Origin of the sequence: Bradyrhizobium huanghuaihaiense (genome assembly GCF_025200885.1) — a bacterium.
In the GTDB taxonomy this organism is placed as follows: domain Bacteria; phylum Pseudomonadota; class Alphaproteobacteria; order Rhizobiales; family Xanthobacteraceae; genus Bradyrhizobium; species Bradyrhizobium huanghuaihaiense.
The window spans coordinates 846842-904512 of sequence record NZ_CP104172.1 but is presented as its reverse complement, the minus strand read 5'-3'; the positions used below and the strand labels follow the sequence as shown (position 1 = coordinate 904512).

The 57671-nt window shown below is 64.8% G+C and carries 44 protein-coding genes and 1 pseudogene (1 of these 45 cut by a window edge); 15 read left to right on the top strand and 30 right to left on the bottom strand.

Going from position 1 to position 57671, the window contains the following annotated elements:
• Both N2603_RS04195 and N2603_RS04190 read right to left on the bottom strand, forming a co-directional pair.
• Positions 1 to 289: the start of a GNAT family N-acetyltransferase gene (locus N2603_RS04195; protein ID WP_260387797.1), read on the bottom strand. 335 nt of this gene lie to the left of the window's left edge; the window shows 289 of its 624 coding nt (coding positions 1–289); it begins with the start codon at positions 287 to 289; its stop codon lies beyond the left edge, outside the window.
• 84 nt (positions 290 to 373) lie between these two features.
• Positions 374 to 577 carry a DUF1127 domain-containing protein gene (locus tag N2603_RS04190; protein ID WP_260387796.1) on the bottom strand — a complete coding sequence of 68 codons (204 nt, stop codon included), beginning with the start codon at positions 575 to 577 and terminating at the stop codon, positions 374 to 376.
• Positions 578 to 687: 110 nt separating this feature from the next.
• Here N2603_RS04190 and N2603_RS04185 point away from each other — a divergent pair, with 110 nt between their 5' ends.
• Together N2603_RS04185 and tcuC are read left to right on the top strand one after the other, a co-directional pair.
• Positions 688 to 1581, top strand: a complete 894-nt coding sequence (locus N2603_RS04185; protein WP_018643364.1) for a transcriptional regulator GcvA — start codon at positions 688 to 690, stop codon at positions 1579 to 1581.
• A gap of 144 nt (positions 1582 to 1725) precedes the next feature.
• Positions 1726 to 3057 carry an MFS transporter gene (tcuC, locus tag N2603_RS04180; RefSeq protein ID WP_260387795.1) on the top strand — a complete coding sequence of 444 codons (1332 nt, stop codon included), beginning with the start codon at positions 1726 to 1728 and terminating at the stop codon, positions 3055 to 3057.
• Between the two features lie 197 nt (positions 3058 to 3254).
• On the opposite strand, the gene N2603_RS04175 is transcribed toward tcuC, so the two are convergent.
• Genes N2603_RS04175 through N2603_RS04165 form a run of 3 tightly spaced genes read right to left on the bottom strand, consistent with a single transcriptional unit; the run spans position 3255 to position 5861 of the window.
• A complete protein-coding gene (locus N2603_RS04175) occupies positions 3255 to 3668 on the bottom strand; it encodes a Rieske (2Fe-2S) protein (protein ID WP_018643366.1) in 414 nt (137 codons plus the stop codon).
• Positions 3668 to 4777: an amidohydrolase family protein gene (locus tag N2603_RS04170; protein WP_260387794.1), complete on the bottom strand. Its 1110-nt coding sequence runs from the start codon at positions 4775 to 4777 to the stop codon at positions 3668 to 3670. Before N2603_RS04170 ends, N2603_RS04175 begins: the two co-directional genes overlap by 1 nt.
• A gap of 25 nt (positions 4778 to 4802) precedes the next feature.
• On the bottom strand, positions 4803 to 5861 hold the full coding sequence (locus tag N2603_RS04165) for an amidohydrolase family protein (RefSeq protein WP_260387793.1): 1059 nt from the start codon (positions 5859 to 5861) through the stop codon (positions 4803 to 4805).
• Between the two features lie 146 nt (positions 5862 to 6007).
• Here N2603_RS04165 and N2603_RS04160 point away from each other — a divergent pair, with 146 nt between their 5' ends.
• Positions 6008 to 6490 (top strand): CinA family protein, encoded by a 483-nt coding sequence (locus tag N2603_RS04160; protein WP_260387792.1) that lies wholly within the window; start codon positions 6008 to 6010, stop codon positions 6488 to 6490.
• A 198-nt stretch (positions 6491 to 6688) separates the two neighbouring features.
• On the opposite strand, the gene N2603_RS04155 is transcribed toward N2603_RS04160, so the two are convergent.
• The 13 genes from N2603_RS04155 to N2603_RS04095 form a co-directional block, all read right to left on the bottom strand.
• A complete protein-coding gene (locus N2603_RS04155) occupies positions 6689 to 6964 on the bottom strand; it encodes a DUF1488 domain-containing protein (protein ID WP_260424140.1) in 276 nt (91 codons plus the stop codon).
• Between the two features lie 235 nt (positions 6965 to 7199).
• Positions 7200 to 7814: a tetratricopeptide repeat protein gene (locus N2603_RS04150; RefSeq protein WP_260387791.1), complete on the bottom strand. Its 615-nt coding sequence runs from the start codon at positions 7812 to 7814 to the stop codon at positions 7200 to 7202.
• Between the two features lie 122 nt (positions 7815 to 7936).
• On the bottom strand, positions 7937 to 9406 hold the full coding sequence (locus N2603_RS04145; RefSeq protein WP_260387790.1) for an AMP nucleosidase: 1470 nt from the start codon (positions 9404 to 9406) through the stop codon (positions 7937 to 7939).
• A gap of 162 nt (positions 9407 to 9568) precedes the next feature.
• A complete protein-coding gene (locus N2603_RS04140; RefSeq protein ID WP_018643373.1) occupies positions 9569 to 10900 on the bottom strand; it encodes an HlyD family type I secretion periplasmic adaptor subunit in 1332 nt (443 codons plus the stop codon).
• Entirely contained in the window at positions 10897 to 12645 is a 1749-nt protein-coding gene (locus tag N2603_RS04135; protein ID WP_260387789.1) for a type I secretion system permease/ATPase, read from the bottom strand. The genes N2603_RS04140 and N2603_RS04135 overlap by 4 nt, the downstream gene beginning before the upstream one ends.
• Before the next feature lie 248 nt (positions 12646 to 12893).
• Positions 12894 to 13163 carry a GlsB/YeaQ/YmgE family stress response membrane protein gene (locus N2603_RS04130; RefSeq protein ID WP_018643375.1) on the bottom strand — a complete coding sequence of 90 codons (270 nt, stop codon included), beginning with the start codon at positions 13161 to 13163 and terminating at the stop codon, positions 12894 to 12896.
• A gap of 409 nt (positions 13164 to 13572) precedes the next feature.
• Positions 13573 to 14547, bottom strand: a complete 975-nt coding sequence (locus N2603_RS04125; protein ID WP_260387788.1) for an ABC transporter ATP-binding protein — start codon at positions 14545 to 14547, stop codon at positions 13573 to 13575.
• Positions 14544 to 15959 carry an amidase gene (locus N2603_RS04120; protein WP_260387787.1) on the bottom strand — a complete coding sequence of 472 codons (1416 nt, stop codon included), beginning with the start codon at positions 15957 to 15959 and terminating at the stop codon, positions 14544 to 14546. Before N2603_RS04120 ends, N2603_RS04125 begins: the two co-directional genes overlap by 4 nt.
• Positions 15956 to 16153, bottom strand: a complete 198-nt coding sequence (locus tag N2603_RS04115) for a hypothetical protein (protein WP_260387786.1) — start codon at positions 16151 to 16153, stop codon at positions 15956 to 15958. Before N2603_RS04115 ends, N2603_RS04120 begins: the two co-directional genes overlap by 4 nt.
• Positions 16150 to 17211 carry an ABC transporter ATP-binding protein gene (locus tag N2603_RS04110; RefSeq protein WP_260387785.1) on the bottom strand — a complete coding sequence of 354 codons (1062 nt, stop codon included), beginning with the start codon at positions 17209 to 17211 and terminating at the stop codon, positions 16150 to 16152. Before N2603_RS04110 ends, N2603_RS04115 begins: the two co-directional genes overlap by 4 nt.
• Positions 17212 to 17214: 3 nt before the next feature.
• The gene (locus N2603_RS04105; protein WP_260387784.1) at positions 17215 to 18123 is read right to left on the bottom strand and encodes an ABC transporter permease; all 909 of its coding nucleotides are present in this window, start codon (positions 18121 to 18123) and stop codon (positions 17215 to 17217) included.
• Positions 18124 to 18516: 393 nt separating this feature from the next.
• Positions 18517 to 19470 carry an ABC transporter permease gene (locus N2603_RS04100; protein ID WP_018643381.1) on the bottom strand — a complete coding sequence of 318 codons (954 nt, stop codon included), beginning with the start codon at positions 19468 to 19470 and terminating at the stop codon, positions 18517 to 18519.
• Positions 19471 to 19662: 192 nt separating this feature from the next.
• On the bottom strand, positions 19663 to 21321 hold the full coding sequence (locus tag N2603_RS04095) for an ABC transporter substrate-binding protein (protein ID WP_260387783.1): 1659 nt from the start codon (positions 21319 to 21321) through the stop codon (positions 19663 to 19665).
• 199 nt (positions 21322 to 21520) lie between these two features.
• Here N2603_RS04095 and N2603_RS04090 point away from each other — a divergent pair, with 199 nt between their 5' ends.
• Positions 21521 to 23116 (top strand): ABC transporter substrate-binding protein, encoded by a 1596-nt coding sequence (locus N2603_RS04090; RefSeq protein ID WP_260387782.1) that lies wholly within the window; start codon positions 21521 to 21523, stop codon positions 23114 to 23116.
• A gap of 321 nt (positions 23117 to 23437) precedes the next feature.
• Here N2603_RS04090 and N2603_RS04085 read toward each other — a convergent pair whose 3' ends face one another.
• Together N2603_RS04085 and N2603_RS04080 are read right to left on the bottom strand one after the other, a co-directional pair.
• Positions 23438 to 25669 carry a CHASE2 domain-containing protein gene (locus N2603_RS04085; RefSeq protein WP_260387781.1) on the bottom strand — a complete coding sequence of 744 codons (2232 nt, stop codon included), beginning with the start codon at positions 25667 to 25669 and terminating at the stop codon, positions 23438 to 23440.
• 121 nt (positions 25670 to 25790) lie between these two features.
• Positions 25791 to 33476 (bottom strand): FecR domain-containing protein, encoded by a 7686-nt coding sequence (locus tag N2603_RS04080; protein WP_425248974.1) that lies wholly within the window; start codon positions 33474 to 33476, stop codon positions 25791 to 25793.
• Between the two features lie 618 nt (positions 33477 to 34094).
• Between N2603_RS04080 and N2603_RS04075 the strand changes: the two genes are divergently transcribed.
• Together N2603_RS04075 and N2603_RS04070 are read left to right on the top strand one after the other, a co-directional pair.
• Positions 34095 to 34826, top strand: coding sequence for a transglutaminase-like cysteine peptidase (locus N2603_RS04075; protein ID WP_260387779.1), 732 nt, complete (start codon positions 34095 to 34097; stop codon positions 34824 to 34826).
• Positions 34827 to 35041: 215 nt separating this feature from the next.
• Positions 35042 to 36157 (top strand): lysozyme inhibitor LprI family protein, encoded by a 1116-nt coding sequence (locus tag N2603_RS04070; protein WP_311741548.1) that lies wholly within the window; start codon positions 35042 to 35044, stop codon positions 36155 to 36157.
• 182 nt (positions 36158 to 36339) lie between these two features.
• Here the strand turns inward: N2603_RS04070 and N2603_RS04065 are convergent, their stop codons facing one another.
• From N2603_RS04065 to N2603_RS04040, 6 genes are all read right to left on the bottom strand, one after another.
• Entirely contained in the window at positions 36340 to 37539 is a 1200-nt protein-coding gene (locus N2603_RS04065; RefSeq protein ID WP_260387777.1) for an ABC transporter substrate-binding protein, read from the bottom strand.
• Positions 37540 to 37620: 81 nt separating this feature from the next.
• On the bottom strand, positions 37621 to 39459 hold the full coding sequence (locus N2603_RS04060; protein ID WP_260387776.1) for an AMP-dependent synthetase/ligase: 1839 nt from the start codon (positions 39457 to 39459) through the stop codon (positions 37621 to 37623).
• A 79-nt stretch (positions 39460 to 39538) separates the two neighbouring features.
• Positions 39539 to 40327, bottom strand: coding sequence for an ABC transporter ATP-binding protein (locus N2603_RS04055; protein ID WP_260387775.1), 789 nt, complete (start codon positions 40325 to 40327; stop codon positions 39539 to 39541).
• 4 nt (positions 40328 to 40331) lie between these two features.
• Complete coding sequence (locus tag N2603_RS04050) at positions 40332 to 41090, bottom strand: ABC transporter ATP-binding protein (protein WP_018643391.1); 759 nt, start codon at positions 41088 to 41090, stop codon at positions 40332 to 40334.
• The gene (locus N2603_RS04045; protein ID WP_260387774.1) at positions 41087 to 42238 is read right to left on the bottom strand and encodes a branched-chain amino acid ABC transporter permease; all 1152 of its coding nucleotides are present in this window, start codon (positions 42236 to 42238) and stop codon (positions 41087 to 41089) included. The genes N2603_RS04050 and N2603_RS04045 overlap by 4 nt, the downstream gene beginning before the upstream one ends.
• A gap of 5 nt (positions 42239 to 42243) precedes the next feature.
• Entirely contained in the window at positions 42244 to 43119 is an 876-nt protein-coding gene (locus N2603_RS04040; protein ID WP_260387773.1) for a branched-chain amino acid ABC transporter permease, read from the bottom strand.
• Positions 43120 to 43381: 262 nt separating this feature from the next.
• Between N2603_RS04040 and N2603_RS04035 the strand changes: the two genes are divergently transcribed.
• Positions 43382 to 44131, top strand: a complete 750-nt coding sequence (locus N2603_RS04035) for an ABC transporter ATP-binding protein (RefSeq protein WP_260424139.1) — start codon at positions 43382 to 43384, stop codon at positions 44129 to 44131.
• Positions 44128 to 45654 carry a permease gene (locus N2603_RS04030; RefSeq protein ID WP_260387772.1) on the top strand — a complete coding sequence of 509 codons (1527 nt, stop codon included), beginning with the start codon at positions 44128 to 44130 and terminating at the stop codon, positions 45652 to 45654. Before N2603_RS04035 ends, N2603_RS04030 begins: the two co-directional genes overlap by 4 nt.
• A 31-nt stretch (positions 45655 to 45685) precedes the next feature.
• Here the strand turns inward: N2603_RS04030 and N2603_RS04025 are convergent, their stop codons facing one another.
• The gene (locus N2603_RS04025; protein ID WP_260387771.1) at positions 45686 to 46852 is read right to left on the bottom strand and encodes an acyltransferase family protein; all 1167 of its coding nucleotides are present in this window, start codon (positions 46850 to 46852) and stop codon (positions 45686 to 45688) included.
• Between the two features lie 145 nt (positions 46853 to 46997).
• Here N2603_RS04025 and N2603_RS04020 point away from each other — a divergent pair, with 145 nt between their 5' ends.
• From N2603_RS04020 to N2603_RS04005, 4 genes and pseudogenes are all read left to right on the top strand, one after another.
• Positions 46998 to 47810: an MBL fold metallo-hydrolase gene (locus N2603_RS04020; RefSeq protein ID WP_260424138.1), complete on the top strand. Its 813-nt coding sequence runs from the start codon at positions 46998 to 47000 to the stop codon at positions 47808 to 47810.
• 70 nt (positions 47811 to 47880) lie between these two features.
• Positions 47881 to 48624 (top strand): annotated as a pseudogene (locus tag N2603_RS04015) (EamA family transporter); the annotation flags it as partial.
• A gap of 273 nt (positions 48625 to 48897) precedes the next feature.
• Positions 48898 to 49419, top strand: a complete 522-nt coding sequence (locus tag N2603_RS04010) for a hypothetical protein (RefSeq protein ID WP_260424137.1) — start codon at positions 48898 to 48900, stop codon at positions 49417 to 49419.
• A 272-nt stretch (positions 49420 to 49691) separates the two neighbouring features.
• Positions 49692 to 50744, top strand: coding sequence for an amidohydrolase family protein (locus tag N2603_RS04005; RefSeq protein WP_260387770.1), 1053 nt, complete (start codon positions 49692 to 49694; stop codon positions 50742 to 50744).
• A gap of 82 nt (positions 50745 to 50826) precedes the next feature.
• Here the strand turns inward: N2603_RS04005 and N2603_RS04000 are convergent, their stop codons facing one another.
• Positions 50827 to 51282, bottom strand: coding sequence for a cupin domain-containing protein (locus N2603_RS04000; RefSeq protein ID WP_018643400.1), 456 nt, complete (start codon positions 51280 to 51282; stop codon positions 50827 to 50829).
• Positions 51283 to 51518: 236 nt separating this feature from the next.
• Between N2603_RS04000 and N2603_RS03995 the strand changes: the two genes are divergently transcribed.
• Complete coding sequence (locus tag N2603_RS03995) at positions 51519 to 52073, top strand: hypothetical protein (protein ID WP_260387769.1); 555 nt, start codon at positions 51519 to 51521, stop codon at positions 52071 to 52073.
• Between the two features lie 152 nt (positions 52074 to 52225).
• On the opposite strand, the gene N2603_RS03990 is transcribed toward N2603_RS03995, so the two are convergent.
• Both N2603_RS03990 and pcaB read right to left on the bottom strand, forming a co-directional pair.
• The gene (locus N2603_RS03990) at positions 52226 to 53482 is read right to left on the bottom strand and encodes an aminopeptidase (RefSeq protein ID WP_018643401.1); all 1257 of its coding nucleotides are present in this window, start codon (positions 53480 to 53482) and stop codon (positions 52226 to 52228) included.
• A gap of 113 nt (positions 53483 to 53595) precedes the next feature.
• The gene (pcaB, locus tag N2603_RS03985; protein WP_260387768.1) at positions 53596 to 54957 is read right to left on the bottom strand and encodes a 3-carboxy-cis,cis-muconate cycloisomerase; all 1362 of its coding nucleotides are present in this window, start codon (positions 54955 to 54957) and stop codon (positions 53596 to 53598) included.
• Between the two features lie 346 nt (positions 54958 to 55303).
• Here pcaB and N2603_RS03980 point away from each other — a divergent pair, with 346 nt between their 5' ends.
• Both N2603_RS03980 and N2603_RS03975 read left to right on the top strand, forming a co-directional pair.
• A complete protein-coding gene (locus N2603_RS03980; protein WP_260387767.1) occupies positions 55304 to 55711 on the top strand; it encodes a BA14K family protein in 408 nt (135 codons plus the stop codon).
• 292 nt (positions 55712 to 56003) lie between these two features.
• A complete protein-coding gene (locus N2603_RS03975; RefSeq protein WP_260387766.1) occupies positions 56004 to 57563 on the top strand; it encodes a winged helix-turn-helix domain-containing tetratricopeptide repeat protein in 1560 nt (519 codons plus the stop codon).
• Positions 57564 to 57671: the final 108 nt, after the last annotated feature.

The window sequence follows — 57671 nt, the reverse complement described above, 5'->3', positions numbered from 1 at the left end:
AGCGCGCCTCAGCGACGATGGTCTCGAAACCGTCGACCATCATGGTCGCGACAACAGTGAAACGTTCGCGCTCGCCGACCTCGAGGAAATCGTGCAGCAGGCCCTTCGGCAATTCGCTGATCGCACCGAAGAAGCGGTTGTAGCGGGAGCGGGTCGAGAGCGAGCGGAAATAGTGCTGCAGCTCCTCGGTGTCGCGCGGCTCGACGAAGCGAACGTTGAGCGTCTCGCCCTGCTGGGTGCGCAGCGTATCCGAATATTGCTTCAGGTCTTCGAGGCGGAGAGTGCTCATGACACGAGCCTTTAAGAAATTTGCCCTTCACAAAAAGGGACCGCCGGCGCCCCCACAGTCAGGCGGCGCCGGCCTGGCGGCCAATCAGGCCCGCCAGAAGGGTTTGTCGGCCTCATAGGCGATGTCGGACCAGGACAGCCCGACGTCGTGGAGATCGCGGGCGGTCCAGTGCGTCAGCTCGCGCCGGGTCCGATAGCGCTCGTGCCAGACGTGAAGGGTCTCGCCGATCTGGTGGAGCAGGCCGTGCGCATGATGATTTGTCATCGAATTGTCGGTCAAAGTAGACATTTTCAGCTCCTGGAGCTAAGTTGACCGCTAATATCTGCCTCTGAGTGCGCCGCGACAAACGACAATTTGTACCCTTTCGCATGAAATAACGTCATGCATCCTGCTGCCAGATGACTGCCAGATTGCCCTCCCTGAACGGATTGCGGGCGTTCGAGGCCGCCGCGCGCCATCTCAGCTTCACGCTGGCGGCCAGCGAGCTGAACGTGACCCAGACCGCGATCAGCCATCAGATCCGCAGGCTCGAGGAGGAGCTCGGCATCCGCCTGTTCATCCGGCAGAACCGCGCGCTGGCGCTGACGCCGGAGGCGCGCGATTATTTGCCGGGCGTGCGCGCCGCCTTCAACGACCTGCGCCTTGCCACCGATCGCCTGCTGCGCAAGGACGACGACAAGGTGCTGACGGTGTCGACGATCGCCTCGCTTGCCGCAAAGTGGCTGCTGCCGCGACTGACCGATTTCCAGGAGAGCCATCCCGGCATCGACGTCCGCATCACCACCTCGACCAGCCTGGTCGACTTCCAGCGCGACAATGTCGATGTCGCGATCCGCTACGGCCGCGGGCAATGGCCGGGCCTGCGCGCCGACTGGCTGATGGCGGACGAGCTGTTTCCAGTGTGCAGCCCCTCGCTGCTGCGCGGTGACAAGCCGCTGCGGCGTCCGGAGGATCTGAAGGACCACGTGCTGCTGCACACCAACGTCAGTGACGACTGGCGGCTGTGGCTGACCGCGGCGGGCCTTTCCGCCGGCATCTCCCGGCAGCCCGGCATCACCTTCGACATGACCTTGATGACGGTGCAGGCGGCGATCGACGGCATGGGCGTGGCGATGGGACGGACCTCCTACGTCCAGGACGACATCGCCAAGGGCCGGCTGGTGGTCCCCTTCAAGATCGCGCTGCCTGCGGATGCAGGGTTTTACCTGGTCTCTCCCGACGGCCGTCGAGAGGCACCGAAGCTTGCCGCGTTCCGCCAATGGATCCTCGCTGCAACGCAAAATAAAGCCTGAAAAATCATCAGCTTCCTCCGGAAAACCGGTTGACTCCCTCCGCCTCGCGCGGGAAGGGGATGACAGATTGTCGCAGCTTCAATCTGTCGCCTTGCCGTGAAATGAGTTCCGGTCCGGCCACGTCTTTCCAAGGGGAGCAACGTCATGGCTGGACCAGCCACCTCAACCAATCCGCCCGAGATCAAGTCGCGCATCGGCGCGATCCTGCGCGCCACTTCGGGCAATTTCCTCGAGCAGTTCGATTTCTTCCTGTTCGGCTTCTACGCCGCCGCGATCGGCAAGGCGTTCTTCCCTTCGAGCAACGAAACCGCCTCGCTGCTCAACACCTTCGGCGTGTTCTGGCTCGGCGCGTTGATGCGGCCTGTCGGTGCGATCGTGCTCGGCGCTTACATCGACCGCATCGGCCGCCGCCAGGGCCTGATCGTCACGCTCGGCATCATGGCGTTCGGCACGGTCGTGATCGCGTTCTGCCCGAGCTATGCGACCATCGGCATCGCGGCGCCCGTCATCGTGCTGATCGGCCGCCTGCTGCAGGGCTTCTCCGCCGGCGTCGAGCTCGGTGGTGTGTCGGTGTATCTCGCGGAGATCGCAACGCCCGGCAATCGCGGCTTCTACACCTCGTTCCAGTCGTCGAGCCAGCAGGTCGCGATCTTCGTGGCGTCGATCCTCGGCTTCATCCTCTCCGAGGTGATGCCGGCCGACACCGTCGCGTCCTGGGGCTGGCGCATTCCGTTCTTCGTCGGCTGCCTGATCATTCCCTTGATCTTTGTCCTGCGGCGCACGCTGGAGGAAACGCCGGCCTTCCTCGCCATGAAGAAACATCCGACGACCAGCGAGGTGTTCGCCTCCGCGCTCGCCAACTGGCGCATCGTGCTGCTCGGCATGATGATCGCGATCCTGACCACGACGACGTTCTACTTCGTCACCGTCTACACGCCGACCTTCGGCAAGACCGTGCTGAAGCTGTCGACGCAGGATGCGCTGCTCGTGACGCTGCTCGTCGCCGTCACCAATTTCATCTGGAATCCGGTCGGTGGCGCGCTGTCCGACCGCATCGGCCGCAAGCCGGTGCTGATCGGGATCGCCGGCCTCGCGCTGGTCACCGCCTATCCGGCGCTGTCCTGGCTGGTGGCTGCGCCGACCTTCGGCAAGCTGCTCGCCGTCGAGATGATGTTCTCGTTCTATTTCGGCATGTACAGCGGCACCATGCTCGGCGCCCTCGTCGAGATCGTGCCGGCGCATGTGCGCACCACCTGCTTCTCGCTCGCCTTCGCGCTCGCGGCCGCGCTGTTCGGCACCTTCACGCCGTTCGCCTCGACCTGGCTGATCGACTACACCGGCAACAAGGCCGCGCCCGGCGCCTGGCTGATGTTCGCGGCGCTCCTCGGCATCATCGCGGCCTCGATCGTCTACCGCGGCGGCGGCAAGGCAGTGCCGATCTATGATACGGCGGCGGAGCCGGTTGCGGGGCATTGACGGTCACGTCAATCACCGCCGCTCTTACCCTCCCCTGGAGGGGAGGGTCGGCTCACATTGAGCGCAGCGATAATGTGAGACGGGGTGGGGTGGAGGTCCCTCCGCATCGAACGCTGCCCGTGGGGAGAGATCACCCCACCCCGCTCGCGCTTCGCGCGATCGACCCTCCCCCTCCAGGGGAGGGTAAGAGCGGGGGCTTACAGCTCCACCACCACGTAATCGCTCTCGACCTTCACGGGAATCGTCTCGGCGACATACGGCCCCTTCACCACGCTTGCACCCGGCTCGACATGGGCCGGATAGGCCTTCACGCGGAAGCGGCGGGGATCGCAGTAGGACTGTCCGGTGCGGATATCGAATTCCCAACCGTGCCAGGGGCAGCGGATGATCTCACCTAACTTCGTGTATTCGATCTCGCCGGGATTGCTCGACTGCGCGAGCCCAATCAGCGGGCCCTCGCACAATGCCGCGCCCTGATGCGGGCAGCGGTTCATCAGGCCGAAATATTCGCCCTTGATGTTGAAGATCGCGATCGGCCGTCCGTCGATCTCCAGGAATTTTCGCGTACCCGGCGGAAGCTCGTCGACCGGCGCAATCACATGACGCGCCATCAATTTATTCCGTAGAGCTTCTTCGCATTGCCGAGATAGAACGCCTCGCGATTGGCTTCGCTGACGCCCGCCGGCAGCACGCGCGAGGGCTCGTCATAGTCCCAATGCGGATAGTCGGTCGCGAACAGCAGCCGGTCCCAGCCGATCCATTTGATGACGTCGAACAGGTCCTCGCGCCTTTCAGGATCTTCCATCGGCTGCGTCGTCCACCACACCTGCTCGCGGATATATTCTGACGGCGGCCGCTTCACATGCGGGACCTCGCTGCGCAGCCGCTGCCAGGCCTTGTCGAGCCGCCATGCCAGTGACGGCGCCCAGCCGAAGCCGGCCTCGATCATCACCATCTTCAGTTTCGGGAAGCGCTCGAACACGCCCTCCAGCACCAGGCTCGCCAGCGCCGATTGCTGGCACTGCGAGTGGCCGACCATCTCCTCGATGTAGTAACTCGGCCAGCCCGATGGCGTGATCGGGTTGCCGCCGAAGCCGAAAGCGTGCACGCCGACGGGAAGACCCGCCTCTTCCGCGGCCTGATAGATCGGCCAGTAACGGCGCTGGCCGAGCGGCTCGACGTTACGACTGAGTAAGAGCACCTGCACAAAGTTCTTGTCGCCGGCGCGCTCGCGGATCTCGGCGGCTGCCGACAGCCCGTCCTCATTGCCGACGACGATGGACGCCTTCAGCCGCTTGTCCTTGCTGGTCCACTTGTCGATCTGCCAGTCGTTGATCGCCGAGCACAGCGCAGCCGAGAGCTCGTGATTGCGGATGCCCTGCCCGGTGTTGAGCGGATTGAGCACGCCAAGCTGCACATTGTTGGGATCGAGCAATTGCTTCTGCATGAAGGCGAGCGAGGAGCCCTGCGGGCCGCCCTCCGGCGGATAAGCATCGCGGCGGGAGGCATTGGGCTGCGCCTTCGGATAGGGCGGGCCTTCCATCATGCCCTGGTAGGCATGGACGCCGTAGATCTCGAGATGATGCTGCCAACGCTTGGCGAGGTAGGGATAGAGCTCGGTGCGGGTGGCGCGTGCCGGGTGGATGTCGCAGTCCGCGATCGCGGTTTTGGCGGTCAGTGGGGAAGCGGCTTCTTGGTTCTCGCGGAACTGTATATTCATCGCCTTGCCTCCTTTGGCAGCGGGCTCACGTCAGGCGGGGATAGGTTGCATACGGATTGTCGATCATGATCTTGCGCACGAGATCGGGGGACAGACCTTCGGGCAGCGCGTCCTGGTCGTCGAACTGCCAGTGCGGATAGTCCGTGGAGAATAAGACCAATTCGTCCGACTGCATATGCTCAAACAGGCGAATTAATGTCTCGGGTTCCGGCGGCGCATCAAATGGCTGTAACGAGAAGCGGATGTTGCTGCGCACAAGTTCCAGCGGCGCGCGATCGACCCACGGCGTCTCCATCCGCACCCCGCGCCAGAACTTGTGCAGCCGCCAGAGATACGGCGCGATCCAAGAGACACCGGACTCCAGCATCACCATTTTCAGCCGCGGATATTTGGCGAACACGCCTTCGACGATCAGGCTGGTGAGCTGAGCCTGGAACGCCTGGGCCTGACCGACATAATCCTCGATGTGATAGGAGCCCCATCCCACCGCGGTCGGCGGATTGTGATAGGCGGAACCGGCGTGGATGCCGATCGGCAGGTCGAGCCGTTCCGCGGCTTCATAGATCGGCCACAGCGCACGCTTGCCGAGCGGCGTGTCGCCCATCACCAGCATCAAGACCTGCACGAAGCGACGATCTGGCGCACAGCGCTCGATCTCGGCGACGGCCTTCTCGACGCTCTGCGTGGGGATCACGATCGAGCCGCGCAGTCGTGAATCGCGGTCGAGCCATTCCTTCACAAGCCAGTCGTTCAGCGCGCGGCAGAAGGCGGCCTGCATGTCCTCGGAAAACACCATCTGCACGCCATAGAGCGGATTGCAGATCGCATGCTTGAGCTGGAAGGGATCGAGCACATGGCGCTGCATGGCCTCGAGGCTCTCGCCCGGCTTGCCGCTTTCGGGCCGCCAATCGGGACGCGCCGTGATCGGCGAACTCTTCGGATAGGATTGCGAGACGAGGTCGACCATGCCGCGCGTCGTCACCTGATCACGCCAATAGTCGTTCAGGTACGGCAGCAGGCTGGTCAGATGCGGCACGGCCGGATGCACGTCGCAATCGATGCCGCCGGCGATCAGGGACGCCATGACGTCTCCCTTCTCACGTTTCCTCGCATGTCTCTTCTTGTACCCGCCATTCAAGCAGGCCTGCCCCTCGCCCGCAACTCGGCCAAGCCTGCTGTCATATGCTAGGAAGGCTGAGCTCGGTTGCGAAGGAATAAGGGGTCTTGGGGATGAAAGAGCTCATCGGCATTGCGGAACAGGTCGCGGCAAAACTGATCGCGCGCAAACAGACCATTGCGGTCGCGGAATCATCAGCCGGCGGGCTGATCGCGGCCAGCCTGCTCGCGGTGCCCGGCGCGTCCGCCTACTTCCTCGGCGGCGCCGTGGTCTACACCCGCGATGCGAGGGGTGTGCTGATGGATATTTCGGATGAAGGAATGAAGGGCTTTCGCTCGTCCTCGGAGCCCTACGCGCAATTGCTGGCCGAGCGGATGCGCAGCCGCTTCAATTGCGATTGGGGCCTGTCCGAGACCGGCGCCGCCGGCCCCACCGGCAACCGCTACGGCGACGCCGCCGGCCACAGCTGCATGGCCGTCGCGGGGCCCGCGTCGGAGGTGATGACGCTTGAGACGGCGAGCGGCGACCGGTTCGCGAACATGCAGGTGTTTGCGGCGACGGCGTTGAGGTTGTTGCTGAGGAAGCTTGAGGGGTGAGTTGCTGTTAGCAGCGACCACCCTTTCTGTACCGTCATCCTGAGGCTCCCCTTGCATCGCAAGGGGAGCCTCGAAGGACGACGGCCCGGCTGCATCTCGGCCGTTCATCCTTCGAGGCTCTCCGCGCGGCGCGTTGCGCCACGTGTTTCGCACCTCAGGATGACGGAGAGGCGTTATTGCTCGCGGCAACGACCGACGTCACCTTCCCAGATGCCGCATGAAGATCCGCACCACGTAGCCCTGCACCCTCGGCGCCTCGTCGTAGAGTTCCGACGCGATGCGTTCGATGGTCTCGCGCAGGGACAGGAACTGCGCCTGCCGCGCGCTGCTTTCGGTGCCCTGCATGCCCGCGAGTTCGTCCATCGCCGCGTCGGAGATCTGGCACTGCACGACCTCGCCATCGTCCAGCATGGTGAAGCGAAAGGCCAGCCGTTCCAGATCATGGCCAATGATCTTGTCGCGCAAAAGTGGCATCAAGTCGTCCCGGTCGAGCCCCGCGCCGGACAATGCTGAAAATCTGACGCGTTGTCACCACCCGCACTAGAGCGCGATGAGATTTGGATGAATCGTCATCGCGCTTTAGGTTGTTGTTTACGCATGATCTTTCCGGAAAACCGCTTCGCACTTTTCCGGATCATGCTTTAGGGGACATGGCGGTCATACGACGTGCGCCAACAGCGCGCTCGCGTCAGCCCGCCACGTTCCGACCTCAATAGACGAGCGCTGTTCCGGCCGGCTTGTCCAGTGCCGCAGCCAGCGACCGGTATTCCTCGCAGTCGGTCCCGCAGATGGATGCGATCCGACCGAGGTGATAGAGCGCCTGCTCGCGGTTGCCTCGCTCGAGCTGCCACAGTCCATAATATTGCCACGTCAGCACGTGGTTCGGATCTGCCTGCAAGGCGCGCTCGTACCAGACCTGCGACTGCTCGTAGTCGCCGAGCTTGCGGTAGGCATAGCCGATGAGGTTGGCGACGTTCGGATGGTCGTCGTGGCCGAGCGACTTCAACTGCGCGATGGCGGCCGCATAGTCGTTGCGCTCGTAGATGGTATCATAGGCGACGCGGTAGCCTGCGGCGAAAGCGGGATCGCCGATACTGGACTGGTTGCCTTGCTTCTTGCCCTTCTGGGTTGCCTTGGCGCCCGGCCGCTTCGGATAGGTTGGCTGCGGCTTCTGATCCGAATAGGCGCCGGCATAGGGATCGGTCGAACTGATACTGCCACCGCCTCCTCCACCGCCGCCTCCGCCCGCGGCGAACGCCGGCGAAATCCACAGCGTTGCCGCAAATGTGCCGAGTGTGACGAGCCTGATCATCCCAGTGAACATCTTCGTCTCCTGTCCTGCTTCAAGCGGCCCCGGACGAATTGATAACACTGGCTCGGCAGCGATATTCCGGGACTCCGCGCTCACGGAGACGTCAACGTTCGTACGACAGTTCTGTTGTCCTTCTACTGGAATGCCACTTCGGCAAAGCTTCTCAGCTTTCGCGAATGCAGGCGTTCGGATTCCTGCTGCTTGAGCCGCTCCAGCGCCTTCAGGCCGATCTCGAGATGCTGGCCGACGCGGCGGCGGTAAAATTCGCTGGCCATGCCCGCGAGCTTGATCTCGCCATGCAGCGGCTTGTCGGAGACGCACAGCAGCGTGCCGTAGGGGACGCGGAAGCGGTAACCGTTGGCGGCGATCGCGGCTGATTCCATGTCGAGCGCCACCGCGCGCGACTGCGACATGCGGCGGATCACCTCCGGGCCGGAGATCTCCCAATTGCGATTGTCGACGCTCGCGACGGTCCCCGTGCGCATCAGGCGCTTGAGCTCGAAACCTTCGAGGCCGGTGACGTCCTCGACCGCCTCCTCGAGTGCGACCTGCATTTCCGCCAGTGCCGGAATCGGAACCCAGAGCGGCAACTCGCGGTCAAGCACGTGGTCCTCGCGCACATAGCCGTGGGCGAGCACGTAGTCGCCGAGCCGCTGCGTGTTGCGCAGGCCCGCGCAATGGCCGAGCATCAGCCAGGCGTGCGGGCGCAGCACCGCAACGTGGTCGGTGACGTTGCGCGCATTCGACGGGCCGGTGCCGATATTGATCAGCGTGATGCCACGATAGCCCGGCGTAACGAGATGAAAGGCCGGCATCTGCGGTGTGCGCAACGGCGCATCCCCGCTGGTGGCACCGCCACTGCGCGTGATGACATTGCCGGGCGCGACGAAGGCTTCGAGACCCGCCTCGCCGGATTGAAGTCGCTGCTGACAGAGCTGCGCGAAGGCATCGACATAGAACTGGTAGTTGGTGAAGATCACGAAGTTCTGGAAATGTTCGGGGTCGGTTCCGGTGTAGTGATAGAGTCGGCGCAGCGAGTAGTCGACGCGGGCGGCCCGGAACAGGGACAGCGGCTCGGGCGCGCCCGCCTGCAGCACGAAAGTGCCGTCTGCGATGGCATCGTCCATGGTGGCGAGGTCAGGCACGTCGAACGCATCGCGCAGCGAGCGCGTGACGGGCGAGTTCTCGCTGGTGGTGATGGCGGCTTCGATGTTGATGTCGCGGCGATAGGCGAAGTGGATCGGGATCGGCTCGGCCGACTCGCCGATCTCCACGGGCACGCCATGGTTCTGGATCAACAGACCGATCTGCTCGGTCAGATAGGCGCGGAACAGATCCGGCCGCGTGACGCTGGTCTCGTGCACACCGGGGCCGGCAACGAAGCCGTAGGACAACCGGGAATCGAGCCGCGCATGTGTTGCGGTGGTGAGGCGGACGAAGGGATAGTAGGCCCGCACCCGCGTGGTGACGGCTTCGCCGCCAACGTAGGCCTCGAACCGGTCGCGCAGGAATTTTGTATTGCGCTCGTAGATCTCTTCGAGCCGGGCGACGGCAAGAGACGCGTCGGAGAAGGATTTGGTGGCGATGGAGGGTGGGGATTGCATTATTCGACCGCCGGGTTGCTGTTTGCGATCGCAGTATAGCAAACTGACAGCCAAGTCGTCATTGCGAGCGAAGCGAAGCAATCCAGAAATCTGTCCGCGGAGACAGTCTGGATTGCTTCGCTACGCTCGCAATGACGAGGAAAGATGACGCGCTTTCGCGCGTCACTTCTCGCGGAACGCCCGCATCAGCTGGTCGTGCAGCGGCTTCATCAGGTAGGACAGCATGGTGCGGTCGCCGGTCTGGACGAAGGCTTCCACGGGCATGCCGGGAATGATCTTGACGTCGCCGAGGCGGGCGATCTCTTCCGGCGGCATCGAGACGCGGATGGTGTAGTAGCTCTGGCCGGTGCGCTGCTCGGTCGTGACGTCGGGCGAGACGCGGCTGACGACGCCGTTGAGCTCGGGCGTGGTGCGCTGGTTGAAGGCGGACAGGCGCAGCAGCGTCTTCTGGCCGATCTGGAGCTTGTCGATATCGACCGGATTGACCTTGGCCTCGACCTGGAGGTCGTCGGCCTGCGGCACGATCAGCATCAGGGTGTCGCCGGCGGTGACGACGCCGCCGACGGTGTGCACCGTCGATTGCAGCACCATGCCGTCCTGCGGCGCGCGGATGTCGACGCGGCGAAGCTGGTCCTCGGCGGCGACCTTGCGCTCGATCAGCTCGCCGATCTTGTCGTTGGTCTCGCGCAGATCCTTGGAGACCTCGCTGACCATGTCCTTGTCGACCTGGATGATCTGGAGCTCGGTCTCGGTGATCTTGCCCTTGGCCTGCGCGCGCGAGGCGATGTATTGCGCGCGCTCGCCGTTGAGGCGGGCACTGTCGCGCTCGAGCTGGGTCAGACGCGAGATCTGCACCAGACGCTTGTCGTAGAGATCGCGGACGCCGGTGAGCTCGTTCTGGACCAGCGCGATCTCCTTGTCCTTGGCCGTCTCCTGCGCGGACAGGCCCTCGATTTCCTCGTTGAGCTGCAGGACGCGCTCGCGGAGCTGCGCCTTCTGGCCGGCGCGGCCGTTGACGCGGACCTCGAACAGCTTGGTCTCGGCGGAGATCAGTGCCTTGACGTCGGGGTCGTTGCCGCGATCGAGCAGGGATTGCGGAAACTCGATCTTGTCCAGACCGCGCTGCTCGGCCTGGAGCCGGGCGGTGCGCGCCTGCGCGGCGTCGAGATTCTTGGTGACGATGGAGAGGTTCGCCCTGGTCACGGTGTCGTCGAGCCGCACCACGATGTCGCCGGCCTTGACCACGTCGCCGTCGCGGGCGCGCAGCTCGCCGACCACGCCGCCGGTCGGGTGCTGCACCTTCTTGACGTTGGATTCGACCACGATCTGGCCCGGCGCGATCAGCGCGCCCGAGATCAGCACCGTCGATGCCCAGCCGCCGAGGCCGACGACGAGGACCAGTACGATGCCAAGGCCGAGCATCAGGTGAAACGTGATGGAATCACGCACGGTCTTCTTGGCGGGCTTCGCACCGCCGATCGCCACCGTGCTCATGATTTGGCCACTCCGCCTTCACTGACGACCTTGATCGGTGCCGGCGGCGTCACCCGCGGCTGGAGCACCTGGGCGAGCACCTGCTCCTTCGGGCCGAAGGCCTGCATGCGGCCATCGCGCAGCACCAGGATCTGGTCGACCGCCTCGACGCCGATGGGGCGATGCGCCACCACGATGACGATGGCGCCGCGCTCGCGCGCCGAGCGGATGGCGCGGGTCAGCGCCTCGTCGCCTTCGGTATCGAGGTTGGAATTGGGCTCGTCGAGCACGATCAGGAACGGGCTGCCGTAGAGCGCGCGCGCCAGCGCCACGCGCTGCGCCTGGCCTGCGGAGAGCGCTGTGCCCTGCTCGCCGACCTGGGTGTTGTAGCCCTCGCGCATCTTGATGATCATCTCGTGCACGCCGGCCTCCTTCGCCGCGGCGATGATACCGTCGGAGGTGGCCTCGGGATCGAACCGGCTGATGTTCTGTGCGATGGTGCCGCCGAACAGTTCGACGTCCTGCGGCAGATAGCCGATGTGGCGGCCGAGCACGTCGCTTGACCATTGGTCGAGCGCCGCGCCGTCGAGCCGCACCTTGCCGCGCACCGGCTGCCAGACGCCGACGAGCGCGCGGATCAGCGAGGATTTGCCGGAGCCGCTCGGCCCGATCACGCCGAGACCGTTGCCGGCGGCGAGCGCGAAACTGACGTCCTGCACGATGAGGCGCTGGTCGCCCGGCGGCACCATGGCGACGCCCTCGACGGAGAGGCGGCTGGTCGGCGCCTGCAACTGGGTCGGCATCGTCTGCGCCGGCATCTGCTCCAGGAGGCGCGTGAGGCGCTGCCAGCTCTGACGGGCCGCGACAAAGGACTTCCAGTGCGCGATGGCGAGATCGACCGGCGCCAGCGCGCGGGCGGAGAGGATCGAGCCGGCGATGATGATGCCCGCGGTCGCCTCCTGGTGGATGACGAGATAGGCGCCGACGGCGAGCACCGCCGATTGCAGCATCATGCGCAGCACTTTCGCGACCGCCCCTAAGCCGCCGGCGACGTCGCTCGCACGCTGATTGCCGGCGAGATATTTTTCGTTGGCCTCGCTCCAGCGCTGGTTCATCCGGCCGGTCATGCCCATCGCCACCATCACCTCGGCGTTGCGGCGGCTGGACTGGGCGAGATCGTTACGCTGCGCGGCAAGGCCCATCGCCTCTTTCGCCGGCTGGCGGGACATGAATTCGGTGACCAGCGTCAGGCCCACCAGGATGATGGCGCCGACCAGAGCGGTCACCCCGATCAGGACGTGGAAGGCGAAGCAGATGGCGAGGTAGAGCGGCAGCCAGGGCAGGTCGAAGAACGCGCTCGGGCCCATGCCGCCGAGGAAGGAGCGGACATTGTCGAGGTCGCGCAGCGGCTGCAGGCCCTCATTGCGGCTCCCGACCAGCAGCGGCAGGCGCACGATGGTGTCGAACACGCGCTTGTTGAGGGCATCGTCGAGCGAGGTTCCGATCCGCCCCAGGATCCGGTTGCGGATCATGTCGAGCACGCCCTGCGCCATGTAGAGGAAGCTGGCGAGGATGATGAGGCCGACCAGCGTTGGAACGCTGCGGCTCGGCAGCACCCGGTCGTAGACCTCCAGCATGAAGATCGAGCCCGTCAAATAGAGCAGGTTGATCACGCAGCTCATCAGGCCGACGCCGACGAACGCCGTGCGACAGGCGCGCAGCGCGTCAGCAAGCTCTGAACGGCGAACGCCGGGTACGGCTGCCATCAGTCTGATCTCTTTCGGGTATGGGGCAAGGCCCCTGATTTCAAAGGCAATTTCAGGAGTAATTGACCCGGATTAACATCGCGTTCTCGCCCCTTCGTCAACGCGGTTGATCAATCCAACCCCTGGTGGCCACATCTACTACCCCTGATGGCCCCGCGCGCAAGCCCGGATTCTCACAGGCTTGCGGCTTTTTCTTGCGGACCTGACGCCTTTCCCAAGACGGGGAGGCGCCAGGTTGACTTGCGGCGCTAGAGCCGCCCGCCGCCGCGCACCAGGCGGACAACCAGCAGCAGGATGATGGCGCCGATCGCGGAATAGATGATCTCCGAGACCAGCCCGACGCCAAGATGGATGCCGAGCTTCGGGAACAGGAAGCTGGCGACGAAGGCGCCGGCGATGCCGATCACGATGTCGCCGATGATGCCGAACCCGGCTCCCCGGACCACCTTGCCCGCGAGCCAGCCGGCGACCAGGCCGACGAACAGGATGACGATGAGGCTTTGGCCAGAAATGTACATAAGTTGAAGTCCCTCTCCGTGAACGGGCGCATGGAACCGGAACCGGGATGAATGGGGTCTGAATGGGTTCCGCGGACGGCGCGGCAACAAAAAATGTCGAAAACAACCCCATGCACAGTAGAGACACGCCTTGCCATCGGCGCGCGGCGAACTGTGACAAGTCGATGTTGTCGTAGAGGAATTTTGATGAAGCGCGCGAACTGCTCTTAACCTCTACCCGCCTGCGGGGAGAGGTCGGATTGCATCGAAGATGCAATCCGGGTGAGGGGGTACAGGTCCCTCGACATGGTCTTGCGCGGAGAGAGGCCCCTCACCCCAACCCTCTCAGCGCGAGCGAAGCTCGTCGCGCCCCGTAAGAACGGGGCGAGGGAGCGCAGCGGCGCACGCGGCCAAACTCCGGCCTAAAGCGCTAGGTCGCCACCACCGGCTCCGCCAGCACGCACCGCGCCGCGCGGCCCGGTCCGACCTCGACATTCGCCGGCAATTGCTCGAGGCAACGCGGCTGCGCCACGGCGCAGCGGGGGGCGAAGGAGCAATTGTGGGGCTTCTCGGCCAGCGATGGCGGCGTGCCGGGGATGGTCTCGAGCCGCTGCCCCCGCCTCGCGCCATGAATGGTCGAGGCAAGCAGGCCCTTGGCGTAGGGATGCACGGGGGTGCGGACGATGTCACGCAAGGCCCCCTGCTCCACGATCTGGCCGGCATACATCACCGCGACGCGGTCGCAGATCTCGATCGCAACACCGATATCGTGGGTGACGAAGATGACGGACATGCCGAACTCGCGCTGCAGCTCGCGCAGCAGCAGCAGGATCTGGATCTGCACGGTGGCATCGAGCGCCGTGGTCGGCTCGTCCGCGAGCAGGATCTTGGGACGGCACGCGAGCGCGAGTGCGATCATCGCACGCTGGCGCATGCCGCCGGACATCTCGTGCGGATAGGCATCGAGCCGGCGTTTTGCCGAGGGAATGCGCACGACCTCTAACATCTCCAGCGCTCTCGCGCGTGCCTCCGCGTAAGACTTGCCTTCGTGGCGCACGACGCTTTCGGCGATCTGCGCGCCGATGGTGTAGACCGGATCGAGCGCGAGGGCAGGCTCCTGGAAGATCATGGAGACGGTCTGGCCGCGGAACGACGACAGCTGCTCGTCGTTCATGGCGAGCACGTCGCGTCCCATGACGTTGACGGTGCCCGAAATCTGCGTGCGCTTCCTCGGCAACAGCCGCATCAGCGCACGCAGGGTCACGCTCTTGCCCGAACCGGACTCGCCGAGCAGGCCCAGCACCTCGCCGTCGCCGAGCGACAGGCTGAGATCATTCACGGCATAGACCGTGCGCTCGCCGGTGAAGCGGATGTTGAGGCCTGAGATCTCGACGAGCTTGGTCATGACGGCAGTTTCGGCATCCGGTCGTGATAGTCGGTGACGCGCTGGAAGGCGGCGCCGATGGTGAGCAGGGTCGCTTCATCGAAGGAGCGGCCGATCAGCTGCATGCCGACCGGCAGGCCGCTCTTTGTGAAGCCCGAGGGCACGGTCAGCGACGGCAGGCCCAAAAAGTTCACCGGGCGGGTGAACAGCGTCAGCCGCTGCACCATGGCCGGCGCGTTCGGTCCGCCACCGACGTCGCTCTCCTCGATCGTCGGCGCCGGCACTGGCGAGGCCGGTGCGATCACCGCGTCGACGCCCGCGGTCGCCGCATTGTGCGCGGCGAGCGCCGGGCCACGCCAGCGCATCGCCTCGAGGTAAGTGATGGCGGGAACGGTGAGCCCGTTCTGGAGCCGCATCAGGACCTGCGCGCCGTAATCCTGCGGACGCTCGATCATCCAGCGCTTGTGGAAGGCGGCAGCTTCGGCGGCGAGCACGAGCTGGCTGGCCGAGGACAATTGCCGCTGGTCCGGCAGCTCGACCTTGACGATGTCGGCACCTTCGCGCTTGAGCACTGCGATGGTCTCGTCCAGCACGCGCGCGACCTCGCTGTCGAGATCGTCGACGTAGAACGACGCGGGGACTCCGATCTTGAGTCCCTTCAGCGAGCCCTTGGTTGCGGCGACATAGTCCGACACTGGCTCGTGGCTGCAGGTTGGATCCTCGGTATCGGGACCGACCATCAGCGCCAGCAGCAGCGCGCAATCCTCGGCGGTGCGGGCGAGCGGGCCGACGGTGTCGAGCGATTGCGACAGCGGCATTGCACCGGCGCGGCTGACGCGGCTCCAGGTGGTCTTGAGCCCGGTGACGCCGCAGAAATGCGCGGGCATGCGGATCGAGCCGCCGGTGTCGGAGCCGAGTGCCGCATAGGTCAGGCGCGCGGCGACCGCCGAGCCCGAGCCCGACGACGAGCCGCCGGTGATATGCGCGACGTTCCAGGGATTGCGCACCGGTCCGTAATGGGCGTTGTGCCCGGTCGGACCATAGGCGAATTCGGCCAGATGCAACGTCCCGAGGCGGACCTGGCCGGCGTCCTTCAGCCGCTGCAGGGCCGTGGACGTCGTGGTCGCGACGAAGTCGCGGCGGATCAGCGAGCCGCAGGTCGCGACGTGGCCGGCGTCGTAATACATGTCCTTGTGCGCGAGCGGCACGCCGTGCAGCGGTCCGCGGCCATTGCCCTTGGCGAGCGCAGCGTCGGCGGCCTCGGCCGCCTTCAGCGCGGCTTCCGCTTCGATCGACATGAAGGCGTTGAGATGCGGCTGCCACTGCGCGATGCGGTGCAGCAGCGCACGCGTCACCTCATGCGAGGACAGCTGCTTCATCGCGATCGCATGTGCGACCTCGGTGAGCGTCATCAAGGCAGGTTCAAGGCTCATTTCGACACCTTCTGCGTCTGCGCCACCACGTAGGACGCGGGCTCGAGGTCGAAAGGCAGCGTGCCGGCGATCGCGGCAAAGCCCTCGAAGGCCGGCCCGATGGCGCCCGAGATGCGCGTTGCGATCTCATCGTCCACGGGAATGCCCGAGACTTGCGCGATCGGCTTGATCTCTTTTGGTGTCGGTCTTGTCATGCTGTTTCCCCTGCGGGCGCGCGGCTATGGCCTGAACCCGGGATCGCCATGTAGCACGCGGCCTCGTGGCCCATTGTATCGACGGCCGTGAGCTTTGGTGCAGCATTTGCGCAGAGCGGCTCCGCAAACGCGCAGCGGGTGTGGAAGCGGCAGCCCGGGGGCGGGTCGATCGGATTGGGCGGATCGCCCGTGATCGGCGGCTTCTCGGTGCGGTTATCAGGATCGGACGATGGCATCGCCGCGAGCAGCGCGCGCGTGTAGGGATGCGCCGGGCTGTCCCAGACCTGGTCGACCGGGCCGAGCTCGACGACCTCGCCGAGATACATCACCAGCACGCGGTCGGAGATGTAGCGCACGACGTTGAGGTCGTGGCTGATGAACAGATAGGTCAGGCCGAACTCGCGCTTGAGATCGGCAAGCAGATTGAGCACCTGCGCCTCGACGGACTTGTCGAGCGCGGAGACGGCCTCATCCAGGATCACCAGCCGCGGCGACAGCGCCAGTGCGCGGGCGATGTTGACGCGCTGGCGCTGGCCGCCGGAGATCTCGTGCGGATAGCGGTTGGCGAAGTTTTCGGGGCGCAGGCCGACCTTGCCGAGCAGCTCGCGCGCGAGCGCGCGGGCAGTGCCATCGGCCATGCCGTGAACCTTGGGGCCGAAGGCGATGGATTCTTCGATGGTCAGGCGCGGATTGAGCGAGGCATAGGAGTCCTGGAACACCATCTGCATGCCGCGGCGCAGCTCGCGCAGCGACAAGGATCGGCCGACGGTCATGCCGTCATAGATGATGTCGCCTTCATCGCGCGGCATCAGATGCATCAGGAGCCGTGCGGTGGTGGACTTGCCGCAGCCGGACTCGCCGACGATGCCGACCGTCTCGCCCTTGGCGACGGAGAAGGAAACATTGTCGACGGCACGCACGGTGCGCTTGGCGGCGAACAGCCCGCCGCGCACCGGAAAGTGCTTGGTCAGGCCGTTGACCTGGAGCAGCGGCTGCGCGACGCCGCCGCGATCCTCCACCTGCTCCAGCATAGCGACGGAAGAGTTGGTTTCGCTCATGGCCTAGTTCCTGATGTCCATGGCGCTGCGCAGGCCGTCCGAGAGGAGATTGAAGCAGATCGAGACCGCGAAGATCATCGCACCCGGCAAGGCTGCGACCCAGGGGTTGACGTAGATCGCAGTGCGCAAGGTGTTCAGCATCAGGCCCCATTCCGGCTCCGGCGGCTTTGTGCCGAGGCCGAGGAAGGACAGACCGGCCGCCAAAATCATCGAGACCGAGATCAGGCTGGTGGCATAGACGAAGATCGCGCCCAGCACGTTGCCGAGGATGTGCACGCGCATGATGGTGAAGGCGCCGGCGCCGGAGGCGCGCGCGGCCTCGACGAAGTCCATGTTGCGCACGCCTGTGGTGACGCTCTCGGCGACGCGGGTGATCTGCGGCACGAACACGATGGTGAGCGCCACGATGGAGTTGAGGATGCCGGCACCCAGCGCGCCGGAGATCGCGATCGCCAGCAGCACCGAGGGGAAGGCGTAGAACACGTCGACCGTGCGCATGATCGCGGTGTTGAGCTTGCCGCCGACATAGCCGGCAATGATGCCGAGTGAGGTGCCGATGCAGAAGGCCAGGATCACGGGCAGGATGCCGATGACCAGCGACAGCCGCCCGCCATAGATCAGCCGCGCCAGCATGTCGCGGCCGAGTTCGTCGGTGCCGAGCGGATAGCCGACCGTTCCGATATGGCGGAGGCGGCGGATCATCGAGCCCCTATAGGGATCCTCAAGGCCGAGCCACGGCGCGAGGATCGCGGAGAGGAAGATCAGCAGCAGCACCAGCGCGCAGGCCATGCTGACCTTGTCCCGCATGATGCGGCGGCCGACGGTCGCCCAATAGCCGCGCGCCTTGGTCGCGGGCGCGGCCTGCAACGCGGCATCGGCGGTGGTGGTGGCGGACAACGGAAGCTCGCTCATTGGCTGGCTCCCGGAAGTTGGTACGATCGATGCGAGCCAAGGAAGCGGTGCACCTCTCCCGCTTGCGGGAGAGGTCGCGCCGAAGGCGCGGGTGAGGGCTTTCTCCTCTGGGGGGTTCTCGCTTGTGGAGAGACCCCCACCCCAACCCTCCCCCGCAAGCGGGAGAGGGAGCGGACCGCCTTCGCGGCTGCAGCTGGGCTCGTCTGGCGCGCACGATGCAAGCCGAGAAGGCAGTGCACCTCTCCCGCTTGCGGGAGAGGTCGGCGCAACGCGCCGGGTGAGGGTTTTCTCCTCTTGGGGGTTCTCGATTGCGGAGACACCCTCTCCCCGACCCTCCCCCGCAGGCGGGGGAGGGAGCGCACCGTTTGCGTGGCGATTGCTGGGCTCATCCCGTCAGCCCCGCTTGATGCGCGGGTCGATCGCGGCCTGCGCGATGTCGACCAGGAGATTGAGGAAGACGAAGAACAGCGCCAGGATCAGGATCGTGCCCTGCAACAGCGGCAGGTCGCGCTGGAAGATCGCGGAATTGAGCAGGAAGCCCGAGCCCGGCCAGGAGAACACGGTCTCGATCAGGATTGAGCCGCCGAGCATATAACCCAGCTGGAGGCCCATCACCGCGAGCGCGGTGGGCGCGGCGTTCTTGATGACGTGGCGGAACACGCCGGTTTCGCGCAGGCCTTTTGCGCGCAAGGCTTCGACGAAATCCTGGCTGAGGATATCGCCGGTGAGCGCGCGCACCGTGCGGGTGACGATGCCCATGGGAATCACCGAGGTCGTAATCGCCGGCAGCACGAGATATTTCAGGTGCGCCCAGTCCCAGGCCCAGGAGTTGGAACCGCTGGGGCCGGCGCCGACCGCGGGCAGCCAGTTCAGCTGGACCGAGAAGATGATGACGAGCAGCATGCCGAGCCAGTAGTGCGGCACCGAGACGCCGGCGATGGCAAAGGAGGTCGCGACCTTGTCGATCCAGGTCTCGCGGAAATAGCCGGCGATCAGGCCGAGCAGGATGCCCATGGTGAAGCCGATGATGGCGGCCGCGATCGCCAGCGTGACGGTGTTGCCGACCGCGCGCATGACTTCGGCGAGCACCGGGCGCCCCGTCGCGATGGAATTGCCCAGATCGCCATGCAGGGCACGCAGCAGCCAAAGCCCGAACTGCACCGGCAGCGGCCGGTCGAAGCCATAGGCGGCGCGCAGCTGCGCCGCGAGCTCCTGCGACGCATCGGCCGGCAGCACGGCGACCAGCGGATCGCCCGGCGTGATGTGCACGAGCAGGAAGCACACCAGCGCCACGCTGATGACGATCGGGACGACATAGACAATGCGTCTGGCGGTATAGGCGAGCACGTTTGGTTACTCAGTTGAGTGCATAGACATCACGGGTCTTCTTGATCCGTCATTCCGGGGCACCCGAAGGGTGAACCCGGAATCTCGAGATTCCGGGTTCGATGCTACGCATCGCCCCGGAATGACGGAAGGAAGACGTGGATGCCCGGGTCAAGCCCGGGCATGACGCATTGATAGAGCGTCCTCACCTCACTAATTCACCGACACCAGCGAGAAGTCGATGAACCAGCTCTTCGGTTGCACGACGCCTGTGACCTTCGGGCTCATGGCGCGGGGGCCGACGTCGTGGGCGACATAGAGGAAGGCGGCGTCATCGACGGAGGCCGCGTGCAACTCGGCGAGCGCGGCGTCGCGTGCGGCCGGGTCAAACGTCTGGCGCGCCTTCTTCACCAGCTCGTCGAACTTGGGATCGTTGATGAAGCCCCAATTGTTCGAGACCGGCGGCGCCATGCTCGATTGCAGGAAGCGCACCAGCGCGAAGAACGGGTCCATCGCCGCATAGGTGACGTTGGTCGCGTTCGAGCCGTTGGCCGAGGGGTCCTTGGCGCCGCGGCGCCAGTTGGTGAACAGCGTGTTCCACTCGATGACGTCGAGCTTCACCTCGAAATAGCATTCGGCGAGCGCCTGCTGGAGATATTCGTTCATCGGCAGCGGCTGCATCTGCCCGGAGCCGGAGGCCGAGGTCTGGATCTTGACCGCCAGCTTCTTGTTCGGACCGAAGCCCGCTTCCTGCATCAGCTTCTGCGCAGCCGCCTTGTCGTACTTGATCTCGAAGCTCGGCTTGCCGCGCCAGGGATGGCCGGGCTCGAAAGTGCCTGACGCCGGCACCATCAGGCCGGCAAGCAGGCCGTCCTTGAGGCCTTCGCGATCGACGCAGAGGTTCGCCGCCTTGCGCACGCGGATGTCGTTCCAGGGCGAGCCCTCGACGCGCGAGAACTGCCACGGCCAGACATGCGGCTGCTCGTTGGCGTAGAGCTTGAAGCCACGCTGCTTGAGCTCGGGCAGCGCATCCGGGGCCGGCGCCTCGACCCAATCGACCTGCCCGGACAGCAGCGCCGCGGTGCGCGCATTTGCTTCCGGCATCGGCAGGAGCACCATCTTGTCGACCTTGGGTACGCGATCCTTGTTCCAGTAGCTCGCGTTCTTGACCAGCTCGAGCCGTTCGCGCGGGGTGAAGCTCGCCATCTTCCAGGGGCCGGTGCCCGCGGCGTCCTTGGCGAAGGCGGTCCAGGCGGCCTGCGACTTTGCCTTGGCGTCGGCGCCTTCGGCCTTGTCGTAGAAATGCTGCCACTTCGCCGGGCTCGCCATGAACAGATTGGTGAGGTTGATCGGCAGGAAGCTGTCGGGCTCCTTGGTGGTGAGCTCGACCGTCATGTCGTCGATCTTCTTCGCGGAGGCCAGCGTCGGCATGCGCGAGGCCGTGACGCCGACCTGGCTGGCGTCGAATTGCGGCGCGTCCTGCTTCAGCACCTTCTCGACGTTCCACACCACGGCGTCGGCATTGAACGGCGAGCCGTCATGAAAGGTGACGCCGGAACGCAGCTTGAAGGTCCATTTGGTCTTGTCGGCATCGTCGACCTTCCACTCGGTGGCAAGGCCCGGGATCACCACGCTCGGCTTGTCGGCAGAGGACAGATCCCAGCCGGTCAGCGCGTCATACATGGTGAGGCCGGTGAAGCGATTGCCTTCAAAACCCTGATCGGGCTGGCCAAGGGTGCGCGGAATATCGGCAGCAGTCATGCCGATGCGCAGCACCGTTTCCGCAGCGACCACGCGCGGCCATGCGGCCGCGCTGCCGAGCGCCAAGAGCGCGATCAGCGCCGCCCGTGTCTTCTTGTTCTTGATAAGCATCGCCTCGATCCTTCTTCGGCTTTCGATGATTAATTTTGATGCAATCGTATGCAATGGCTATGCCAAGGAGAAACTTTTTCTGCAAATTGCCCCTGCGACGACAAGTCCTTGTGATGACGCACGGGCGAAACAGGTGCGCTGCCTATTCTGGCATCAAGATTGCAAGTTTGGCCCCAGATCCTCCCTGGAGCTTTGGGCCATGCGTATTCGTCTGTCGACCTGTCTCGCCGTGCTTGCGCTGGCAGTTTCTGCGATCTCGGCGCACGCCGAAACGGTGGTGCGCTACGGCATCTCGATGGCGGACATTCCGCTGACGACGGGCCAACCCGATCGCGGTGCCGGCGCCTATCAGTTCACGGCCTACACGATCTACGATCCGCTGGTCGCCTGGGAGATGGACGTCGCCGACCGCCCCGGCAAGCTGGTGCCGGGCCTCGCCACCGAATGGAAAGTGGACGATGCCGACAAGACCAAATGGCGCTTCACCCTTCGCAAGGGCGTGAAGTTTCACGACGGCAGCGAGTTCAACGCCGACGCAGTGATCTGGAATCTGGACAAGGTGCTCAACGACAAGGCGCCGCAATTCGACAAGCGGCAGAGCGCGCAGGTGAAGACCCGCCTGCCCTCCGTCGCCAGCTACGCCAGGATCGACGACTTCACGGTGGAGATCACCACCAAGACGGTGGATTCCTTCTTCCCCTATCAGATGCTCTGGTTCCTGGTGTCGAGCCCGGCGCAGTATGAAAAGCTCGGCAAGGACTGGGACAAGTTCGCCAGCCAGCCCTCCGGCACCGGCCCGTTCAAGCTGACGAAACTGGTGCCGCGCGAGCTCGCGGAGCTCAGCAAGAATCCGGACTACTGGAACACGAAGCGCATTCCCAAGGTCGACAAGATCGTGCTGGTGCCGATGCCGGAAGCGCTGACGCGCACCAACGCGCTGCTCGCCGGACAAGTGGATCTGATCGAGACGCCGGCGCCGGACGCCGTGCCGCAGCTCAAGGCGGCCGGCATGAAGCTGGTCGACAACGTCACCCCGCATGTCTGGAACTATCACCTCAGCGTGCTGCCGGGCTCGCCCTGGACCGACATTCGCCTGCGCAAGGCGCTGAACCTCGCGATCAACCGTGACGAGGTCGTCGGACTGATGAACGGCCTCGCCAAGCCCGCCAAGGGCCAGGTCGACCCGTCGAGCCCGTGGTTCGGCAAGCCGACCTTCGAGCTGAAATATGATCTCGCCGCCGCCAAGAAGCTGGTGGAGGAAGCGGGCTATTCCAAAGCAAAACCGCTGAAGACCACCTTCATCATCGCGCAAGGCGGCACCGGCCAGATGCTGTCGCTGCCGATGAACGAGTTCCTGCAGCAGAGTTTTAAAGAGATCGGCATCGACATCGACTTCAAGGTGGTCGAGCTCGAGACGCTCTACACGCATTGGCGCAAGGGCGCGGCGGACGAGATGAACGCCGGCATCACCGCCAACAACATCGCCTATGTCACCTCGGACCCGCTCTACGCCATCGTCCGCTTCTTCCACTCCGGCCAGATCGCGCCGGTCGGCGTCAACTGGGGCGGCTACAAGAACCCGAAGGTGGACGCACTGATCGACGAGGCCAAGCAGACCTTCGACAGCGCCAAGCAGGATGAGCTGCTCGCCCAGGCGCATGCGCTGATCGTGGATGATGCCGTGCTGGTCTGGGTCGTCCACGACACCAACCCGCATGCGCTGTCGCCGAAGATCAAGCAGTTCGTGCAGGCCCAGCACTGGTTCCAGGACCTGACGACGATCGGGGTGGAGTGAGGGGGGCGCAAAACACCGCTGCCGTAGGGTGGGCAAAGCGCAAGCGTGCCCACCAGGGAGAAGACGTGGGCACGGCGCTACGCGCCTTTGCCCACGGGAGTTGTGACGGCGTCGTAGATGAGACTCACACTGGCGCATCAAACTCAACCGTCGTCCCGGGCAAGCGCAGCGCAGACCCGGGCCCCATAACCACAGGGAGTGGTTTGGCGAAGGCTCGGAGTTACCAGCCCACCCCATAACCGCTCCCTGTGGTTATGGGTCCCCGCGTTCGCGGGGACGACAGCTGTGGTGTGGCCGCCTTCAAACCACACCCGCCGCCCCCTACTTCGTCAGCAGCGCGTACGCCCCGGTCCAGTCCTCCGGCGGTGGATTGAGCTGGAAATCCTTGATCCTCGCCTCGTAGAGCTTGAACAGCTTTTCCAGCGTGTCGGCATCTTCGCTGCGGCGGCCACGCTCGATCGCGTTCATCGCGCCCTGCCAGTCGCGGTTGCGGTAGCAGCCGAGCATCTCGATGGTGATGTTGCGCAGGCGCTGGAAGGCGGCCGAATGCATCACGTCCTCGCGGCCGGCGATGGCGTAGATCACCTCCGGCTCGGTCTTGCCCTTGACCATGATGAAGTCGAGCTCGAGGATCGCGAACTTGTCCTTGGCGGCGAGCGCCGTCCTGGAGCCGACGATGATCGGGAAGCCGTATTCCTTGGTCTGACCTTCGAGGCGCGAGGCGAGGTTCACGCTGTCGCCGAGCACCGAATAGTTCTTCTTGAGGTCGGAGCCCATGTTGCCGACCACGCCGATGCCGGTGTTGAGGCCGATGCCGACGTTGAGCGGGATGTAGACATGGCCGCCGTCGGCGGCTTCCTGCTCGCGCTCCTTGTTGACCGCATCGATCTGCTCGAGCATCTGGATCGCGGCTTCGCAGGCGTTGACCTGGTGCTCGGCATCGTCGAGCGGCGCATTCCAGAACGCCATGATGGCGTCGCCCATGTATTTGTCGATGTAGCCCTTCCGCTCGATGATGACGTCGGTCAGCGGCGTCAGGAAGCGGTTCATCAGCGCGATCAGCCCCTGCGGATCGTGCTTGTAGCTTTCCGAGATCGTGGTGAAGCCGCGCACGTCGGAGAACATGATCGTCATCTCGCGCTCCTCGCCGCCGAGCACCAGCTTTTCCGGCGACTGCGCCAGCTGCTCGACCAGCACCGGCGACATGTATTGCGCGAACATGCCGCGGATCTGCACGCGCTGGCGCTGCTCGCGCACGAAGCTGCCGAAGATCAGGGTCAGGTAGATCGCGGTGGTCGAGAGCAGCGGATAGGTGAAGTCGATGAGCTGGCGGTTCTGCGCGTAGAAGAACCAGGACGTGCCGACCAGGATCGCGGCGAACATCGCACCGGCAAGCACCAAGCGGACGGGGCCGAGATTCGGCGTGAAGATGATGACGAGCAGGCCGATGAACAGCGCAGCGATCAGCTCGATACCGAGCGCATAGTTCGGCTGCGAGATCATCGCGCCGGTGAGCACGCTTTCCAGCACCTGGGCGTGGATCTCGACACCCGGCATGGCCCGGGATACCGGCGTGGTCTTGATGTCGTTCAGGCCGACCGCGGAGGTGCCGATCAGCACGAGCTTGCCGGCGATCTTGCTCGGCGACACCGTGTTGTCGAGCACGTCGGCGGCCGAGACGTAGATCGAGGGATCATAGCGGGCGTAGTGCACCCAGAGCTGGCCGTTCCTGTCGGTCGGGATCTCGACGCCCTTGAGGCGGATGGCCCGCACGCCGGACTTGTCGGTCCGAACCAGCAGCGTCGGCGTGCTGGTGATGACGCGCAGGATCTCCAGGCTGAGCGAGGGCATGATGTTGCCCTGGGCGCGCATCACCATCGGCACGCGACGGATCAGGCCGTCGCGCTCGGTCCTGATGGTGAACAGGCCGCGACCGGCGGCGACCTTCTCGATCACGGGCACGTTGCGCAACAGGCCGGGGAACTCGAACAGAAACTTCTCGGCATTCTCCTCGCCGACCGTCGCCACCCCCGTGAAGGGAAGCGTCTTGTCGATCTCCGACGTGATCACCGACTGTCCGGTCTCGCCCAGCACCACGCGCGAGCGCTTGATCGCTTCCGAGAGGATCTGGTCGTTGCTCGGCAGCTCGCTCAGCCTGGTGCGGGTGGCGTCGTCCAGATAGCGCATCTGGCCGGCGACCAGATCCGGATTGAGCCGGTCGGGCTCCGAAAACACCACGTCGAAGCCGATCGCGACCGCGCCGTTATTGGTGAGGTTGATGATCATGTCCGCGATCCGCGTCCGTGACCACGGCCATTGGCCAAACTTGGCGAGGCTCTTGTCGTCGATGTCGACGATGGTGACCGGCCGTATCGTCTTGTGGCGCGGATCGATCAGCTGGAACATGTCGAAGGTGCGCAGCCGCAATTCCTGGATCGGCGGCGGGTCCCAGAGGCGGGCGCCGGCGAACGCGACCAGCAGCGCAAGGCACATCAGCCGCGCAAAGCCGAGCTTTTGCGCAAACCACCGCCGCAGGATCTTGAGACGTCTCATGCTGGTCGAGTTTCCCGCAGCCCGCCTTCGGCCGTAACCGGGCCAAGAATACGCAATCGGCTATGCCTTTGATACTGGAATCCGCCGCGGACGAGGTGCCGCCGAACCGGGCGAATGCCCGTCAGGCGTGGTTCGCAACGATGAAATCGCTGGCGTGCAGGCTGCTCGCGACGAGATTCTTCAGCAGGATCGACTGGTGATCGTCGAGCGTGACCAGCGCGCCACCCGCCTGCTGCGTGATGACGATGTCGCTGAACGACTTGATGCCGGCGAACTCGCGCAGGTCGATCTTGTCCTGGCCCAGCTCGAAATCGACGATCGTACTCTGGACCTGAAGCGTCGAATTCGTGAAGGCGAACTGGTCCTGTCCACTGGTCCCGACGAGGGTCGGTCCCGTGGGCGGATCGACGACCAGCGTGCCGCCGTTGCCGTCGCTGACGAAATGGAAGCTGTCGATGCTGTAGCTGCCGGCGAACTTGATGTTCGCGGTGCCGGTGCCGTCGCTCAGCGTCAGCACGCCGCCGAGATGGTCGGCGTTTTCGGTGTAGTTCACCCCGGTCAGGTGCGCGAAGTCGATGTCCTTGAGGTCGAGCAGATCCGAATTGGCGACGGTGCCGTCGCCGGCAAAGCCGCTGATGGTGCCGGTGAAATCGGCGGCGTGCTCGAGCGCGAGCGTGCCTGTGGTTCCGCTGTCGTTGGCAAAGGTCACGTCCTGCGACGAAGCCTCGCTGAGGTTCAGCACGGTGCCGCTCTCGATCGTCATGGGCGCGTCGGCGAGCGGATCATAGACGGTGGTGCCGCCTTGGCCGTCGCTCTGAAGGTGCCAGTTCACGTCCCTGCCGAGGAACGACAGGGTGACGGTGGTCGTGCCGTTGTAGAAGTCGACCGTGGTGATGTTCGAATCCGAATTGTAGTCGGCCTGCGCCGACATGGTCGACGTCCAGGCGAGGTCCTTCAGGTCGATCAGATTGTTGGACGAGAGCGGGGCTCCGGCCGGGGACCCCGAGATCAGCCCGTGGAAATCCTTGGAATCGTCCAGGATCAGGGTGCCGAGCCCGTTGTCGTAATAGACGGTGATGCCCGAGAACTCTCCGTTGACCAGCGTGCCCGAAACCGAGCCCTCGATCTCCACGACGGCCTTGTTGGAGATCTCGATCGCTCCGGTGCCGGTGACGTTGCCCTTGATGTCGATCGTCGACACGTCGTTGCCGGAGAACGGGCCGGCCTCGATCAGGCCGTCGAGAACGACGTCGCCGTTCACGGTGAACACGGTGCCGGGCTCGGTCAGCAGCGTCACGCCGGAAGCGACGGTGAGGTCGTGGATCGTGACGTTGGTCGCACTGTCGACGGTGATAGGTTCGCCCCCGGCGAGCAGCTTCACGTCGTAGCTGGCCGCTGGCACGCCCAGGCTCCAGTTCGACGCCGTGTTCCAGTCGCCGCCGGCAGGATTGGTCCATTCATCGACCGGAGCGATCTCGACGATGGTGCCCCCGGCGCCGTCGCTGCTGGTGATGAAATGCGTGTCGCTGTAGTTGCCGATCAGCTTGAGCGAGATGCTGTGGCCGTGCGTGTCGCTCACGACGAGATTGCCGGTCAGGGAGTCGTAGACGGCCGTGGTCCCGCTGTCCCAGGTGATGGTCGACAGGTCGATTTTCTCGTTGACGGCGAAGCCGGCGATCGAACCGCCGAAGGTTGTCGTGTCGATCTCGAGCTCGGCACCGGCGCCGGAGAAGGTGATGGTCTGCGCCACCGCGTTCTTGATCTCGAGCGTCGCGCCGGCGTCGATCGTGACCGAGCCGGAGCCGGACAGCGAGCCGAACAGCGTCAGCGTGCCGGTATGGACCTCGATGGAGTGGTTGTTGGTGATGGTGCCCGTGATCGACGCCGTGCCCCAGCTCTCGATCTCGTTCGAATTGGTGATGCCCGGCCCGGCCACGGAAATCCAGGCGCCGTTGAGCAGATCGATTTCGCCGGCGTTGACGATCGAGGAGACGTTGCCGAAGACGCTCGTTCCGGACACCGTCCAGATGCCAGTCGCCAGGTTGTTGAAGGTCGCGCTGTCGACAGAGATGTTGCCGTTGATGTGGCCGGTGTTGTTGATGGTGGTGATGGCACCGCCGGTCTCGACGATCGCATAGGTCGCAGAGCTCACGCTCGCGGCGGCGGCCGGCCCGATCGTGCCGGAATTGTCGATCGTCGCAGAACCGGTGGCGTTTTCCTGGATGAAGATCGCGGCATGGCCGGCCGCACCCACGACCGAGCCGCTGTTGGTGATATGCGTCGAGCCGGTCGCGACCGGATCGCCCGCCGCATCCGCATCGTTCTGCGTGACCCTGATGCCGACAGAACTCGTGCCGGTGATGCTGCCGTGATTGACGATGGTGACATCGCCCGCGCCCGCCGCCAAAGCCGACAGGCCGACGGCGCCGCTGGCGGAGCCATTGTTGGTGACGGTCACGTCGCCGCCGCCATGATCGAAGGCGGCGATCGCGGTACCTGCGGCGGTGATCTGCGAGGTCGCGCCGGTCGTGACGGTGACGTCGCCGACGCCCCAGGTGAACGCCTCGATGCCGTAGCCGGCATCCGCGGTGATCGTCGCATCACTGGTGACGATGACGTCGCCATTGACCGCGCCCGAGAAGGTCCCGTTGCCGCCGGGCTTGTAACCGGCGATGATCGCGCCCGGCGTGGTCAGGTCGTTGTTCAGCGCGGAGCCGGAATGGATCGTGCCGTGCGCCTCGACGGAGATCGTGCTGCCGACATCGTCGTCGATCGCGACGGCGTAGTTGACTGCCACGACGCCGGAGCTGCCCGAGGTGACGTGATCGCCCGCCGCCAGGGCAACGCTGATGTCGCCCTGGTCGACGCTGTAGGCGAGAATGCCGTAGCTGGTCGTGCCGGTCACCGAGGCGTTGGCGCCGAGCGTGACGGCGATGTTGCCGGTTCCGCCGCTGAGCGTCTGGGCGAGGATACCAATCTCGGCACCGATGACGGTGGTGTCGGCCGCGTCGTTCACCGTGACGTCGCCGTTCCCGTAATTATAGGCGTGGATGCCGTAGCCCGCGGCGGCGGTGATGTTGGCATGGTTGTTGACGACAACCGAACCGTTGACGGCGGTGGTGGCGCTGGCGCCGTTGGTGGCGCCGGTGTAGCCGGTCTGGATGCCGGCCGGGGCATTGCCGCTCAGGTTCGGGCTGCTGCCGGAATTGATCGTGCCGTAGGCGTTGACCGTGATGGTGCTGCCGGCCGCTGCATCGATCGAGGTCGCACGGTTGACCGCGACGATGCCGGAGCTGCCCGAGGTGAGCACGCTCCCGGCCTCGGTCGTGACGGTCTGGTTGCCGGTGCCATAGCTGCGCGACCGGATGCCGTAGGTCGAGCTGCCGGTGATGGTCCCGCCGGCGTCGATGGTGATGTCGCCACTGCCCTGGGTGAGGGCATCGATGCCGTAGGCACCGCCGACGGCGCCGCCGAGCTGGGTGATCGAGATGTCGCCGGCATTGCCGGCATTCGAATTCTCCACGAGGACGCCGGCCGAATCGGCCCCGGTGCCGGTCGCCTTGCCGGTGACATCGTTGACCGTGATGTTGCCGGCGCCGGTCGACCCGTCGCTCAGCCAGATGCCGTGGCCGGCGGAGCCGGTGATGTCGCCGGTGGCGGTCAACGAGACGTCGCCGGCGCCGTTCTGGGTGACGTCGATGCCGTTGCTCGCGCCCGTGAGCTTGCCGCTCAGTGCGAGCGCGACGCCGGCATGCGTCCCCTTCGACACGGAGAAGTCGAGCGCGTCGCCGGCCGACGTCGCGATGTCGGCATCGCCGGTGACGGTGAATGTGCCGTCGGCCGTCGCCGCGCCCGCGATGGTCCCGGTGAAATGCTGGCCGGCGATCTTGTCGAGTTGCAGCGTGCCGGTGCCGCCGGCGAATGTGACAGTCTGCGCATCGGCGCCGCCGAGCTCGAGCGTCGCGCCGTCGTCGATGATCAGCGTGCCGGCGCCGGTGATGCCGCCGGCGAGGTTGAGCGTGCCGGCCTGAACTTCGATGGTGCCGCCGATGCTGGTGACGCCAGCCGCGACCGTGTTGGAGCCCGAGACGCTGTAGAGATTGCCGGCATTGCTCAGACTGCCGCCGTTGATCGACACGTGGGTCAGATAGAGCTTCGATGAGCCGTCAACCGAGATCGTCCCGCCGCCATTGGTGATGGTGGCCGCCGTCAGCTTCAGCGTGCCGCCGGTCACCGCCTCGATCAGGCCGTGATTGGTGACGGCGTGGATCGTGGCCGGATCGATCGTCAGCGTGCCGCCGGTGACGGTGATCGTACCGGTGCCGGCAATGGTGATGCCGGCATTGTCGATGGCGCTCGTGCCGGTCGATTCCAGCGTGCCGGAGACGGTGAGCGTACCGCCGGTCAGGCTCGCACCGTTCAACGTCAGCTTCCTGCTTGCATCGACATTGACGGTGCCTTGATTGGCGATCTCGGTGCCCGCAACGGTCGCGTTGCCGAACGTCAGCGTGACGTCGCTCTCGACCGTGACGGTGCTGATGCTGACCGTCGCCCCGCCGTCGATGCGGCTGGCGCCGGTGACGTCGATCGTGCCCGCACCCTTGATCGCGCCGCCGCTGATCGTGGCGTCGTCCAGCGTCAGCGCGGCATTGCCGTCGATGACGACGTTGCCGCTCGAATTGTCGACCGTCGAGCCCAGATCGATCGCCAGCGCGCCGCCGGCGAGCACTTCGATGATGCCGGCATTGGTGACGGTCTCGCCGCTCAGCGCATTGCCGGTACCGCTGACTTTGAAGAGGGCATTGTTGTTCAGGATGCCGCCGCTCAGGACGGCGTCGCCGGTGAGATCGATCTCACCATCGCTGGTGATCGTGCCAGCCCCGCTGAGACCGGTGTTGAAGATGGGACCGCCGTCACCCTCGCCGTTGCCGTTGCCGATAACAACGCCGGGTCCACCGATCGTCGCGTTGTTGACGACCAGCCTGCCGGAAGCGTCGATGGTGATCTGGCCGGCGTTGGTGACGCTGGTGCCCTGATGGATCGTCAGCCAGCCGTTTGCCAGCACCTCGATCACACCGCTCGACGCGTTATCCACGGTCTCGCCTGAGAACTCGGCGGTGCCCTTGACGTTGATCGTGCCGGAATTGCTCAGCGTGCCGTTCTCGATCAGGCTGACGCCGTCGAGCTCCAGCGTGCCGAGAATGGTGACGGTGCCGCCGTCGACCGTCGTGCCATCGACGATCAGCGTCGCGCCGGCATCGGTCTTCAGCGTGCCGCCGGCGTTGTGGATCTCGGCGCGCGTCTTCAGCGTGCCGCCGAACAGTTCGAGCGTGCCGGAATTGGTGATCGTGGTACCGACGGCGAAATCGCCGCCGGCCTTGAGCGTCAGGTGCCCGGCATTGGTCAATACGCTGGTGTCCAGGATCTCGGCCAGGCCGCCGACCGACGCCGTGCCGGTCGCGGCGTTGGTGAAGATCGAGTCCGCGCGCATGTCGAGCGAGCCAGCGATGGTCAGCGAGCTCTTGTTGATCAGCTGCGGCGGCGGACCGCCGAAATCGTTCATCGTGACCGACTTGGCATAGGCCGGCGCGTCGATCGTGGCCGGGAAAGACGGCGTCAGGCCATGCAATTGATCGGTGATGACGATGACGTCATCGTCGATGGTCGGAACGGTGCCGGTCGCCCAGTTCGCGGCGTCTTTCCAGAAGCCGCCCGAGGGTGCGCCGGGCTTCTCGGTCGCGATCCACACCACGGCGGGCGCATCGGTCCCGGTGATCGTGACGGTGATGGTCTGTTGCGCGGTCCCGCCATGCGTGTCCTTGACCGTCACGGTGTAGACCAGCGTCAGCACCTCGCCCTTCGGAATGAAGTCGGCGAGGTAGACCGGAAGGTCGGCCAGCGACCAGTTGATGGTGCCGGTGCCATCGCCGGTGCTGTCGGCCCCCGCCGCGATCGCAACCGACATCGCGCTCTGGAACGCCGCGAGCGGGCCCGGCGGAACGGTGCTGCCGTCGGGCAGCGTCGCACTGGTCAGCGCCACCGACACGGTATGGGTGTCGGTCAGATCGACGTCGGCGAAGTTCAGCGTGCCCGAGGTCGCCTCGTCGCTGACGAGCGGGCCGCCCGGCACGCTGGTACCGCCTTCGAAGGTGATGGTCGGAACGCTGCTGGTGATCACCGGCTTGTCGTTGGTGCCCGTGATCGTGATGGTGATCGGGATGAACTTGGATTCTGGGGCGACCTGGAAATTGGTGTCGACGCGGACCATGTAGGTCAGCGTCAGCGTTTCGCCGGCCGCGAGGAAATCGAACACGTTATCGGGGATCGTATAGGTCCAGACCGCCGAGCCGTTGTTGTTGTTGCCGCCGTCGGGGGCCACGCTGATCTGGATCAGCGTCGCCGCGATGTCCTGCTTCTGAAGAGCGCTGAGCGAGCCGGTGACGTCCTGCTGGCCGGCGTTCTTGTAGACGTAGTTCGGCGCCTCGGCGAGGCTTATGCTCACCGTCGGCCGGTCGCCGAGATTCTGATCGACGAAGGTGATCCGGCCGGAGATCGTATCGGAATGCGTGGTGTCGCCGGTGGTGTCCGCGCGCTCGCTCAGCGAGAACGCCGTCTTCACATTGCCGCCGAGATCGAGGCTCTGCACCAGCGGCTGGCCGGGCATACGCGTGGCGCTCGACGTGGAATTGCCGGGCCCTTCCGATTCTCCCCGATTGAGGTTCGTGAAGGTCGCGATCACGACGGCACCCGACGCCGACTTGAGCACCAGATCCTGGGTGGTCGGCGTGATCGTGTCGGTGAAGTTCGTGGTCAGCTTGGTGTTGCTGTTGTTGTCGGTGAACTTCAGCGTGAACACGTCGGTGATCAGCTTCTGCACGTCCGGCGACATCAGCGCGTTGCTGATCGAGACGTTGCCGCCGCTGATCTGGATCATCTGGCCGGCCTGGTTGACCGTCGCGATCGGCAGCAGCGTGATCTTGTCGAACAGGATGTAGGAGCCCGTGGTGCCGTTCGGCTCGACCAGCACCTGGAAGCTCGCCTGCGGCTGCGGGTCGCCGCCGCCGGCAGGAATGACGAAGTTGATCTGGGTCAGTACCGCGGTGCCGCGGATGCCCATGGTGGCGACCGGCGTGTCGACCTTCATGTCGCCGTGCTTGGCGGTTTCACCGGCGACAAAGGTGATGGTGCCTGCGACCAGGCTCAGCAGCGAGGAGTTGTTCGACCCGTTGGGGTCGTAGACCATCTCGTTCAGCACCATCCGCGCATTGGAGGACAGGCCGAACACGGTGCCGTCGATGAAGGTGATGCCGAGCGTCGAATCCGCGCCGGTCGACACCACGTCGCCCTTCTCGACATTGTCGCCGTTGTTGAGGATGACCGAAACGCCGTTGCGGATCGCGGTCGCGCTGCCGGAGAGCTTGGTGACGTGGCCGATGACCTGGGCCGCGGCAATGCCCGGCGCGGCCTGGGCAACCTGAATGTGGCCCGTCAGCGCGTTGACGACGTCGCCGGTGAGGTGGGCGCCATCGGACGAGGCGAGTGCGGCACGCTTCTCGCCCCTAAAATAATCGTGAACGACGAAGTCGCGCCCCTCATGGGACAGCACGAGGTCGAGACCCGCGCGCTTGAACTCGCCGTTGAAGATCAGATTCGGGTCGGGAACAACGACAGCCCCATCCGGCACGTGACCGTGCGCCGTTGCAGTAAAGGACTTGGCGGTAAAGGAATCGACATGAACATAGGCGGGCGAGTGGGAACCTTCGCCGTTCAAGGGAATCGCGGCGTCAAATTTGCCAGCGTAATTCAACGGGGCACCGTAAAAGGGTTAATAATTATGAAAGTATCGACCGCCTAAGCTTGCTTAGCATTACCAAGTCCTTAGCGAAACCATCTATTGCTTGTGTGATTTCGCATCACTTGGCCTTGCGGACGCCGGGAAAACCGCGCTCCTGGGAAGGAACCGCAGTAATACTTACAGTATTCTGAAGTCAAATTCGGCTTTTTTGCGGACATTTCCAAGCATCCAAAGTAACCTGCTGTATAGATCGGACAGCAGATACTGATGTCATCTTTTCCCGAGGGTTCCCCGCGGCATCCTGCGGCAAATACGGAGCTAAATCTGTGACCTAACTAACAGACCCCGTGAAATCGCGGGCTTGTTAGCCATAGGACGCAGAATCGGCGCTTCTACAACCTATACTTGCAATCGAATCATTTTCGCCGCCGCCGGTCACCTCCTAGCCGGCGATTCGTAAAATTTTACGCAATTTGGGCGGGCTTGTTTCAGCCTGTCCCACGGTTTTGGGACCCCAGACGGGCGCGTTAAGCAGAACAAAACGGCCCGCCTCGCACTATCTCCGCGAAAGCAACAAAGCCCGGCACGTCGCGGTCGAGAGACCTGAGCGAAGCCGGAAGGGGATGTCAGATGGAGACCGCTGCTCGCTCGCGCGCCTGGCGCGCAATCCTTGTCGTCTGCGGACTGGTCCTGTTCGGATCGGCCGCCGAGCTTCGCGCCGGCACGCTGCTGTCGCCGGGCGCCGGCGCGCTCGTGCGCAAGTCCGCCGAGCCGTTCGGCGTGTTCGCCTTCGCGATCTCGTCCGGCGGCCTCCAGCAGAAATGGTCCGCGCTGAAATCCAGGCTCGACGACGACATGGTGCAGCTCGCGCTATGCGACGGCGACCGCGACAATTGCGCCTCGCCCGCAGCCCTCAAGCTGCTGGCCATCGTCGACCAGGCCCGTGCCCGCGACGGCCGCGCCCGGCTGGGCGAGACCAACCGCGCGATCAATCTCGCCATCCATTCCGCCAATGACGGCAACGACGACGTCTGGAGCTCGCCGCTTGCGACCTTCGCGCGCGGCGCCGGCGATTGCGAGGACTACGCCATCGCCAAGCTGGCCGCGCTGCGGCTTGCGGGCGTCGCCACCGAGGACCTCCGCCTCGTCGTGGTGCGTGACGTCAGGGCCGGCGAAGAGCATGCGGTTGTGGCCGCAAAGCTGGACGGCCACTGGCTGATGCTCGACAACCGCCGCATGGCGATGGTCGAGGACGAGGCTGCGCGCAGCTACCAGCCGCTGTTCGTGCTCTACCAGTCGGCCGTGATGAAATATGTCGACGAGCCGATGCGGCTGTCGATGGCGCCCGCCGAGACGCATTGACTTTCTTGTAGCCCGGATGGAGCCAACGGGTCGGCGCGAAGCGCCGCCCGATGACAGGCTCCGCGAAATCCGGGGCCGCTGCCGCCTGTTGCACGAATCCCGGATTGCGCTTCGCTCCATCCGGGCTACGGATCTCACATAGGCTTCCCAAAAACCCATTCCACCGCACGATCCGGAACGCTAGCATGGCCACGGGCTTTGCGGGGGCGACTGGAATGCGGTTCATCGTGCTGTCTGTGCTTGCGCTGCTGGCGTTTGCGGCGGCGCCCGCCTCCGCGCAATCCGACCGCGCCATCGCCGACAGGCTGCCGCTGTTCGCGAAGAACAACTGCCAGCAGATTCGCGATCCCGGCAATCAATTGTTCTGCGGAGACACCGAGCTTGCCGCCGCCGCCGCGAAGCTGAGCGCGGCAATCGAAGCGCGGCTCGCCCGCCTGCCCGATCGCCTGCCCGCGATCGAGGAGAATGCGATCTGGAGCCGTCAGCGCAATCTCGGTTGCGGCATCGTCGGCCAGACCGCGATCCGCGCCGACGAGTTCGATCGGGTGAAGGCGTGCCTGCTCAAGGTGACCGAGGAGCGCGCCGCGATCCTGCGCGATCCCGATTTCGACTGTCTCGCCGCCAACACGGCGGCGGGCGCGCTGATCTGCGCAGACCCGTCGCTGGCGCTCGCCGAGACGGAGCTCAATGGCCAGGTGCTCGGCCTGATCGGCAAGCTGGACCCGACCGCGGCGCGCTTTGCCTTCGCCGAATACGGAAGGTGGACGCGAGAGCGCGATCGCAAGTGCAATCTCGTCGGCAAGGAGAACGTGCCGCTGCAGGAGCTCGAGCCTGCGGAGGATTGTCTCGCCGACTACCTCACGCGCAAGGCCGACGAGATCCGCGCCGCCAAGGGCGATCCGAAAAAGGTGTTCGGCCGTCAGGTCGCGGCTCACTCGCCCGACACCGACGCCGTCGATTTCTGCGCCGCGCGGATCCACGCGGCCAATTCCTGCGGCAATTTCCTGCGCATCAACCGCGTCTACGCGGTCGACAGCCAGGTGACCGACCAGGAAGCGCAGGTCACGGGCGAGATCGAGATGGTGGTGCTGGCGCCCTTCACCACCTGCAGCAAGGTCGCCTCCGGCTGCACCGGCACCTGCTGGGACCCCCGGACGGGTCTTCCGCAGCCGGGCGCCGGCACGAGGGAGCGCTCCGGCGAGGCCTTCAACGTCACGCGCCGGCTGAGGATCCAGCGAACCTTCGCCTTCGTCAAAGCCGCCGACGGCTGGCGCTGCCGCGAAGACGAGCTGGCGCCGGTGAATTCGGGGACGGCGGGCGGGGGATCGTAGGGCTCTTACTTACCCTCCCCTGGAGGGGGAGGGTCGCTACGCATGTAGCGAAGCGGAATGCGTAGCGGGGTGGGGTGACAGTCTCTCCGCATCGAGCAGTGCCCGTGTTGAGAGATCACCCCACCCCGCTCGCGCTGGGCGCGATCGACCCTCCCCCTCCAGGGGAGGGTGGACGCCCTCAATCAAAACATCAGATTGTCCTTCACCAGCACCCAGCGGCCGTTCTTGACCTGCTGGACCTGTGTGATGGTGGTGGCAAGATGGTTGGTCTTCGAGAACACCGTCGGCGGCGAATTGAAGATGTCCTGGAACTTGTCGCCGGACTCCAGCGCGTCGAGCATCTTCTGGCCCGTGAGATCCTTGCCAGCCTTGTTGGCATAATGCGCGAACGTCATCACCGCATTGTAGCCAATGATCGCCTGGGTGTTGGCGTCGGCGTTGAACATCTTCTTGTAATTGACGAGCCAGTCCTTCACCTTTCCTTTCGCGGTGTCTTCATAGGGAATTTCGAAGTTCGAAGCGGCATACAAGCCTTCCACCGCTTCCTTGCCGAGCGCCGGCACTTCGAGCACGTTAACGGGCGTGGCGCCGAGGAAGGTGACGTCCCATCCGAGCTTCTTGGCCTCGGTCATCGTGCCGATCGGCTCACGGAGGACCGCGCCGAGCACGACGAGGTCGCAGCCGTCGGACTTCATCTTGGCGACCTGCGCCGAGAAGTCGGAGGCGCCGCGCTTGTAGCTCGTGATCGAGGCCGGCTGCACCTTCATGGCGGCGAGCTGCTGGTTAAATCCATCGAGCACGTTTTTGCCGTACTCGTCGTCCTGATGCATGATGCACGGCTTCTTGAAATTCTTTGCCTCAATCATGTATTTGAGCGCTGCGCGCGTGCTCTCGACATAGGGCAGGAGGTTGTTGAACTTCAGCCGCTCCTGCGGCTTGGCCGGATCGAACTTGAAGGTGAACTCGGCCGCCGTCAGCGGGAACAGCTGCAGCACGCCGGCGTCGAGCAGGATATCCTGCGCGGCGAGCACGGTCGGCGACCCCATGGGTCCTACCATCGCAAAAATCTTGTCGCGCTCGATCAGCTTCTGCGACGCCAGCACGGCCTTCTTCGGATCGTAGCCGCTGTCCTCGACGACCAGCTTGATCTTGCGGCCCTGCACACCGCCCGCCGCGTTGATCTCGTCCACCGCCATCTTCATGCCGTTGGAGACCGGGACGCCCCAGCCCTTGATCGGACCCGACAGGTCCTGATGGGTGCCGAGGACGATCTCGGTTGCCGAGATGCCTTCATTGGTGACCTTGGTCTGCGCTGCGGCCGGCAGACAACTGAGCGCGATAGCGCCCATAGCAAGGCCGAACGCGTTGAACGACTTCGACATTGACGTCTCCTCTCCTTTGGGCCCGTATTGTGCGAAGGGCGGGGGCCGCCGCTCCTTCGCTTTCTCAAATCGGCATGCGCGTCACGCCACCGCGCGCTCGCGATACATCGCGTCGATCTCGGCGGCGTAGCGCTTGTTCACGAAGCTGCGCTTCAGCTTCATGGTCGGCGTCAGCTCCTCGTCCTCAGGCGTGAGCTGACGCTCGATCAGATAGAACCGCTTGATGGTCTCGACGCGGGCGAAATTGGCGTTGACGCCCTCGATCTCGCGCCAGATCAGGTCCTGGATCTCCGTCGCCCGGCACAGGCTGGCATAATTGGTGAAGGGGATGTCGTGATCCTGCGCGAACTTCTCGACATTCTCCTGGTCGATCATCACGAGGCAAGTGAGATACGGCCGCTTGTCGCCGATCACGACGGCATCGGAGATGTAGGGCGAGAATTTGAGCTGGTTCTCGATCTCGGACGGGGTGATGTTCTTGCCGCCGGAGGTGATGATGATGTCCTTCATCCGGTCGGTGATGCGGACGAACCCCTCATTGTCGATGGTGCCGACGTCGCCGGTGTGCAGCCAGCCGCGCTGATCAATCGTCTCCGCGGTCTTCTCCGGCTGGTTGAGGTAACCCATGAACAGGAAGTCGCCCTTGATCAGGATCTCGCCGTCGGGCGACAGCGTGACCTCGCCCCAGGGCACGGCGGTGCCGACCGAGCCGAGCTTGATCCGGTCCGCCGGCATCATGGTGGCAACGCCGCAATTCTCGGTCTGGCCGTAGAGCTCGTGCATGTCGATGCCGAGCGCGAGATACCAGCGGATCAATTCCGGCGCGATGGGCGCTGCGCCCGTGAAGGCGATGCGGCAGCGGTCGAGCCCGATCATGCGGCGGATGTTGCGGAAGGCGAACTGGTAGGCAAACCGGTTGGCGATGCGCAGCGACAGCGGCGGCGCCCTGCCCTCGATGCGGCAGTCGACCATGCGATAGCCGATGTCGATGGCGCGACGGTAGACCCATTGCTGCAGCGGCGTCGCATCCTTCAGCGCGATGGTGATGGCGGAATAGAATTTCTCCCAGATCCTGGGCACCGCGAGGAAGACGGTCGGCTGCACCTCGCGCAGATTGTCCGGCACGGTCTCCGGGCTTTCGGCGAAATTCATCACCGAGCCGAGCGCGACCGAGATGTAATAGCCGCCGATGCGCTCGGCGACATGGCAGAGCGGCAGGAAGATCAGCCGGTCCTCATCCTCGCGCGCCGGGATGAAGTCGTTGGCGTGCCGCATCTGGTGCGTGACGCTGCGGTTGGCGTGCATCGCGCCCTTGGGCGGGCCGGTCGTGCCGGAGGTGTAGACCAGCACCGCGAGATCGCCCGCATTGCGGCTGTCGATCATCTCCTGCCACAGCGCCTCGCGGCCGACCATGTGGTTGCGCCCGAGCGCGCGGAACTCGTCGAACGACATCACCATGTCGTCGGAGAAGCCGCCGAGGCCCTCCATGTCGCACACGATGACCTTCTGCAGGGACGGGCATCGCGCGCGGCAGGTGAGGATCTTGTCGAGCTGCTCCTCGTCCTCCGCGAAGATCACCCGGGTCGCGGAATCGTTGACGAGATACTCGACCTGGGATGAGGAATCGGTCGGATAGATCCCGGAGGAGACGCCGCCGGCGCACAGGATGCCCATGTCGGCGTAGACCCATTCGGGCACGGCATTGGCGATGATGGAGGCGACGTCGCCGGGCATGAAGCCGATGGCGCGAAGCGCGTAGGCGATCTCCTTCGAGATCGCGAGCCACTCCCGCCAGCTGGTCGGCTGCCATATGCCGAACTTCTTCTCGCGGATTGCCGGCCGGTCGCCCCGCGTCTCCGCGGCAAGCAAAAAGCTCCTTGCGATCGTATCAGCGACCGTCAGCACCGCCGGTCGGGCCATGCGCGTCTCCTCCTTGTCGCCTTCGCCCTCCGCTGCCTGCCTTGCCGGCGGTCTTTGTCTTGCGGATGGGCTCGTCCATCTAACGCCAAGTTTTCTTCTTCTTCCAGCGCCGTTCGCCTCGCGCGCCGGCTTCCTTGGCGCCAAGGTAAAACTCCTGGATGTCCTGGGAATGCATCAAGCGGTCGCAGCTGTCGTTCATGACGATGCGGCCGATCTCGAGCACGTAGCCGTAATGCGCGGTCTCCAGCGCCACCTTGGCGTTCTGCTCGACCAGCAGGATCGACATGCCCTGCTCCTCGTTGACCCGGCGGATGATCGTAAAAATCTCCTTCACCAGCAGCGGCGACAGGCCGAGCGAGGGCTCGTCGAGCAGCAGCAGCGTCGGACGGTTCATCAGCGCGCGCCCGATCGCGAGCATCTGCTGCTCGCCGCCGGAGAGCTGGCCGGCCGGCTGGTTGATGCGCTCCTTCAGCCGCGGGAAATAGCCGTAGACACGTTCCATGTCCTCCGCGACGCCCTCGCGGTCCTTGCGCGGATAGGCACCCATCATCAGGTTCTCCCGCACCGAGAGGAACGGGAACACCTCGCGTCCCTCCGGCACGTGGCTGAGACCCAGCCGGACGATCCGGTCGGCCTCCATGCGCTGGATCGACTTGCCCAAGAACTCGATCGCGCCCTTCTGCGGATCGAGGATGCCGGAGATCGTTTTCAGCACCGTGGTCTTGCCGGCGCCGTTGGCCCCGAGCAGCGTGACGATGCGGCCGCGCGGCACCTCCAGCGAGATGCCGCGGATCGCCATGATCGGCCCGTAATAGCTCTCGACGTTGGAGAGTTTCAGGATGATATCCGGGGTCACCGCGGCGTCCATGGCGTCAGGCTCCCAGATACGCGGCGACGACGTCGGGATGCTGCTGCACCTCGGCGGGCGAGCCCATCGCGAGCACCCTTCCATAGTTCAGCGCGATGACGCGATCGGAGACGCGGTTGACCAGCGACATGTCGTGCTCGACCATCAGCACGGTAACGCCGAGCTCGCTCTTCATGTCGCGGATCCAGAACGACATGTCGTCGGTCTCTTCGACGTTGAGGCCGGAGGACGGCTCGTCGAGCAGGATCAGCTTCGGCTCCGAGCACAGCGCGCGCGCCAGCTCGATCACCTTGCGCACGCCGTAGGGAAGTCCCGAGATCAGCTTGTCGCGATAGGGTTCGAGGTCGAGGAGCTCGATGACCTGCTCGACCCGGCGGCGGTGCACCTTCTCGCTGGCCCGCACGCTCGGCAGGAACAGCAGCTCCTGCCAGAGCTGCGTGGTGGAATGGCGGTGGCGGCCGACCAGCAGGTTCGACAGCACGGTCGCATTCTCGAACAGCTCGATGTTCTGGAAGGTGCGGGCAATGCCGAGCTTTGCGATGTCGTAGGGCGGCTGCTCGGTGATGTCCTGGTCCTCGAAGAAGATGCGGCCCGAGGTCGGCCGGTAGATGCGCGAGATCAGGTTGAAGATCGAGCTCTTGCCGGCGCCGTTCGGCCCGATGATCGAGAGGATCTCGCCCTTCTCGACCGCAAAGGACACCGCATCGACCGCCTTGAGCCCTCCGAAATGCAGCGACAGGTTCTCGGCGCGGAAATAGCTCATCGGTTGCGCTCCGACTTCACGTAGATCTTCTGCCGCTTGAAGGTGGCGCGCTTGTAGAGCGGGAACAGCTGGAAGAAGAGCTTGATCTTCAGCCAGCGGCCGTAGAGCCCGAGCGGCTCGAACAGCACGAACAGCACGATGATGATGCCGTAGATCGCGCCCTTCAGGCCGTTGAGCGAGGCGAAGGCCGCGACCTTGGACTGGATATTGCCCGCAGTCGCCGTGCCGGCACCGAACGTCGCGGCAATGCCGGCGATGATGCCGGGCATGTCGTCCTTCAGGTACGTCAGGAACGGATCGATCATCACGATGAAGATCGCGCCCAGCACCGCGCCGTGCAGGCTGAAGGTGCCGCCGATCAGGATCACGATGATGAACTCGATCGAAAGCTGCAGCGTGAACATCTCCGGCGAGATGAAGGAGAGCTTGTGCGCGAACAGCACGCCGGCAAAGCCGGTGATCGCCGCCGAGATCGCAAAGGACTTCACCTTGTAGAGCGCGACATTGACGCCCATGCTGCGCGCCGCGGTCTCGCTGTCGCGGATCGCGACGAAGGCGCGCCCGGTCGGCGAGCGCAGCAGGTTGAGCGTGCCGACGATGGTCAGCACCAGCACGGCAAGGCAGAGGTAATAGAAGGTCGGACTGTCGCGCGGCACGGTGACGCCGAGCAGCGACAGCGTCTTGACCCGCATGCCCTCATTGCCGTTGGTGACGCTCTCCCACCGCGCCAGGATCTCCTCGACGATCAGGGCAAAGGAGATGGTGGCGATGACGAGGTAGATGCCGGTGAGGCGCAGCGCGGGAAATCCGACCATCGCGCCGATGAGGCCGGTCAGGGCGCCGGCGGCGAGGAAGTAGACCGGAAACGGCACGTTGTATTTCTGCAGGTACGCCGCAGTGTAAGCGCCGATCGCGAGGAACGCGGCATGACCGAGCGAGGCCTGGCCGGTGAAGCCGGTCAGGATCAGCAGCGCCACGCCGACGGTTGCATAGATGCAGACGAAGACGAGCTGGCTCATCAGGTAGCTGGAGAGCAAATAGGGCGCGATCAGCAGCAGCGCGAGCAGGACGCCATAGGTGACGACGTAGCCCGAATGCGGAAACAGCTTGATGTCGTCCTCGTAGTCGGTCTTGAACAGGAAGCGCATGGCGTTCAGACCTTCTTGCGGACGTGAAGGCCGAACAGGCCTTCGGGCTTCAAGAGCAGCACGGTGAGCAGCACGATGTAGGGCGCGACGTCCTTCCAGCCCTCGGCCAGGTAGAAGCCGGCCATGCTCTCGATCACGCCGATCAGGACGCCGCCGACCACGGCGCCCGGGATCGAGCCGAAGCCGCCGAGCACGGCCGCCGGAAAGGCCTTGAGACCGAGCACGAGACCGACATTGGAATGGATGAAGGTGATCGGCGCCAGCAGCACGCCGGCGCAGGTCGCGACCGCCGCACTGATCGCCCAGACGATCGACACCACGCGCTTGACCGGAATGCCCATGTAATAGGCCGCCAGCATGTTCTCGGAGCTGGCGCGCATCGCAGTGCCGAGCGTGGTCTTGTTGAAGAACAGATAGAGCAGCGTGCACAGGATCATCGTCGCCGCGATCACCGACAGCTTGTCGTAGGCGAGCACCAGCGAGCCGATCCGCAGCACGCCCTGGCTGAACGGCGTCTCGATCTTCAGATCGTCGGTGCCCCAGATCATGCCGGCGATCGAGCGCAGGAAATAGCCGAGGCCGATCGTGGCCATGATGATGGAGAATTGCGGATAGCCGAGGATCGGCCGCACCACCACGCGCTCCGCCAGCATGCCGAACAGCGCCATCGCCGCCACCGCACCGGCAAAGCCGATCCAGTAGTTCAGGCCCATCATGCCGATGAAGGTGAAGGCGAAGAAGCCGCCCAGCATCATCAGATCGCCCTGGGCGAAATTGACGACCTCGGTGGCCTTGTAGACGAGCACGAAGCCGAGCGCGATCAGGCCGTAGACGCAGCCGAGCGCAACACCGCTGACCAGCTGCTGAACGAAATCCAGCATCGCCGCGCATCCTCCCGATGCAACCAACGGTTCTTCCGACCGCCTCGATGCATCTTGTGTCCAGTCGCTACGCAGTCGTTTCGCCGCGTTAGCTCCATTTGTCCCGGCGCCAATTCAGCCTGAACGCCCGCGCGCTGTCAACAAACGGTGACTTGCCTTTAGTCCAAGACGGATGACGGAATTTGTCGGCCGTAGATTCACGGTGCCGAAACATCTTCAAGTCAAGGTCGCGCGCGATGCAAAACCGGATGGTATGGCCGTCATGAAGCCGGACAACTCGGCGCTGGAAGTCCGAGGGTTAACGAAGCGTTTTGACCGTCTGGCGGTCGACAGCCTCGATCTCACTATTCACGCCGGGGAATTCTACGCCCTTGTCGGCCCCAACGGGGCCGGCAAGACCACCACTTTGCGCATGGTTGCAGGCCTGCTCAGGCCCGATGCCGGCGCGGTCTCGATCTTCGGCATCGACGCGCTCCAAAACCCCGTCGTCGCCAAGCAGGTGATGGCGTGGGTCTCCGACGAGCCCATGATCTATGACAAGCTGACCCCGCTCGAATATCTCGAATTCGTCGCCGGGCTCTGGGGCATCGCGCCGTCGATCTCGGAGCCGGTCGCGGAGGAACTGCTGAGCTCGCTCGGGCTCGAGCCGCACCGGCACGAGCGCTGCGAGGGCTTTTCCAAGGGCATGCGCCAGAAGGTGGCGCTGGCCGGCGCGCTGGTGCACGATCCCCGTCTCATCATCCTCGACGAGCCGCTGACGGGGCTGGATGCCGTCTCCGCCCGCCATGTGAAGGGTCTGCTCAGCGAGCGCGTCCGCGCCGGCTGCACCGTCATCATGACCACGCACATCCTCGAGGTCGCCGAACGCATGGCCGACCGCATCGGCGTGATCGCCTCGGGGCGTCTCGTCGCCGAAGGCACGCTCGGCGAGCTGCGCCAACAGAACGGCCACGCCGACACCAGCCTGGAAGACCTCTTCATTGCGCTGGTGACGCTGCAGGAAGCAGCATGAGCTCGGCGACCGCATTGTCCTGGTTCGCCCGGCACGAGCTCAGGCTCGCCTGGCGCGAATGGTTCGCCATGATGACCGGCGGGAGGCGCACGCGGGCGCGCGCCGCCGTGATTGGTCTGCTGTTCTTTGCGGCACTGCTGCACGTGCCGGCCTGGGCGGTGATCGGCCGCTTCGCCGATCTGCAGCTGCCGCTCGACAAATCCTCGCTGATCGTGATCACGGCGACGATCTTTCTCGCCTGGACCTTGATGCTGTCGCAGGCGATCGAGTCGGTGACGCGGGTGTTCTACGCTCGCGCCGATCTCGACCTGATCATGTCCTCGCCCGCGACACTGGCCAATCTGTTCTCGGTCCGCATCGCCGCGATCGCGCTCACCGTCACCGCGATGGCGCTGCTGTTCTCGACGCCTTTCATCGACGTGCTCGTGATCGGCGGCGGGCCGCGCTGGCTCGCGGCGTTCGGCGTCGTCATCGCCATGGGCCTGTCGGCCGCGGCGATCGCGATCGCCGTCACCATCCTGTTGTTCCGCCTGATCGGCCCGGCGCGGACGCGCCTCGTGGCGCAGATCCTCGCCGCCATCATCGGCGCCGGCTTCGTGATCGCGCTGCAGGTCGCCGCGATCATGTCCTATGGCACGCTGTCGCGCTTCACCATCCTGACCTCCGGCAGCATGGCCGCCCACGCCCCCGAGATCGACAGCATCTGGTGGTGGCCGGCACGTGCCACCATGGGCGACAACGAGGCGCTGTTGCTGCTTCTCGCGCTCGCTCTCGTGCTGCTCGGAAGCGTCATGGCGATCTTCTCGGGCCGCTTCGCCGACACCGCGATCGACGCGGCCGCCTACGGCAGGTCCGGCCGCCGCAGCGCGAAGCAGCGCGCATTCCGCGGCGGATCGCGGCAGCAGGCGTTGCGGCGCAAGGAATTCTCGCTGCTCTGGCGCGATCCCTGGCTGATCTCGCAGACCCTGATGCAGCTGCTCTATCTGGTGCCGCCGGCACTGCTGCTCTGGCGCAATTTTGCCGAGAGCTCGGCGGCCCTGACGCTGATCACGCCCGTGATCGTGATGGCGGCAGGACAGCTCGCCGGCGGGCTCGCCTGGCTGACGATCTCCGGCGAGGACGCCCCCGACCTGGTCGCGACCGCGCCATTGATGCCGTCGAGCGTCATCCGCGCCAAGATCGAGGTGGTGCTGATCGCAATCGCCGTCATCTTCTGTCCGCTGGTCGCCGCGCTTGCCTTCGCCTCGCCGCTCCAGGCCGCGGTGAGTGCCGGAGCGATCATCGTCAGCGCGGCCTCCGCGACCGCGATCCAGCTCTGGTTCCGCGTCCAGGCCCGGCGCAGCCAGTTTCGGCGCCGCCAGACCTCGTCGCGGCTTGCGACCTTTGCCGAAGCCTTCTCCTCGATCGGCTGGGCCGCAAGCGCAGCGCTGCTGCTCGCCCTGCCCCTGGCCGGCCTGATCAGCGCCCTGATCACCGCGGGCCTCGTCGCCATCACCTGGAAGTTCAGCCCGCGGCGGGACTAGATGGCGGGCATGACGGATAGACACCGCCGCGTCAGGTGTCGAAGGCCGGTTGTGCGCTGCGTACCGCGCCGGCCTTTCGCCGATCCGTCAGGCGCCTGACCCAGTTGCGCCCCGGCTCTTCCACGAAGCGATATGTTGCGACCGACAGCAGCACGGTCAGCAGCAGCATCGCAATTTGGAGGAGATCACCCAGCCAGAGCGATCCGCTCACGGAGACCACTTTCGTCGGTTCGTGGCCCGCGCTCAACGCATAGGAGACGAACAGCTCCGTGTGGCCGAGACGTTCGATGACCATGAGGATCGCCCGCACAACGGCCCTGACGAGCGGATGCAGCATATAGATCGAATAGGTCAGCGTCCCGATCAGGAGCATGGATGGCACAGTCAGCAGACGGCTGACCGCGCCGGCCTCACGCGCGAACACCAGAACGACCAGCGAGAACACCAGCGGCGAGGCCACCTGAAGGATGACGCTGCTTCCGGCGACCGAAACATAGAACACGACGAGCATGAAGCTCACCGCCTCGAGCCATGTCTCGACGGACGGCGCCAGGCGCCTGCGCAACACTGGGAAGCACTCTCGCAAATCGAAGCAGACAACGCCGAGCGCGAAGCCATAGAGGCAGCGCACGAGGCCGTAGTCATAGGTCGCGTTCATCCCGTCCGGGCTGATGGTGGCGAGCACGATTGGCCCGGCAACGATCGGGAGCAGCCAGGGCCATATCGTCGGCCCGATCCTGTTTACGACGGCGGCGAAGATCACATAGGCGGCGAATTCGGCGCTGATGCTCCAGCTGGCGAAGTTCAGCCAGTTCTGCGGATTGACGCCGAGGCCCTGCAAAAGAAGAACGTTGGTGACGACGGCCTGCAGCAGGCTCGGGCCGATGCCGTCCTTTGCGGCGTCAATGGGAATGAACAGCAGCAACGTCACGAGATGCAGCGGATAGATCCGCCCAAGCCGCAGGGCGATGAAGCGGCCCGCGCCAAAACCCTCGGCGAGCCGCGCACGATAATTCGACGCGATGACGAATCCGCTCAGGACGAAGAAGAAGTCGACGAACAAATAGGCATGTCTGGTGAGCGGCATGAAGGACAGATGACTGATCACGTCGAAGTGAAACAGCGCGACCATGCAGGCACAAATGCCACGCCAGCTGTCGAGCGCATGATATCGGATGATGTTTTCAGCCGAGGCCATCGAAAACGGGTAGGCGAGGCCACGCGCCGGAACAAGCAGAGGTTGATTCTATACTTAATGCAGCATGCGGTCGCGGCATCGGCATGACGCCGGAACGATTCGAAGCTAAACTGACGGGATCGAGCGGATGGCGGGCGGACTGGTGATGTCTCGACTATTGCTGACGGCTTTGGCGTTCTTCGGGTGGCTGCTGGCGCCCGCCCTCGCCCAGCAGCCCCAGCGCAGCGAATGCCTGGCGATGGCCAATGTGGCGCCTCGTATCATGTCGGCCGCATTCCGGCAGGCGGCCGCCGCCGCCGAAGTCCAGATCACCTATGCCGGCCATTCCACCTATTTCATCGACACGCCCGGCGGCTTGCGCATCGCCACCGACTATAGCGGCGCGTACCAGGTGGGGCGGCTGCCTGACGTGGTCACCATGAACCGGGCGCACAGCACGCACTACTCTTTATTTCCGGACAAGCGCATTCCCCATGTGCTGCATGGCTGGGGCGAGGACGGCAAGCCCGCCATCGTCTCCGAGCGCATCGGTGACACCTTCATCCGTAACGTCACCACCGACATCCGCCGCTATTTCGGCGACGATGCCGGCACCGACATGATCCGCGACGGCAACTCGATCTTCATCTTCGAGGTCGCCGGCCTCTGCATCGGCCATCTCGGCCATCTCCACCACAAGCTCGACGACAGTCATTTCGCCCAGATCGGCCGGCTCGACATCGTGATGGTGCCGATCGACGGCACCTACACCATGTCGCTCGACGGCATCTCCGAGATCACCAAGCGACTGCGCGCTTCCGTGGTGCTGCCGATGCACCGCTTCGCCACCCCGCTCGACGACTTCATGCGCCGGATCGGCCAGCAGTTCGAGATCGACCGGCGCATCGACCGCTCGTTCCGGATGTCGCGGGACGCCTTGCCGTCGGCGCCGACGGTGATCATCCTCGACGGCGTCTGACGCGCGAAGCAGGAACGCATCAACCTTCTCCGACTTGGTTGCTTCGAGATCGTCTTCGATCGGAGCAATCATGAGCAGAAGGTTCCTGGTCATCGGCGCGTTCGCCGCCATCTATCTGCTATGGGGTTCCACCTACTTCGCCATCACATTGGGCCTGAAATCGATCCCGCCGTTTCTGCTGATGGCGTTGCGCTCGTTCTGTGGCGGCATCGTGCTGTTGGCAATCAGCGGCCGACAGATCGCGAACGTGTCGTTGCAGGCGTGGGCGGCGGCATGCCTGTGCGGGCTGCTGTTCTTTGTCGGCTGCCACGGCGTGCTCGCCTACGCGCAACAATCGGTTCCTTCAGGCGTGGCAGCCATCGTGCTCGCCACGATCCCGTTCTGGATCCTGCTGATCGATACCTTGTTCCCCGGCGATCAGCGGCCGAGGCCCCTTGCGCTGCTCGCGCTGGTGCCGGGCTTCTTCGGCGTCGGGCTCGTCGCATGGCAGAACGTCGCGCAGGCCGGTATCAGCATTCTTCCCGTCGTCTGGCTGTTGCTTGCGGCCTTGTCATGGTCCGCCGCGACCGTCCTGTCCCGACACACATCAGGCGAGACGTCCGCCATCCTGCTGTTGGGCATGCAGCTGTCGATCGGCGGTATCGTCTTGTTCGCGATCAGCTGGCTGACGGGCGAGGTCGAAAACTTCAGGCCGGGCGACGTCTCGCCGACTTCGCTTGCAGCGGTGCTATGGCTGATCATCGCTGGCAGCGTGGTGGGATTCGCCGCCTACAATTGGCTGTTGGAGAACGTCTCGACCTCGCTGGTATCGACCTATACGTTCGTCAACCCGGTCATCGCAGTGCTGCTCGGAACCGTCGTGCTCGGCGACCGTTCTCACGCACGATGCTGCTGGGCGCGAGCCTCGTCATTGTCTCCGTCATCATCATTTGGTGGGCGGAACGCTCAGGGAGCAGGCGGACGAACGAGAGGAGCGACAGGAGCATGGCACGTCTGTCCCTGCGCAAGACCTGACGATCGCCGACGGCAATTTTCTCCAAGTCCTCCGCGGTCCGGCCGTGCTGATCTCAGCGAACAGGAGATTGCCATGACCGACTTTGCGCGATTGTTACACGCCGATGGACCGAACCCGGAGCACGCCGCGGCGCTCCAGCTTTACGGCCGCTTCGTCGGCGACTGGGAAGCCGAGATCACGGCCCATGGCCCTGATGGAACGAAACACATCGCGCCCGGCGAGATTCATTTCGGCTGGATTCTGGAGGGTCGCGCCGTCCAGGACGTCTGGATCATCCCCCGCCCCGTCGGCAGCGCGGCTTTTCCGATCGCCGGCAATTGGTACGGCACGACGCTGCGGGTCTATGACCCCTCCATCGACGCGTGGCGGATTTCCTGGTTCGATCCCGGTCGCTGCGTGTTCCGCCAGCAGATCGGCCGTCCGCGCGGCGATGACATCGTGCAGGAAGGCACGACGGATGCGGGCGACCAGACGCGCTGGAGCTTTACGGAGATTACCGGCGGCTCCTTCCACTGGCTCGGCGAGGTCAAGCCTGCGACGGCAAGCGACTGGCGGCTCGTCGTCGACGTGAAGGCGAAACGGCGCAAGGCTTAAGGCCAAATGGATATTGATTGAATCGATCGGGCCGCGAACCTGCTGCAACCTCTCCCTCTTGCGGGGGAGGTCGCGCCGAAGGCGCGGGTGGGGGGCTCTCTCCACACTGGGAATCTCTCTGCGGAGACACGCCACCCCGGCCCTCCCCCGCAAGCGGGAGAGGGAGCACACCCCCTCCGCCGCTGCTATGGTGCTCTGAGCAACGCGCGCTGCTGCGCGGAGACATCAGGTGCTAGGCTCCCGCCAAAACAATACAAAGGGAGCGAACGCCGATGGCTGCAAGCGGTCTGCCCGCCAACACGAGCGGGCTATTCGTCGAGCCGCGCGAGGACTGGCTCGCGCTGTATCAGGAAGAGGTCATCGACCCCTTGCGGCCGATCGTCGATCCGCACCACCATCTCTGGAATCGCGGGCACCGCTATCTGATCGAGGAGATGGCCGCCGACATCGCCAGCGGCCACAACGTCATCGCCACCGTCTATGTCGACTGCCGCTCGATGTATCGCGCACATGGACCCGAGGCGTTCCGCCCCGTCGGCGAAGTCGAGTTCGCCAACGGTGTCGCGGCGATGAGTGCGAGCGGTGGTTACGGCAGGGCCGCGATCTGCGCCGGCATCGTCAGCCACGCCAACCTGCTGCTGGGTGACGCCGCAAAACCGGTGCTGGAGGCGGAGATCGCCGCCGGCAACGGCCGCTTCCGCGGCATCCGGCATTCCTCGGCCTGGGACGAAGACCCCGTCGTCGCCGGCATGTACGCCAACCGGCCGAGGGGCCTGTTGCAAGACCCGGCCTTCCGCAAGGGCTTTGCCTGCCTTGCCCCGCTGAACCTGAGCTTCGATGCCTGGCTGTTTCATCCGCAGATCGGCGAGCTGACCGAGCTGGCGCGCGCCTTTCCCGACACCAGGATCGTGCTCGACCATTGCGGCGGGCCGGCCGGCGTCGGCCGCTTTGCCGGGCGGCGCGAGGAGGTGTTTCCGCAATGGCGCGCGTCGATCCGCCAGATCGCGACGTGCGAGAACGTGGTGGTGAAGCTCGGAGGCCTTGCGATGTGCCTGCTCGGCTACGACTTCCATCTGCGCGAGAAGCCGCCGTCATCCGAAGAGCTCGCCGCGGCCTGGCGGCCCTATGTCGAGACCTGCATCGAGGCGTTCGGCGTGAAGCGCGCGATGTTCGAGAGCAACTTTCCGCCGGACAAGGGCCAGTGCAGCTACCAGGTGATCTTCAACGCCTTCAAGCGCATCGCCGCGCCCTTGAGCGAGGCCGAGAAGACGGCACTGTTCTCGCGGACCGCAACCGAATTCTACCGGCTCGATCTGCCGTCGTGACGAGAAGAGGGGCCGGGATGTTGATCCCGACCCCTCTTCGTCGTGGCCGCTGGGAAGCGTTCTTGAAAGCGTTATCGGATGACTAGCCGGCGCCCATCAACGAGGCCGGACGGCGCTCGCCGCTGAAGGCGAACATCTTCTTGAGCTTGTTGACGACACGGATCAGGAAACCGATCATCACCGGATTGGTCTTGCGGCAGAAGGCGATCTTCCTGACGTGACCTTCGACATGCCATTTCGCATGCGCGCCGTCGCGGAAGAAGATGACGTCGCCGGGGCCGTAGCGCTTCGGCGGCATGCCGTCGCTTTCGAGCACGATCGATCCTTCCATGATCATGATCGTCTCATCGATATCGTAGTACCAGTTGAAGCGCCCTTCGGTGCAGGCCCAGATGATTGTCTGGGCGGTGCCGTCGGCGCTGGTCGACAGGACGCGCGAGCGCGACACTGGATTGCCTTCGATGATCCAGGACGGCTCGATCGGCCGCAGCTCCAGCTCCACATTGCTACTACCGATTTCAATCAATGCGCGCGACATCTACTTCCCCAGGAAATATGAATATGTATGGCCGGGTCTCGGGCCCGGATTGTTTCGAAAGATGTTGGAACGCTAGTAGCCGGTTTTTAATTCTTTCTTACGCAGGCCCCGACAATCAGCCGCAAGTTGCAGGTGCGACACGGTTAACGTCAGGATTTCCCTGCGAATCCGCGCAGATGAACCGATCTTTTCCGGGGTGCGACAAAGTGCGCGAAGTATCAGGAAGGAGCCACGCGATGCCGCTCAGCCCAGAGGTTCTGACAGCCAAAGGCGACGTGGTCGCCCGGCTCGGCGACTTCGATATCTCCCTTATGCCGGACGAAGAGCCCTGGTTCAGCATCGACGGCATCGAAAGCCCGCGGCAGATCGGCAGTGACGGTTCCGGCGGCGCGTTCGTGCTGCTGCCGTCGCAGAATGTGCTCTACGTGTCATCCGAGGGCCGCGCGGGAATCATCGCGGAGAGCTTCGAGGCGTTGGTCCAGCTCGTCGTCGCCCGCCCCTACTGGCTCGACATCCTGAAATTTTCAGCCGGCGGCGACCTCCTGGAGATGCGGCGCGCGGCGGATACGCTGGAGGCGACACTGGACGACGAGGACGAGATCAACGAGGCCCGCGAGGACATCCGCAAGGCTCTCGACCTGCCTGAAGTGGACGATCCGGTCGGCGCGCTCTACGAGGCGGTGGCTGCCTCCGACGCCATCGTGCGGGCCACCGACGGCAGCCCGTTCACGACGCTGTTCAACCGTTTCAGCATCGACAACCACCCGATGCTTCGCAACGTGGCGGCGTGAGACGGGGACGTGCTCGGCCTGCATGGTTCGAGACGCGCCGTAAGGCGGCGCTCCTCACCATGAGGGTCTGATATCTCGCTCGCCGCGAAACGAGACCTCATCCTGAGGAGCCCGCCAGCGGCGGGCGTCTCGAAGGATGGCCGCAAGACGCGCTACTTCGCCCACTCGCCCTTGCGGAACACCGGGACCTTGCTGCCGTCGGCCAGAATGCCGTCGATATCGGTCTCGGCCGAGCCGATCATCCAGTCGATATGGATCAGGCTCTGGTTGCCGCCCTGCGCGGCGATCTGCTGCGGCGTGAGCTGGGCGCCGTTGACGAAGCATTTGGAGTAGCACTGGCCGAGCGCGATGTGCGAGGCGGCGTTCTCGTCGAACAGCGTGTTGTAGAACAACAATCCACTCTGCGAGATCGGCGAGGAATGCGGCACCAGCGCGACTTCGCCGAGTCGGCGCGCGCCCTCATCGGTGTCGAGCACCTTGTTGAGCACCTCCGCCCCGCGCGAGGCCTTGGCGTCGACGATCCTGCCGTCCTCGAAACGCACCGCGATGTTGTCGATCAGCGTGCCCTGGTAGGACAGCGGCTTCGAGCTCACGACATGGCCGTAGACGCGGCGGCAATGCGGCGTGGTGAAGACCTCTTCGGTCGGGATGTTGGCGTTGCAGCTGATGCCGTTCTTGGACAGCGACGCGCCGCCCTCCCATTCATGGCCGTCGGCCAGCCCGATGGTGAGGTCGACGCCCGGCCCCGAATATTGCAGTGCGCGAAAACGCTGGCCGTTGAGCCAGTTGGTGCGCTCGCGCAGCACCGCATTGTGGCTCGCCCAATTGCCCATGGCGTCCTCGCGGTCGACGCGGGACGCGGCGAAGATCGCATCCGCGAGCTTGCCGACGGCGACGTCCTCGGGATCACCGGGGAAGACCTGCCTGGCCCAGGACGGGCTCGGATAGGCGATGATGTTCCAGTTGGTGTCGAAATTGACGATCTTTTCCAGCGCCGGCTGATAGGCCATCGAATTGGCCTTGCTGGCGCGCGCGACCTTGGAAGGATCCTCGCCCGACAGCAGCATCGGATTGTCGCCGACGATGGCGAGCCGCGCGGTGTTGTCGGAGAATGCCTTCGCCATGCCCTCGTAGAGCCAGCTCGCGGCGCGATCGAAGCTGCTGTCGTGACCGTGGCGGTAGCGCGCCAGCGTCATCTCCTCGTCCGACAGGATCGGCGTCACGATGCCGGCACCGGCCTTGTAGGCATGCACGGCGATGCGCCGCACCAGCGGCAGCGCGATCGCCGGCGCCGTCAGCAGCAGATCCTGTCCCGGCCGCAAGCCCAGGCCCACCTTCACCGCCACCTCGGCCAGCCGGTCGAGTTTCGCGGGATCGATGGGAGTGGCGGTGATGCGTTGATCGGTCATGCCGGGTCCTCTGCCGAAAGTCTCTCGTTCAATCTAAGTCTAGCATCGCGAGACACAAGTATGCGAGCGCCTTGCGACAGATGAAAGATACGCAGTTTCACGCATCTTGGTTTTCAACGTGTTGAAGATTTCAGCACCCGATCGACCATGGCAGGCGCAAGCCCGAGGTAATTTTTCGGTGAGGTGAGCGCCTCGATTGTGGCACGGTCGATGCGGCTGGATATCCGTGAATCTGCGGATAGCGCGTCGGCAAGGCTGATTCCCTTGTCGCTGGCCTCGCGGCAGGCGTCATAGACCACGTCATGCGCCTCCTGCCGCCCGATCTGCGGCGCGAGACCCATCATGACCGCTTCGGCCACAATCAGACCGCGGCTGACGGCGAGATTGTCGTTCATCTTCCTTTCGTCCACGATGAGGCCTGCGAGCGCGAACTTGGCCTGGTGCAGTGCGCCGGCGGTCAGCACGAAGCTTTCCGGGATCGCCATCCATTCGGCGTGCCAGGGACCGGTGGCGCGCTCGAAATCCTGCACCATCGCGTCCAGCATCAGGCCGGCGTGCTGGCGCACCGCCTTGGACGCCGCAAGCATCAGCTCCGAGGAGATCGGGTTGCGCTTCTGCGGCATGGTCGAGGAGGCGCCGCGGCCCTTGACGAAGGGCTCGTAGACCTCGGCGAACTCGGTCGAGGCCATGATCATGACGTCGAGCGCGATCTTGCCGAGCGAGCCGGTGACGAGCGCCAGGAAATTGACGGCCTCGGCAAAGCCGTCGCGCGCGACGTGCCAGGTCGAGGCGGGAATGCCGAGCTTCAGCTCGGCGCAGAGCGCCTCCTGCACCTCAAAACCCTTGTCGCCGAGCGAGGCCAGCGTGCCGGCGGCGCCGGCGAACTGCCCGACCAGGACGCGCGGCTTCAGTTGGGCGAGACGCTCGGCGTGTCGGTCGAACATCGCGAGCCAGATCGCGGTCTTGTAGCCGAAGGTGACCGGCAGCGCCTGCTGCAGATGGGTGCGGCCCGCCATCGGCGTGTCGCGATGGCGCTTGGAGAGGTCTGCGAGGATCTTGCGCAGCTCGGCGATGTCGCGCTCGACGAGCTCGAGCGCGGCGCGCAGTTGCAGCACCACGGCGGTGTCCATGATGTCCTGCGTGGTCGCGCCCCAATGCACGTAGCGGCCGGCCTCGCCGCACTGTTTCACCATCTGATGCACCAGGGGAAGGATCGGATAGCCGACGATGTCGGTCTCCTGCCTGAGCAGGTCGAAGTCCAGCGCCGCGACGTTGGTCCTCGCCGCGATCTGATCGGCAGCGTCCTGCGGGATCACGCCGCATGCCGCCTCCGCCTTCGCCAGCGCCACCTCGACCTCGGCATAGCGCGCAACCAGCGCGACGTCGGAAAACACGTCGCGCATCTCGGGCGTGCCGAAGGCATCGCGGAACAGCAGGGAGTCGAGCACGGTGGTCGAGGCGTGAAAAGCGGGCATGGGCGTTTCTTCGTGGCTGTTGTCTTGTCTGCGGATAGCTTACGCGGGTCGCAGTGTTCGGCAATGGACATTCGCAGTTCGTCACATGTTCTCGGGTTCGCCCGAGCGGAATGCGGTGCGACGCCGGAGCTAAGTCGCGCGCTGTCCCAGCCCCGTCATTGCGAGGAGCTCTTGCGACGAAGCAATCCAGACTGCCTCCGTGGAAGGATTCTGGATTGCTTCGCTGCGCTCGCAATGACGGCGGCGCGAGTCACCTTCCTGTCAAAACTTTAATTCAGCGCGCTTGCCCAGTTGCACTATCACTCGTCATGCGGCGGCTCTCGCGCCGCCTGACGAGGAGACCTCAATGTTGAAATCGTTTTGCTTCGTTGCTGGAGCTTGTCTGCTTGCAGGCCTGTCGACGGCAACACTGACGAGCGCGTCGGCGGCGCCGATCGGGCAACCGCTGGCGATGACGCACGCGGACCAGGGGCAGGTCGAACAGGTGCGCTGGTATGGCCGTCGCGGCTGGGGTTGGGGCGGCGGCGCGTTCGTCGGCGGCCTCGCGGCCGGCGCGATCATCGGCGGCGCGGTGGCCGCACCCCAATATTACGGCTCACCTTATTATTATGAGCCGGGCTATCCGCCCCCGCCCGCCGCCTATGGACCGCCGCCGGAAGGCGACGTGCAGTACTGCATGCAGCGCTACAAATCCTACAATCCGGACACCGGGACCTATCTCGGCAATGACGGCCGGCGCCATCCCTGCCCGTAATGATTCTGATCACGCAGTCTCGTAGCCCGGATGAGCGCAGCGACATCCGGGGACTGCGCAACGACCGGCCCCGGATGTCGCTTCGCTCATCCGGGCTACGATCAGCACCCGACAATCTGGCCGGAACGGCCAGATCGTCTTTTCAGGTTGTATTCCTCCTCGAAAATCGCATGGCTGCCATCACGCGATCGTGGTGAACCGGAGAGACCGTTCGGCGGACTCACAGACTTCAAGTCGAAATCCATTTTGATTTTTTTATTGCCCGATACCGCTGTGAGATCTGAGTCTCGACGTGCAGTTTCTATTCCGGGATCACCTTCTCGATACTGACCTGCGCGAGCTGAGCCGCGAGCAGGTTCCCGTTGCCGTGGAACCCCAGGTTTTCGATCTCGTGGTCCATCTCATGGAGAACCGCGACCGGGTGGTCAGCAAGGACGAGCTGATCGACAAGATCTGGCACGGGCGCAGCGTCTCCGAATCCACCCTGACCAGCCGCATCAACGCGGCCCGCAAGGCGATCGGCGACAATGGCGCGAATCAGGCGCTGATCCGCACCATCGCGCGCAAGGGATTTCGCTTCGTCGGCGACGTCGAGACCAAGCTCGGCGCGGTCGCGCCGGAGATCGGCCGTTTCGTCCAGGCGCCGCAGGCCGTGCTCGCGCTGCCCGACCGGCCCGCGATCGCCGTGCTGCCCTTCACCAACATGAGCGGCGACCGCGAGCAGGACTATTTCTCCGACGGCATCAGCGAGGACATCATCACCGCGCTGTCGAAGCTGCGCTGGTTCTTCGTCATCGCGCGCAATTCCTCCTTCGTCTACAAGGGCCGCGCCGTGCACATCCACGAGGTCGCGCGCGAGCTCGGCGTGCGCTACGTGGTCGAAGGCAGTGTGCGACGAAGCGGCGACCGCCTGCGCGTCTCGGCCCAGCTCAACGACGTCTCGACCGGCAGCCATCTCTGGGCCGAGCGCTACGACCGCGAGCTTGCCGACATCTTCGCCGTGCAGGACGAGATCACTGAGGCGATCGTCGCCGCGATCGAGCCGCAGCTCTATGCTGCCGAGAGCTTTCGCGCCCAGCAAAAGCCGCCGGGCAGCCTCGACGCCTGGGGTCTCCTGATGCGCGGGCTGTCGCATTACTGGCGCATCACCCGCGAGGACAATGCGACGGCGCAAGGACTGCTCGAGAAGGCCGTCGCGATCGACCCGGCCTATGGCAAGGCGCTGGGCCTGCTCGCGACCAGCCACATCTTCGGCGCGCATATGGGCTGGGCCGACATGGCTGCGACCGTGCCGGTCGCCGAACGCGCCGCGCTCGCGGCGGTGGAGGCCGATCGCGAGGATGCCTTCGCCCACCACGGCCTCGCCTATACCTATCTGTTCCGCCGCCGTTTCGACGACGCGCTGGCGGAGTTCGAGCTGGCCTTGCGGCTCAATCCGAACTTCGCGATGGCGCACGCCTTCCACGGTGTGACGCTGTGCTACGCGGGACGATGGCAGGACGGCGATGCCGCCGCGCGGCGCGCGCTGCGGCTGAGCCCGCGCGATCCGCTCGCGGCGATCTATTGCGGCGTTGCCGCCTATGCCCAGTTCATCGGCCGCAACTACGAACAATCCATGCAGATGGCGCGGGAATCGATGCGGCAGCGCGCCGATTTCGTCGGCGCCCATCGCGTGCTGACCGCCGCCGCCGGCATGTCGGGAGATCCCGCGCTCGCTGCGTCCGCGCTGGAAGGCCTGCGCCGCACCCAGCCCGGCATCTCGCTCGCCTGGATCACGCGCGAGCTGCCGATGCTGCGGGAAGAGGACCGCGAACATTACCTGGAAGGATTGCGGCGCGCGGGGATGAGGTAGGCGTTCACCCTCCCCTGGAGGAGGAGGGTCGGCTCGCATCTGAGCGCAGCGAAGATGAGAGACGGGGTGGGGTGACGGTCTCTCCACAACGAACACTGCCCGTGTTGA

What these genes read in the sequence shown, in the direction of transcription:
- N2603_RS04190 (WP_260387796.1), bottom strand. Translation starts at nt 577, where the DNA reads ATGTCTACTTTGACCGACAATTCGATGACAAATCATCATGCGCACGGC.
- N2603_RS04185 (WP_018643364.1), top strand. Translation starts at nt 688, where the DNA reads ATGACTGCCAGATTGCCCTCCCTGAACGGATTGCGGGCGTTCGAGGCC.
- tcuC (WP_260387795.1), top strand. Translation starts at nt 1,726, where the DNA reads ATGGCTGGACCAGCCACCTCAACCAATCCGCCCGAGATCAAGTCGCGC.
- N2603_RS04175 (WP_018643366.1), bottom strand. Translation starts at nt 3,668, where the DNA reads ATGGCGCGTCATGTGATTGCGCCGGTCGACGAGCTTCCGCCGGGTACG.
- N2603_RS04170 (WP_260387794.1), bottom strand. Translation starts at nt 4,777, where the DNA reads ATGAATATACAGTTCCGCGAGAACCAAGAAGCCGCTTCCCCACTGACC.
- N2603_RS04165 (WP_260387793.1), bottom strand. Translation starts at nt 5,861, where the DNA reads ATGGCGTCCCTGATCGCCGGCGGCATCGATTGCGACGTGCATCCGGCC.
- N2603_RS04160 (WP_260387792.1), top strand. Translation starts at nt 6,008, where the DNA reads ATGAAAGAGCTCATCGGCATTGCGGAACAGGTCGCGGCAAAACTGATC.
- N2603_RS04155 (WP_260424140.1), bottom strand. Translation starts at nt 6,964, where the DNA reads ATGCCACTTTTGCGCGACAAGATCATTGGCCATGATCTGGAACGGCTG.
- N2603_RS04150 (WP_260387791.1), bottom strand. Translation starts at nt 7,814, where the DNA reads ATGTTCACTGGGATGATCAGGCTCGTCACACTCGGCACATTTGCGGCA.
- N2603_RS04145 (WP_260387790.1), bottom strand. Translation starts at nt 9,406, where the DNA reads ATGCAATCCCCACCCTCCATCGCCACCAAATCCTTCTCCGACGCGTCT.
- N2603_RS04140 (WP_018643373.1), bottom strand. Translation starts at nt 10,900, where the DNA reads ATGAGCACGGTGGCGATCGGCGGTGCGAAGCCCGCCAAGAAGACCGTG.
- N2603_RS04135 (WP_260387789.1), bottom strand. Translation starts at nt 12,645, where the DNA reads ATGGCAGCCGTACCCGGCGTTCGCCGTTCAGAGCTTGCTGACGCGCTG.
- N2603_RS04130 (WP_018643375.1), bottom strand. Translation starts at nt 13,163, where the DNA reads ATGTACATTTCTGGCCAAAGCCTCATCGTCATCCTGTTCGTCGGCCTG.
- N2603_RS04125 (WP_260387788.1), bottom strand. Translation starts at nt 14,547, where the DNA reads ATGACCAAGCTCGTCGAGATCTCAGGCCTCAACATCCGCTTCACCGGC.
- N2603_RS04120 (WP_260387787.1), bottom strand. Translation starts at nt 15,959, where the DNA reads ATGAGCCTTGAACCTGCCTTGATGACGCTCACCGAGGTCGCACATGCG.
- N2603_RS04115 (WP_260387786.1), bottom strand. Translation starts at nt 16,153, where the DNA reads ATGACAAGACCGACACCAAAAGAGATCAAGCCGATCGCGCAAGTCTCG.
- N2603_RS04110 (WP_260387785.1), bottom strand. Translation starts at nt 17,211, where the DNA reads ATGAGCGAAACCAACTCTTCCGTCGCTATGCTGGAGCAGGTGGAGGAT.
- N2603_RS04105 (WP_260387784.1), bottom strand. Translation starts at nt 18,123, where the DNA reads ATGAGCGAGCTTCCGTTGTCCGCCACCACCACCGCCGATGCCGCGTTG.
- N2603_RS04095 (WP_260387783.1), bottom strand. Translation starts at nt 21,321, where the DNA reads ATGCTTATCAAGAACAAGAAGACACGGGCGGCGCTGATCGCGCTCTTG.
- N2603_RS04090 (WP_260387782.1), top strand. Translation starts at nt 21,521, where the DNA reads ATGCGTATTCGTCTGTCGACCTGTCTCGCCGTGCTTGCGCTGGCAGTT.
- N2603_RS04085 (WP_260387781.1), bottom strand. Translation starts at nt 25,669, where the DNA reads ATGAGACGTCTCAAGATCCTGCGGCGGTGGTTTGCGCAAAAGCTCGGC.
- N2603_RS04075 (WP_260387779.1), top strand. Translation starts at nt 34,095, where the DNA reads ATGGAGACCGCTGCTCGCTCGCGCGCCTGGCGCGCAATCCTTGTCGTC.
- N2603_RS04070 (WP_311741548.1), top strand. Translation starts at nt 35,042, where the DNA reads ATGCGGTTCATCGTGCTGTCTGTGCTTGCGCTGCTGGCGTTTGCGGCG.
- N2603_RS04065 (WP_260387777.1), bottom strand. Translation starts at nt 37,539, where the DNA reads ATGTCGAAGTCGTTCAACGCGTTCGGCCTTGCTATGGGCGCTATCGCG.
- N2603_RS04060 (WP_260387776.1), bottom strand. Translation starts at nt 39,459, where the DNA reads ATGGCCCGACCGGCGGTGCTGACGGTCGCTGATACGATCGCAAGGAGC.
- N2603_RS04055 (WP_260387775.1), bottom strand. Translation starts at nt 40,327, where the DNA reads ATGGACGCCGCGGTGACCCCGGATATCATCCTGAAACTCTCCAACGTC.
- N2603_RS04050 (WP_018643391.1), bottom strand. Translation starts at nt 41,090, where the DNA reads ATGAGCTATTTCCGCGCCGAGAACCTGTCGCTGCATTTCGGAGGGCTC.
- N2603_RS04045 (WP_260387774.1), bottom strand. Translation starts at nt 42,238, where the DNA reads ATGCGCTTCCTGTTCAAGACCGACTACGAGGACGACATCAAGCTGTTT.
- N2603_RS04040 (WP_260387773.1), bottom strand. Translation starts at nt 43,119, where the DNA reads ATGCTGGATTTCGTTCAGCAGCTGGTCAGCGGTGTTGCGCTCGGCTGC.
- N2603_RS04035 (WP_260424139.1), top strand. Translation starts at nt 43,382, where the DNA reads ATGAAGCCGGACAACTCGGCGCTGGAAGTCCGAGGGTTAACGAAGCGT.
- N2603_RS04030 (WP_260387772.1), top strand. Translation starts at nt 44,128, where the DNA reads ATGAGCTCGGCGACCGCATTGTCCTGGTTCGCCCGGCACGAGCTCAGG.
- N2603_RS04025 (WP_260387771.1), bottom strand. Translation starts at nt 46,852, where the DNA reads ATGGCCTCGGCTGAAAACATCATCCGATATCATGCGCTCGACAGCTGG.
- N2603_RS04020 (WP_260424138.1), top strand. Translation starts at nt 46,998, where the DNA reads ATGTCTCGACTATTGCTGACGGCTTTGGCGTTCTTCGGGTGGCTGCTG.
- N2603_RS04010 (WP_260424137.1), top strand. Translation starts at nt 48,898, where the DNA reads ATGACCGACTTTGCGCGATTGTTACACGCCGATGGACCGAACCCGGAG.
- N2603_RS04005 (WP_260387770.1), top strand. Translation starts at nt 49,692, where the DNA reads ATGGCTGCAAGCGGTCTGCCCGCCAACACGAGCGGGCTATTCGTCGAG.
- N2603_RS04000 (WP_018643400.1), bottom strand. Translation starts at nt 51,282, where the DNA reads ATGTCGCGCGCATTGATTGAAATCGGTAGTAGCAATGTGGAGCTGGAG.
- N2603_RS03995 (WP_260387769.1), top strand. Translation starts at nt 51,519, where the DNA reads ATGCCGCTCAGCCCAGAGGTTCTGACAGCCAAAGGCGACGTGGTCGCC.
- N2603_RS03990 (WP_018643401.1), bottom strand. Translation starts at nt 53,482, where the DNA reads ATGACCGATCAACGCATCACCGCCACTCCCATCGATCCCGCGAAACTC.
- pcaB (WP_260387768.1), bottom strand. Translation starts at nt 54,957, where the DNA reads ATGCCCGCTTTTCACGCCTCGACCACCGTGCTCGACTCCCTGCTGTTC.
- N2603_RS03980 (WP_260387767.1), top strand. Translation starts at nt 55,304, where the DNA reads ATGTTGAAATCGTTTTGCTTCGTTGCTGGAGCTTGTCTGCTTGCAGGC.